Consider the following 54256-nt stretch of genomic DNA (forward strand, 5'->3'; position numbering starts at 1 on the left):
ACGAGAAGGATGAGTGATAACGGCAGAAAGCTGGCCGTGCCTACTAATCCAAAGCGAAAAACGGAAACCTTCATGTTCACCCTCCGGTGGAGCAGGTCTCATAATAAACGCGCGGCACTTCCGACAAAAGGGCCGCGTCGTTTATTCTGTGGAGAGCCCGGGTCGCAGACCCAGGCTCCCGGGCCGAAAATTTACTGAATCTCGGCAACCTGCTTGCGGGACAACTCCACAGCACTCTCCGGTAGCGGTACGAAGTGTACCTTTTCCATGAAGTGCAAGGCGTTGCCACCCTTGGGATCGAGCGCCCAGTTGAGGAAATCCTTCAGGGCCGCAGCGGTTTCTGGATTCGGCTGCTGCTTCTTCACGATGGCATATTCATAGTTGATGATCGGATAGGAGTTCTTGCCCGGGGCATAGACCAGGCTGATCCGCTCATCGGCCGGGGTCTTGCTGACCATTTCGCCGGCGGCCGCCTTCGCGTTCTCCACGGTGGGCAACACAAAGTTACCGTCACGATTCTTCAGCATGGCGATACCCAGACCCGCCTTCTCTACCGGCTCCTTCCAGCTGATGCCGATGTAGGCCACACCATAGGGGGTGGACTTCAGGGCTTCGACCATTCCGGGGTTGCCGACGGCGCCGATTCCGCCCTGTACGGTCGGCCAGCTCACCGTGGTGCTGTAGCCAACGCTCTTGGCCCAGGTGGCATCGGTGTCGGAGAGGTAGGTGGTGAAGATGAAGGTGTCACCGGAACCATCGGTACGATGGATCGGGATGATCTTGTGATTGGGCAGCTTGATGCCGGGATTCATCTTGGCGATCTCAGGATCATCCCAGTTGGTGATCTTGCCGGAATAGATGCCCGCCAGCACCGGCCCGGAGAGCTTGATGTGCTTCTTGTTCAGACCCGGCAGATTGTAGTTGATCATCTGGATGGAGATGGCCAGGGGGATGTTCAACATCGGATGCATCTTCACCTGGGCATCCGACATGTAGGCATCGGACGCACCGATCTGGGCCACGCCAGAGATGGACTGGGCAATACCCGTGCCGCTACCGGTACCCTGGGTGGTGATCTTCACGTTGGGATGCATCTTGGTGTACTCCGGCACCCACAGGTTGAATAGGGGGTACAACAGGGTGGAACCGGTCTCCAGCAGGCTAACCTGCGGAGCCGCAACAGCGGGCGTAGCGGCGGTGGCAGCAAGGCCGAGGAGGGACGCAACAACGGCGCCCTTCATGGCGTGAGCGACGGTCTTCTTGAAACCTGGCAACATAAAACCTCCGAAGATGGCGTTATCAAAGTCACTGCAGCATAGTAGGAGACTTCACAATCAGAAATCCCTATGCGCTGCCAATCATACCGAAAGTTCATGACACTATCATGAACTTTTTATGACACTTTTGTGACACTCGACTTCGCGTGATGCTAGAGGATATCGCGCCAACTGAAGTCTTTCTTGATATAGGCGTTACTCTGATACCCATCCCGCTCCCAGGTGCCCTCGGGTCTCTCGGCACTCAAATCAACACGATTCAGCCAGTTGACGATTTTTTAGCCATACATCTGGGGACCAGCAAACGCAACGGGTAGCCACCCTTGCGCAGCAACGGCTGTCCTGCAATATGCATCGCCAGGATATGCCACGGAAACGGGGAAAAATGTTGAAACTAGAAAGCAAGAATCGAGTCGAGCAACGCAAAGTTGAAAAGTAGAACGAGCACCAAGTGCAAGACGTGCGCCCCGCGCGGATACGATATCGTTTGCGATTTTTCTACGATTCGGAAAGCCGCCATGCTCGCTCCGTCCTGATCCTGTCCGTAACCACATAGACAGTTCCCGAATGGATGCAGGTGTGCCCGCGATTCGCGGGCACTGCAATTTACCAGGTCAGAACGCGGCCGGCAGCGCCCAGGGTGGGCAGAGCAGAGCTGGGATTCAACAGTGGGATCTCTTTTGCCAAGTCATCCTTGGTCATTCCGTTCAACTCCAAAGACTGCAGACAGCCAATGATCCGCACATCGTTGTCTTCCGCGAGCTTCATGAAGTCGGCAACACTCTTGCCGCCGGGCATGGGGAAAATCGACTCGGCCTTCCCCTTGGCGAGAAGCTCGGTCGCTGGGCCGGTGAAGTACATCACCACCTTTTGTTCACCCGCAGCGGCAGTCGCTGCCAGAAAAAAGGCCGAAGGCAAGCGCTTTGGATTCTCTGGCCCGGTAATGAGGATAATCACGAGATCTGGGGCTTCACTTTCCGACATAAGTCATCTCCTTTCGAGGGTACGATAGATGATGGAACACGGGCGCGAATCAGTTGCTCCCGTTTAGACACCTTAGCACGCTCACGGATTTTTTTCAGAAGGGTTTGCAGCTGCGAAAAGCTCTGGACGAAAGTGCCCGAGAAAGTGAAATCGCCCGCCGGAAGTCTTTTCGTGCAAAAACGTCACGCTGGCTTTACCTATCGGCAAGTGGATGCCCGCCAGTTGCGCAATCCAGTCGCCGAGCAAGGGCTGGTGTCCTACGAGAATCACCTGCTCTGCCAGGCATTCTTCCCAAGCAAAGCGCAAACGGGCAAGGTCACCCGAGATGAGTGCCTCTTCGGGGCGATACACCGATGCCTGCAACTCTGCCTGCAGCGCCGCTGCGGTCTGCCGTGTACGCACTTTAGGGCTGTACCAGATTTCCGCGTCTTGCAGGTGGAAATGGTGCAGAGCCCCAGCAACAGCAGCAGCCTGCGCTTCGCCGCGTGCAGTCAAGCGGCGCCCGGCATCGCTGCCGTCGGCACTATGCTCTTCGGCTTCAGCGTGACGAATAAGGACGAGATCCAGGTTGCACCTCCTGCCCAAACCAGAGCTTGCTCCACTTTCGCGGCGTGAAGCGCGCCAGAATCGAAACGATGGCGATCCCGATCAGCGCTGTCATCCACGTGTCTATGCGTTGCGCCGAGGCCGGCCCTGGCCCGGTGAATATGTCGATCGCCGAGAGAATCGCGCCCAGAAAAATCACCAGCGGTCGCCAGCCGTAGGGCGTGAGTTTCGGCCAGCTGCGGGCAATGGCGCCCAGGGCCAGGGCGGCCCACAAGGCATAGGCGATTGCCAACCCCCAATGCCACGCCGGCAGTTGCAGGATGCTGAAAAAGTGTTGCAACAAGAAGGCGGCGTAGAGAATCCCGGCGGGTAGCCACCAACGATAGGATGATGAGAGGTTCATGCACGTGCTCCACGACTGGCATAGGGATTCTCCCCCTGACGAAAGAGCAGACGGAGGGGGACCCCATCAAGCTTCAGCGCCGTGCGAAACGCCGTCTCCAGATAGCGCTTGTAAGCCCCGGGCAAGCGGTCGAGCTGATTGCCGTGAAAGACCAGAGTGATTGGCTGGGTACCACCCTGGTGGCAATAGCGCAGTTTGATCCGTCGACCCGCGACCAGCGGCGGCTGATGGCCGCTGACGATATCCTCCAGCAGGCGGTTGAGTTCGCCAGTGGAAAAATGTCGCTGACTGTTTTGCCATAGTTTGTCGATGCTGCGGTACAACTCTCCGACTCCACTACCATGCAGGGCAGAAATAGTGTGAAACGGCGCGTAGCGGAGAAAGGCCAGCCGTCGTTCCAGCTCGTCCTTGATGCGCTCTCGCGCGCGGGATTCCAAACCATCCCATTTATTCAGTACCAGAACGATCGGGCGGCCGAGTTCTACCGCGACACCCACCAGATGCGCATCCTGATCACTGACACCGGCATGCGCGTCCATGACCATCAGCACTACGTCCGCCTCACGCAGGGCTGCGAGCGTCTTCAGCACGGTCAGCTTCTCCAGCCCCTCTCCTACCCGCGCACGCCGTCGCACTCCAGCAGTGTCGATCATTACGTAGCGCCGTCCCGCACGTTCATAGGGAATGCGGATGCTGTCGCGAGTGGTCCCCGGCTGATCAAAAACGATGACCCTTTTTTCCCCCAACATGGCGTTGACCAGGGTGGATTTTCCGACATTCGGACGTCCCAGCACCGCAATGGCTGGGCCATCCTCCAGTTCACTCGACGTTTCGGCTCCAGTCGGTGCCTCGGCTAGCAGGGCTGAAATGGCGGCCCATAGCTGTTCCATCCCGTGACCATGGGCAGCGGAGAGGGTGATGGGTGTTCCCAGTCCGAGGCGATGGAATTCCGGCAACTCTGCCACTGCATGCCGCGCATCCATTTTGTTGACCAGCAGTAGTACCGGCTTACCGCTGCGCCGCAATTCCCGGGCGATTTCTTCGTCCTGGCCAGCCAGCCCCTCTTTGGCATCGACTAGGAACAGGAGGACATCGGCCTCGGTAATGGCTTGCCGCGTCTGGAGAGCCATGGCAGCGACCAGTCCCTCGCGTTCCTCCGGCTCGAAACCACCAGTATCGATAAGCAGATAATCCCGCTCTTGGTGCCGTGCCGTCCCATAGTGGCGATCACGGGTAAAACCGGGCATGTCTGCGACCAGCGCCTCCCGAGTACGGGTCAGCCGGTTGAATAGAGTGGACTTACCCACATTGGGGCGACCAACGAGTGCGAGTATTGCCGCCATGGCAACTACGGCTTCGCAAATTGCAGCTGATAGAGGGTTCCGACGCCACTCAATACGAGAAAACGATTTTTGCCAACACAAACCGGCGCGGTTTGGATCCCACTGCTGGAGACGGTTTCCTGCCCCGTACGATGGCCGGTTTGCGGGTCGATGGTGATCACCTGACCGGCATAATTGCTGAGCAACAGTTTGCCATCACAGAGGGTCATACCGCTCAACGACTGGCCCTTGAAACGCGTATTGCGCCACTCCACGGTACCGCTGGCGGGATCCATGGCGTAGATCTGGCCATCGCTGCCAGCGACAAAGAGCCTGCCATCGTGCAAAATCGGGGTGAGGATCGTTGACATTGGGCGAGTCCAGTCTTGCTCCCCACTATCCTTGCTAAAGGCTGCTATATTCCCCTGATAGGCGGCGGCAATGACGCGATTGCCATCCAGCAGCGGAGTTGCGGCGACGTCCACCATGCGCGCGAGTTCGTTGTTGCCATGGGGGATGGCAATGGTAGCGCGCCAGAGCTCGGCGCCATCGTCGGCGTTGAGGGCAAGCAGTTTACCGTCGGCAAAACCGGTATACAGAGTCTGGCCGGAAACAACGATGCCGCTGCTTCGCCGCAGCAGCAAGGACGGTTGTGGAAGGGAGAAGGTCCAGTCCACCGAGCCATTGTGGGTATCCAGGGCCAGCAAATGCCCATTCGACAACTGCAAGAAGAGGCGCTGATTGGCCACGGTAATGGGGCTGGTTGGCTCTGCGCCCAGCTGCACATCCCAAAGTTTCTTGCCCTGTGCAGCGGAGACCGCATAGAGCGTGCCGCGATCGGTGCCCACGTATACCACACCATCAGCAACTGTGGGGCCACGCGGACTCTTACCGTTCAGACGGGACACCCAGCGCAAACGCCCGCTACGGGAGAGAGCGAGCAGATCACCAGCGTCGTCGCTGAGATAAATTGCGCGGTCCGTCACGCAAATCTGCGTGGCGTTATAGGGGTCCAGGCGCCAGTTGCCATAGAGACGCGCCTGCCAGTCGGTGGCAAAGCCGACGGTGACCTTTTCTTGATGCATGGCCGCCATTGGCTTGGGCGCCGGCGCGGAAGGGCCAAAGGCCCAATTCCAGACACCACAACCACCCAGCGTGAAGATCGTTCCGAGCATAGCGATGGCACGCAGTCCAGTACGCATGCCGCCTGCCGTAGCATAGCTCATCAAGAAACTCCCAAATTTGCCATTTTCATTTGAAGGTATACCACATAGGGGTCACTTGCGGGCAGGTGTGCGACGGCTTTTTCGTAGTCGTCGCGAGCACGGTCATAGTGCCGCAGTTTCGCTTCCGCATCGCCGCGCAACTCCCAATCCACCGCTGCAAAGGCGCCATCGGGCTTCTGCAATAACTCCAGTGCTTGCTGATTTTTTCCGTTATCCACATACAATCGCGCCAGCGCGCTACGCGCCAGCCCCTGCATCCCCTTTGGCAGGTCAGATTGTCGGGTCAGCTGCAGAAACTGCTCTTCTGCCTTGTTATCCTGCTTGGCATCGATGTCCAACCGGGCCAGATAGAACCTCGCCATGCTGGCGTAGGGGGTAGCCGAATAATCATGGATCAGGGTTTCGGCGCTGGCGCGGGCCGTGGCGTCGTTGCCGCTTGCCAAGCTATCACTCAGCTCGCTGTACAGGACCGCTGCGCGTTCGACTTGATGCCGCTGGTATTTGTCGTAGGCAAAAAACGCCAGCACCCCGGCGATGATCAGCACGAAGACGACGATCAACAGCTTGCGATGACGTTGGAGGAATTCAGTAAAGTCAGGGCCAGTCATGAAGTTTTTGCCTGTGGCGTTCGCCACGTAGTATGGAGGGGGAGCTAGGGGAAATCAACGCCGAGGGTTGCCAAAGCGCGCGGCAGTTCTGCCCAGGGGCCGCGCCACTCGCCCTGCCCCTCTTGTTCCTTGAGGAAAATGTCGCCGCCCGTCAGGTCGCTACCGCCCAGCAATACCTGGTAGCGCGCCGCGCTGCGCTGCGCCTGTTTTAGCAAGGATTTCACCGAGCCCGGCCCGGCTACCACGACACTGTACCCCTGGCCGCGCAACTCCTCGGCGCGCTGGAAGACGGCTGACAATGCGGGCTCATCCAGGGCACCTAGAAAAAGTGCGGGACCCGTCGCGGATTTGCCCGCTTGCGTCAGCGACCGCAGCGCGAGAATCCGCTCCATACCCAAGGCAAAACCGATAGCCGGTGTTTCCGGACCGCCCAGTTGCGCCACCAGACCATCGTAGCGACCACCGGCAAGGACCGTACCCTGCGAACCCAACCCGTCTGCTACCCATTCGAATACGGTCCGATGGTAATAGTCGAGACCACGCACTAGGCGCGGGTTGACCGTATAAGCAATACCCATGGCCTGCAGCAGTTCCTGCAGAACTACGAAGTGTGCGGCCGACTCCGGATCGAGATGCTGCAGCAGCTGCGGGGCATCACAGGCGACCTTCTGACAGGACTCAATCTTGCAGTCGAGCACGCGCAGGGGGTTACGCTCCAGCCGCTCCTGACAATCGCTGCAGAGTTCTTGCGCGTGAGGACGCAGGTAAGCAAGAAGAATTTCGCGGTAACCGGCGCGCGACTCGGGCGTGCCTAGGGAATTGAGCTGTAGCTGCGCAGGAATTCCGGCGCTGGCCAGTAGTCGCGCCGACAGGGCAATGATCTCGGCGTCTGCGCTGGCACCAGCAATGCCAAAAAACTCGACTCCGAGCTGATGAAATTGGCGATAGCGGCCACGCTGTGGACGTTCATGGCGAAACATCGGCCCCATATAGTAAAGCCTGGGCGTCTGTCCGCGCAGGGCGCCATGCTCGATCAGCGCGCGCGCCACACCAGCGGTGCCCTCGGGACGCAGGGTCAGGAAGTCCCCATTGCGGTCGGCAAAGGTGTACATTTCTTTCTGCACGATATCGGTGACATCACCGATGGCACGGGCAAAGAGTGCGGTTTTCTCGACGATGGGCACGCGGATCTCTGCACAGCCATATTGCGCCAACACACTGCGGAAAGATTGCTCGAGTTGTTGCCAAGCGCTGCTTTCCGGCGGCAGGATGTCATTCATCCCCCGCACGGCGGTAAGGGTGGTTTTTGCCAAGGAGAATCGTCCTCAGACTTCGTTACGGGCGGCGCGACGCTCTGCCACTTCGGCGCGAATCCGTTTCTCGAGGACGTCGACGATATCCTGATTCTCGATCCGGTCCACCTGCTTGCCGCGGTAATAGAGGATGCTGCGTTTGTCTCCGCCGGTCAGTCCGATATCCGCTCCTTGGCCTCACCGATGCCATTGACCACACAGCCGATCACCGACACGTCCATGGGTTCGAGAATATCCTCCAGGCGCCTTTCCAGGGCATTGATGGTTTTGATGACGTCAAACTCCTGTCGGGAACAGGACGGACAGGCGATCAGATTGATCCCCTTTTGGCGCAGGTGCAGACTCTTGAGGATATCAAAGCCGACGCGAATCTCCTCGACCGGGTCCGCCGCCAGGGATACGCGGATGGTGTCTCCAATACCTTCGTTGAGAAGTAGACCCAGACCGATGGCAGATTTTACGGTCCCGGAACGCAGGCCACCTGCCTCAGTGATCCCCAGATGCAACGGGTAATCCACCTTCTGCGCAAGCAGACGATAGGCATCCACGGCTAGAAAGACGTCCGAGGCCTTGACGCTGATCTTGACGTCATGAAAATTAAGCTCGTCGAGGATGGCAACGTGCCGCAAAGCGGACTCCACCAATGCTTCTGGCGTTGGCTCGCCATATTTTTCCTGGAGGTCTTTTTCGAGGCTGCCGGCATTTACCCCAATGCGGATGGGAATGCCTTTGTCTTTCGCCATCTCCACGACCAGCCGCGCCTTATCGATCGAACCGATATTGCCGGGATTGATGCGCAGACCGTCCACTCCATCCGTCATTACCTGCAAGGCAATGCGATGATCAAAATGGATGTCGGCAACCAGCGGGACTTCGACCTGCGTGCGAATGGCCTTGAATGCCTCGGCTGCCTCCATACTGGGCACGGATACGCGAACGATGTCGGCACCCACTGCCTCGAGCCGCTGAATCTGCGCGACCGTGGCAGCCACGTCGCGGGTTTCGGTGTTGGTCATGCTTTGCACGGAGATCGGCGCGTCGCCCCCAATGGCGACCTTGCCTACATGGATCTGCCGGCTTTTACGACGCTGAATGGGTGACTGATGTTGCATGCGCTACCTCGCTGAAAGTAGATATGTCGCTTGCCACCGCTGCGTCAGAAGAAGAGGCAGTGGTGGCGGAGGGACGAGAAGACTGCTGCGATTGTGCCGCGGCCAGAGGGATTGGGGCAAGTTTTGCCGAGTTTGACGTGGCCGTGACCGGAGCCATACCCACCTGCATCCGCGCCACATTCAGGGCATTGGCCGGAAGGGTGATGGGTTTCCCCGCATAGGTAATTTGCACGGCACTTGCCTTACCTACCAGTATACGATACGGCGGCTGCCCTTGCGTTACCGAAACGTCCTGTCCTGCCCTGCCGAGGGTGGAAAGTACAATGTTGCCACTGGCATCGCGCACCTGTACCCAACAATCTCCGGTAAAATGAAAGGCCAAAGCGCCCACCTGGGAAGACAGTGTGCTTGCCGTTACCGACGTTGTCGCAGCGGTTGCTGCCGGTGAGAAGGCCGAGCCGGTAAGTGCTGCCGGTTCCGCTGGGGTTGACATGACCACTTGTGCGGCACTGTGCTGGACAGCCGATACACTGGCCGCAGTCGCAACCGGCGCCGGGGAGGAGGTCGATCCACCTCTGCCCCAGAGCCACCACCCAAGAAGAATCAGGGCAGCGGCAAGCAGAAGGGAAAAAAACAGCATCTTGCCGCTATAGTCGAGAAGCGGGAGTTCGCTGCGCGGCAGCACCACCTTGCTTGCCTCTAGGCCAGAACTGCCTTGATAACGGTCATAGGCGGCCAGCACGCGCTCTACGTCGAGATCGAGAAGACGTGCGTAGTTGCGCAGATACCCGCGGGCAAATGCGGCGCCCGGCAATTCGTCGAAGCGTCCCTCCTCCAGTGCCGTGATCTGGGTGCTGGTGATGTGCAGTTTCTGTGCGGCCTGCGCCAGATCCCAGCCGCGCGCGACTCGGGCCGACCGCAGTTGCGCCAAGAGTTCGACAAATTCTTCACCCATTGCTGCCGGCACCATGCTGCAAGAGTAGCGATTGCGCTGCTTTCCCTGCTGCAGAATAGGGGTTGGCATTGACACAACGCTCCCACAGGGAACGCGCCTGAGCCGGCTGCCCTTGTTGCCAGGCGATCCGGCCTGCGAGGAGCAGTGCCTGAGCATTGTTCGGTTCCTGCGCCAGCACCCCCTGCAGATGCCCATAAGCGGCCGGGAAATTTTTGTCCTGGTATTCCATTTCTGCCCATAGCAACAAGGCGGGGGGGTAGCCAGGCTTGAAATAGAGCGCCTTCTGCAAGGCAACAATGGCCGAGTTGTCTTGCTTCAACCCGCGGTAGGCCGCCGCGAGATTGGTCCAGGCATACTCCGGCGTATTGTATAAAGGATCTTTGGTGGCCTTGCTGAGCTGTTGTACCGCAGCAGAGAATTTACCCTGTTCCAGGAGGAACGCACCATAATTATTCAAAAATTCTGGGTTGTTGGGCTCGTCACTCAGGGCGCTCTGGAACGCGCTTTCAGCCAGCGCTGCCTCGCCCAGCGCCTGATAGGCCAGACCCAAGACGTTATAAGCATCACCGTGCTTGCCTGGCAGGCTGATGGCCTGTTTCAGCTCCCGCACCGCCGCGCGGGGATGCCCACCCTGAAGATATGCAGTCCCGAGAGAAGTGTAAATGGCCACCTGATCTGGTGGCCCCGAGCGGAGCGAGGCGGCGGGATTCGGTGGTGCATTGCGTGCCGCCGCCGCTGCCTCCTCTGCGGGAGTGAGCTTTTCGTGACCGGAAAACAGGGCACAGGCACTGGCCGAAAGAACCATACCCGCTAACAGGAGCGTGCGGATACGAGTAGAATCACGTCGTTGCATGGGTCAATTGAGCACCTGAAGAGGAACGCTACGCCGCCCTTGCTGGACTTGCCCGGCAAGCTGGCCGCAAGCGGCAGCGATGTCGTCACCGCGCGTCTTGCGCGTGACGGTCATCAGGCCGGCACGCAGAATGATCTCACGAAAGGCATCGATGCGGGCGGGAGAGCTGCGCCGGTAGCGCGATTCCGGGAAAGGATTGAAAGGGATCAGGTTCACCAAAGCCGGGATTCCAGCCAACAGGCGTACCAGCTCCCGGGCATGCTGATCCTGATCGTTGACACCTTCCAGCATCACATACTCGAAGGTGATCCGTCGCCGTGGCGGGAGAGGATACGCACGACAGGCCAGCAGAAGCTCAGCGAGGGGATAATGGCGATTGATGGGGACAAGCTCATCGCGAATGTCATCGCGGGTGGCGTGCAGACTGATTGCCAGGTTGACTGGGCTTTCCCGCCCCAACTGCGCCAAGCCCGGCAGCACCCCCGCGGTACTGACGGTCACCCGCCGCGAGCTGAGACCGTAACCGTAGTCATCCAAGAGCAGACGGATAGCGGGCAGCACCTGCTTCAGATTGAGGAGCGGTTCGCCCATACCCATGAAGACGACGTTGCTGATCGCATCAAGACCAAGGACGTGCCGCGCAACGCGAATCTGCGCAATGATCTCGTGCGTTTCCAGATTACGACTGAGCCCCTGCGCGCCCGTGGCGCAGAAACTGCAGGCTAGGGAGCAACCGACCTGGGAGGAGATGCACAGGGTGCCACGCTCCTCTTCGGGAATGAAAACCGTTTCAATGGCATTCCCGTCGGTCAATCCCAGCAACCATTTGCGCGTACCATCGGCGGCGAGCTGCTCACGCAGCACCTCGAGTTCCCCGGTTTCGCAGCTCTCCTCCAGTCGCGCACGCAAGGCCTTGCTGACGTTGCTCATTTGCGCAAAGTCGCTGACCTGCCGGGCGTGCAGCCATTGCAACACCTGGGAAGCGCGAAAGCGCGGCTCGCCCCACGAGACGAACAGCGCTTCCAGACCGGCCCGGTCAAGCCCCAGGAGTTTGGGGCGATCAGAGGCTTTCACCGGCGCAGAAACGCTCATGAGCGTGGGCACAACTCCCGTTGTGAGAAGAAGTAGGAAATTTCCCAAGCCGCCGTCTCGGCACTGTCGGAGCCATGCACGGCGTTGGCGTCGATACTTTCGGCAAAGTCCGCGCGAATGGTGCCGGGGGCGGCATCCTTGGGATTAGTGGCACCCATCAGGTCGCGGTTTTTCGCAATGGCATTTTCCCCCTCCAAAACCGATACCAGGACCGGACCGCTGCTCATAAAGGCGCACAATTCGCCGTAAAAGGGGCGTTGCTTGTGCACCGCATAAAATCCACCAGCGTCTTCGGCGCTGAGCTGCAGCATGCGGGCCGCAACAACCCGCAAGCCCGCATTTTCGAAACGACTGAGAATGGCTCCAATGGCATTTTTCTGGACGGCATCGGGCTTGATGATGGAAAGGGTGCGTTCAAGAGCCATAAACATCCTCTTAAGCTAGGCTATAAAATGGCGCAATCCTATCATCAGGCGCTTCCCGGAGCAATTTTCCTGGGCGATGGCCGCAGTCTTTCTCGCGGCTAGGCGGCGTTCCTGGGCAGTACACCGGCCTTCTGCAGATAGACCGGCAAGACAGCCACCACACGCATGCCACGCTGTACATCCGGGTCTTTCAACATGTGGTAAAGCCCGGAAATCCCGCCAGCGCTTCCCTGAGCTTCGTGTTCTGCAGCATCTTCCAGGGCCTTGGCCATCGCCTTACCGGAATGCAGCAAGGTGGCAAGGGTAGTCATCAGGGGGCCTTTCTCCTGTTCTTGCATGAGCTGTCCGAGCAATGACTCCAACGGGATGGTCTCCGCCAGCAAGCCAATCTGGCGACTCAAGTCTGCCACCCGCTGCAGATTGCCGTCCTCCTGCAGCTGACGCAGCAAGCGCAGGGCGGCGATGATGCTCTCATCGGCACGCGTCTCTTCCCAGAGATCTCCCAGCTTCTTGAGTTGTGCTACCAGATCATTGCCGGCACTCGTCTGCAGGAACTCCTGGAATGCCTGCACCTTGGGCATCACCTCGCCAAGCATTTGCATGGCCTGTGCCAAAGTTGCCCAGGGAATGTCCCGTACTACGTCTAGAATCTGCGGGACGAAACCGCGGATCAACTCGACGTTGTCGCGCAGAAACTCGGCATTATCCGTTACCCACTGCAGCACACCCGCGCGACGCAGCGCGTATACGGCGGCCAACAGTTCTTCGATGGAAGCTTCGAGTTCATAGCGTTCGTTCCATTCTCCAAGCCGCAAGGCCATACCCAGCACAGCACTGCTTGCCGGGCTACCGAGAAAAGACTCAGCGCCATTGATCATGCCTCCCAAGCGCGCCAGACCCGCCCATTGCTCTGAACTGAGACTGGGTGCCATATTCTGTTGCGTGGTCATTCTGCTCTCCTTTTTTGTTTGGACAGGACAGAGGGCTAAAGAGCCCCCTGCGTCTTGCTTCAGGCGGCGAATACCTTTTCTGCCAGGAGCTTGGAGGCATCGAGACCCCACTCCGGCATCTTGCCGCGTGTCTTGAAGAAGAGATTTTTGTACTGCATCTTTAGCAGGAAGGGGACATGCCCCATTTTCAACACCTGATCGGGACCGCCAAACCAACTGTTCGAGCGAATATAGAACGCCTGATTCGCGCCCATGTCACCAATGCAGTAGACCACGGGCTCGAGCTCTTTATCGGCTTCCGCAGCACTCATGCGGCCAAGGTCCTTGGCGATTTGCTTGGCGACGATTTCCCCCTCGGCATGACCGATTCCGCCCAGTTTGGGGACGGTGATCGCTGCCGCATCACCGGCCGCGAAGACATTGGGATATTTGGGATTACGCATGGTGGTATCGGTAACCACAAAACCCTCACTGTCAGAGATCGGCAAGCCTTTGAGGAAGTCGTGGGGCACCCAATCGGGAAAGATGATTTTCAGTTCCGCCTCGATGTTCTGGCCGCTCGCCAATTCCACACCATCTTTGCTGATCCGGGTGATGTCCTTACCGTTGTTGACATAGTTAAAACCCATGCCAGAGGCAATTTTCAGCAAGTTGCCAACCACCTGCTCGCCGGCGTCCTCAGCAATCATGCCTGCAGGAGTGAACACGGTGACCTTCTCTGGACCACCCATGCCATGCTCCTTGAGCCAAGTAGCCGTTGCCAACATGGTTTCCACTGGTGGGCCCTCGCAAGCGGCTTCGGCACTGGGGAAGGCATGGCCACCATAGAGCTTGATGTCCTTCGTGCCATCCCCCTGATGGAAGCGCGCCGAGCCGATGGCCACCGGTCCGCCCTTGTATTCGTTATGCAGATAGCGGCGCAACTTGTTGCCATAATAAAAATCGGTGCAGGTATGACCATGCTCGGCAAAACCTTCGATCTTGTCAAAGGCCAGACGATTGCCCACGGCTACGACAACATAATCGTAGTGGAGAGACTCGCTAGCCGCTCCAGGCCGTTCATTGGGCACAAAGTCCACCCGTTTGGCATCCACATCCAGCGCTTTCACTTCACCCTGGATGAAATCGATGTCATCTTCCGCCAGCGTGCTGCGTAAATCCATAGACAAGGTCTTGCTCGGGTCCCGATCCTCATAGACTTCCGCCGGAATATTCGGAACGAAGAGCAGATAATCCTTGCGGTCCAGTACGGTGATGCGCACCGTGTCGCCACAGTATTGCCGGATCTTTTGCGCAGAACCGAGACCAGCAAAGTTACCTCCCAACACAACGATATGCGGTTTCATTCGTTACACTCCTCCGTTTTCATCGGAAAAAACGATCTACCTTTTTACTATAGTCCAGAAATTTCGTTTGTGTCGGAGAAACAAAATACAAATAATAATGAGATATCGTTATAGGCTTACTCTTTCTTCCATAAGAGCAGTTTTTCTGCGGGAAGCTGCAGATACAGCGTACGCGGGGGGTCGCTGCGGTCCTGGGCAAGAAAACGACCGCGCAAAGACAACGGCGGCGCCGTCACAAAACGCTGCCAAAGTGGCTGCCGGTGCCACTCCACCACTTCGCTGACGATCAGATTTTCGGCGTCAGCGTCTTTGGCATCCCGCAACAGGACGTGCTCGGCACGGATGCCGAGGATCACCTCCTCCCCCGGAGAGTGATCCGCCATGCCCGTTGCCCGCAAGCGGCGCGAGTGTACGCGGACCAGATATTCCTGCTTGGAGAGCTTTTCTTCGACCCTGCCGGTAAAAAAGTTTTCCATCCCGAGCATTTGTGCAGCCTGTGGATTGGGTGGACAGGAGAAAATTTCGGCAGGCTCCCCGTCGGCCTGGATTCTTCCATCCTGCAAAATGGCCATGCGTTGCGCTGCTGCACAAATACTTACATCGTGAGTAACTACGAGTAGTGGGATGGAAAAAATGGCGGATTCCTCGCTAAGGGCAGCGATGATTTCGTCGCGAGTCTGTGGATCCAGTGCCGATGTGGGCTCATCCAGCAATAATAGCTTCGGTTTGCGGGCGATGGCCCGCAACAAGGCGACGCGTTGCTGCTGGCCACCGGAAAGAGCCGCGGGATATTGCTCCGCGAAGCGCGACATGCCAATCCGTTCGAGCAACTCCAGTGCCGCCTGGCGCCGGTCACGCTCGCGCATGGGGAAGGCGATGTTCTGCCAGACCCTGAGGTGGGGAAACAGGCGGTATCCTTGCGGCAAGTATCCCAGCGGACGCTGTTCCGTAGGCAGATGGCCCCAGGGCTCCACCCGTGCCGGCAGGAGCCCGAGCAGGGCACGCAAAAAGGTCGTTTTGCCTTCGCCGGAGCGCCCGAGGAGCACGGAGAGGCCCTCCACCTCCAGGGAGATGTCGAGAGCAACGGGTGTATCCGTTTGACAGTGTAGGGCCAGCATTTAGAGCAGGGCCTGCCGGCGGCTGCGTAAGCGAATCCATAGCGGCAAGGGAATCGCCACCAGAAAGAATACCCAAAGCAAGGGATAGACGGCACTCAGACCAATGTCTTCCAGGTTTTGGTAGATCTTCACCGGAATCCCCATGGGGTAGTAGGCAACGATCAGCACCACGCCAAATTCACCCATCGCTCGTACCCAGGCCAGGGCTATTGCTGCAGTCAAGCCGTTGCGAGCCATCGGTAGCGTAACCAGCCAGAAAGTCTGCCAGGAAGATTTGCCCAAAGTATGGCTGATTTCTTCGAGATCGGTGGGAACGCCTTCGAAGGCAGCACGTGCCGAGAGGACATAATACGGCATAGCGGCATAGACCTGGGCCATGATGAAGGCTGGTGCGGTATTGACCAGTCGCAGTCCCCAATGTGAGAGAAATTGTCCTACGCTTGCATAGGGTCCGAAAAAAGAGGCCAGGAGAATGCCGAGCGCCAGTGGCGGGGTGAGCAGCGGCAGGAGAATCAAGGCGTCGACGATGGGACTCCAGCGATATCGGCGGCGCGCCATCCACCAAGCAAGCGGCGTACCAAGCAATATGCAGAGGAGCAAGGCGGTGCCGCTGTATACCAGAGAAGTGCGGATGGCGTGCAGGTCGTTGGGAGCAAACTGCAGGTGCTGCCAGTCCAGGCCAAAGAACATCTCGGAGAAAGGTGCGATCAGGATGACCAGGATCGCCAGGGAAAACAGCAGTAGGGGCGCCTCAAGGGGAAGGCCACGCGACGACCCGATTCGCTTCATCGACAGAGTAACGCTATATTGTATGACATATAGCCATTATTTCCAAAAAAGCGAACGGGTGTCCAGTCAGGAAAGCGCTCCACGATAACACCCGGCTCCCTTGCACAGCATGTCCCTTGGATCCGTGCCTCGTCATGAATTCGCCGTTGTGCGGATAAGGTCCACCCAAAGGACTTCTTTTTCCGGCAGAGCCGCTTTGCGCAGGTAAAAGCCGGGAATCCAAAGGATTTCCTCTGTGTCTGTCCACAGAATGGGCACGTCGTCGCGCAGGAATGGGGGGATGCCAAGTTCCAGAAAGAATTTCTTCAGAGGACGTTGATGTCCGCTAGAATTCCGATAGCGTGCGCCGGCTCGCCGCGCGCTCCAAGTTAGCGTGCGTCCGTGCAATTCTGCCCCGCCGACAATGACTGCGCCTTCACTGAGTCCCTGCGCTGGCCCTGTTGCCTGTCCCCAGCACCAGCGAAACCCAGCGCCCCGTCCGCAAGGTACCTGCGGTCTCCACTCCTGGGCAGGAATTTTATGGTGGGGAACATTTTGCCATACTTGGACCCGCTGTCCCTGACGCCAAGCGCGCAGATCCGCTAGCTCCACCCGTCTGCCGCCTTGGGATGGGCCAAACAGCTGCCGGAGTCGCTCCAAGGACTGCCGGTCTGGGACATTCATCCCCAGGTCGCGGAGCCAACAACGCAGAAAGACTCGCTGCAAGGCTGGTGCCCACTCTTTCACAAAGTCTACGGACAAGACTCGCTCAACTGCGCCGCCGGGCCAACAGAGCATGGCCTGCTGGGCGTACCAGGCGTCTTCCACGGCCAGCTGGTCGGCGATGTTTGCAGCGCTACGGGCGATACTCACCGATGCCTGCGACCAGCCGAGCTCGTGTAACAGTGGCCATATCCTCTGGCGCAGACGCGCCCGGGCGTAGCGCAAGTCGCTGTTGGCAGGGTCTTCCAGCCAGCGGATACCCTGCCGACGCAGATACTGGCGAAGCGTCGCCCGTGTCAGCTCCAAAAAGGGCCTCCCGAGGGTACCTGCCCCCAGTCGACGCCGCTCCGGCATGGCCGCCAGGCCGTCGATTCCGGCACCGCGCAAGAGCTGCAACACCAGGGTCTCCGCCTGATCATCCAGATGCTGGGCGCTCAATATCCAGTCCCCTTCCTGCAACTGCCCGGCAAAGAGGGCGTAGCGACCGCGGCGGGCGCGATCCTCTGGTCCCTCACCCTTCTGCTCTGCCGGCAAATCCAGGATCTGGCAGGGATAACCATAACCAGCTGCGAGTGTCGCCACGTGCTCCGCCCAGCGCGCGCTATCTGGGTGCCAATGGTGGTTGACGTGGAGAACTTCAACGCGCAACGCAAGCGCATGGGCGGCATGCAGAAGGGCGGTGGAATCGACACCACCACTACAGGTCAGAAAAAAGTGTTGCTCTGGGGATAGCTGCCAGTCGAAAAAAAGTTTCTGCCGTAGTTCTTCCTCCGGCTCAGGCAGCGCCAACGACACCATAGTGCATCAGACGTTCGTAGCGATGGCTGAGGAGCCGCGCAGTTTCCATCCCCTTCAATTCCTGTAGGTGGCGCTCCAGGCTCGCAGCGATGTTCTCATACACGAGTTGGATATTGCGGTGGGCGCCACCGAGGGGTTCGTCGATCACCTCATCGACCAGTCCGAGGGACTGCAGGCGACGGGCAGTGATGCCCAGGGTTTCCGCCGCTTCTGCAGCCTTGGCAGCGTCTTTCCATAAAATCGAGGCGCAGCCCTCCGGCGAAATGACCGAGTAGACGCTATATTCGAGCATCAGTAGGCGGTCACCAACGCCGATTGCGAGAGCCCCGCCCGACCCCCCTTCGCCAATGACCAGCGAGATGATGGGCACCGCGAGATCAGACATGACTGCCAGATTGCGGGCGATGGCTTCACTCTGGCCGCGCTCTTCGGCACCGATACCGGGATAGGCGCCAGGGGTGTCGATAAAGGTGAGTACGGGCAGGCGAAAGCGCTCTGCCAAGCGCATCAGGCGCAGGGCCTTGCGATAGCCCTCGGGACGCGGCATACCGAAATTGCGCTGGATCTTTTCCTTGGTATCCCGCCCCTTTTGTTGCCCAATCCAGAGGATGGCCTGCCCCTGAAAGCGGGCAAGCCCCCCAACGATGGCAGCATCATCGGCATAGGCGCGATCGCCAGCGAGCACTTCTACGTCGGTAAACAGCGCATGCACATAGTCCAGGGTATAGGGGCGCTGCGGATGACGCGCTACCTGTACAGTCTGCCAGGCAGTCAATTTACTGTAGAGCCGTTGCAATTCCTTGCGCGCCTTGTTTTCCAGACGCTTGATATCCTCCTGAATACCCGGCTGATTGAGCGCCTTGAGCTCCTCTACCTTGCCCTCGAGTTCGGCGATGGGTTGTTCAAAGTCGAGATATTGCAGTTTCACCCGTTCTCCTTATCAGGCTGTACGTTGTCGCCGCTGCCGCTCGTCGCGCAGAGAGACAACATTGGCAAGCAGATTCATTGGCGAGGCATATTGCCACTCTTGCCGATCGCGGTCGAGCAGGGCATCGAGTGCGGCGCGGAATTCGCTGCTGGCAGAGATTCCTTGCGGGCAATCGAGTATGGCCCGCGCCTGTCCATCAGCAACGGTCAGTGCGATGCGCACCTGGCATTCGCCGGGATGCATTAGCAGTAATTCTTGTAGTTTCCCGATGTTGAGTGGCGACGCGTCGATGTGCAATACAAGGAGGCGTGCCAAGGCAAGCTGGGCTTCTTCCCAGCGCAGCAGACGCTGGGCGGTCAGTCGCAGACCTCCAGAGTAGCTGTCTTCGCTGGCCTCCGCCAAAAGCAGCAGCGGCTCATCGTCGGCAATCTGACCATTGAACTGCCGCCAGGTTTCCGCAAATACCACCGCCTCGGCGCGCCCGCTTTCGTCTTCCAGGGTGAGAAAGAGCATGCGATCGCCGCGCTTGGTGCGCATGTTGCGCCGGGCCACCGGCATACCCGCAACGAAGACCGGCTCGCCAATGGCAATCTGACCTATCTCCTGCACGCCAAGCAGCTGCAAGTCGGCACGGACGACCCGCAGCGGATGATCACTCAGATAGAAGCCGAGGACCTCCCGTTCGCCTGCCAAATGATCCCGATCATCGATCTCTACGGATACCAATGCCGGACTCGCTTGCTGCACCTGACTTTCTGTATCGAAAAGGCTGCATTGCGCGCTGGCTTCCTGACGCTGCTGCTGTTGCGCCGCCTCGAGAAAGCGGTCCAGGGAGGCCAGCAATTGCGCCCGTGGCAGTCGAAAGGCGTCCAAAGCTCCTGCCTTGATCAAGGCCTCGAGACTACGCCGATTGACCCGCTGCCCATCGAGACGGCACAAAAAATCGAAGAAATCCTGAAACTCACCTGTCTCGCGGCGCGCCTCGACGATGGCCTCCACGGCGCCCCGACCCAAGCCCTTGATGGCCCCCAAGCCATAGCGCAACCCGTCGCCCTCGGGCCGAAATGCGAGTTCACTGCGTTGTATGCAGGGTGGCAAGATGCTCATCCCCATCCGCCGGCATTCGCTGATCATTGCCACCACTTTGTCAGTATGATCCATGTCGGCGGTCAATACGGCGGCCATGAAGTGACGCGGATAATGGGCCTTCAGATAGGCGGTCTGGTAGGATACCAGGGCATAGGCGGCCGAGTGCGACTTATTGAAGCCATATTCGGCGAACTTTTCCATCAGATCGAAGATTGCGGTCGCCTGATGCACATCGATGCCATTCTTCGCGGCTCCGGCCAGAAAAATTTCGCGCTGCTTGGCCATTTCTTCCGGCTTCTTTTTGCCCATGGCGCGGCGCAGCAGATCCGCGCCACCGAGGGAATAGTTCGCCAATACCTGGGCGCACTGCATCACCTGTTCCTGATACACGATTACCCCGTAGGTTTCCTTGAGGATCGGCTCAAGCAGTGGATGGGGATAGACGACCTTGGCCTTGCCGTGTTTGCGCGCAATGAAGTCATCGACCATGCCGGATTGCAAGGGTCCGGGCCGGAACAGGGCCACCAGCGCGACGATATCCTCGAAATTGTCCGGTTGCAGGCGGCGGATCAGATCACGCATGCCCGAGGATTCGAGCTGAAACACCGCCACCGTATCAGTGGATTTGAGTTGGGTGAAGGTGGCGGCATCATTGAGGGGCAGCTTGGCAATATCCAAGGGCTCCTGCCCTGCCGCCCTGCGCTCGGCGTTGATGCCGCGCAGGGCAATGTCGATAATGGTCAGGGTCCGCAGCCCCAGGAAGTCGAACTTCACCAGCCCCATTTTCTCGACATCGTCCTTATCGAGCTGGGTGACGTTGCCGCCGCCCTCCGAGCCGTCGGTAAACAGTGGCAGTCGGTCGGCCAGGGGCTCGGGGGAGATCACCACGCCACCTGCATGGGTGGAGGCATGGCGCGGCAGTCCCTCCAGGCGCAGGGCGATGTCCAGCAGCTCGCGCACATCGTCTTCTTCCTGCTGCCGACGCCGCAATTCTTCGGATTCTTCGAGCGCCTTGGCCAGGGTCATGCCGAGGTCGCCGGGCACCAGCTTGGCGAGCTGGTCAACAAAGCCATAAGGCAGATTGAGCACCCGACCCACGTCGCGTACCACCGCCCGCGCCTTCATGGTACCAAAGGTGATGATCTGCCCTACCCGATCACGGCCATATTTTTCGGCAACGTACTGGATGACGCGATCGCGTTGCTCCATGCAGAAATCGACGTCAAAATCGGGCATGGAGACCCGTTCCGGGTTGAGAAAGCGCTCAAACAGGAGGGCATTGGCAATGGGATCGAGATCGGTGATCCGTAGGGCATAAGCGACCAGGGAGCCGGCTCCGGAACCCCGTCCTGGCCCCACGGGAACACCGTGGTCCTTGGCCCACTGAATGAAATCGGCAACGATGAGAAAATAGCCGGGAAAGCCCATCTGCAGGATGACGTCGACTTCGCGCAGGAGTCGCTCGCGATAGGGCAAGGCTTTCTCATCATGGATACCCAGGCTCTGCAACCGCTCTGCCAGCCCCTGCTCTGCCGCCTTGCGGAAGTAGACCTCGATGGGACTGCCATCGGGAGTGGGAAAATCCGGCAGGGTATATTGGCCGAGGGTCAAGGTCAGATTGCAACGCTGGGCAATTTCTACCGTATTGGCGCAGGCCTCGGGGAGGTCGGCAAAGCGTGCCAGCATCTCGGTAGCGCTGGGCAGGCGATGTTCCGGCGTAAAGCGGCGGGGGCGGCGCTCGTCGCCGAGCGTGTATCCAGCGGCGATACACTGTCGAGCGTCGAAGGCGGGAAAGTCTTCGGCGTCGAGAAAATGGGCGTTATTGGTGGCAACCAGCGGCAAGTCCAGTTCCAACGCCAAGGCCACCGTGGCCTCGTTCAAAGCCTCTTGCTCCGCCTCGCCATTACGCTGGATTTCGATGTAAAAGGCATCGGGAAAGAGTTCCTGATACTGCCGGGCAAGCGCCCGCGCGCGCATCGGATCGCGCAGCAGAACTTGCCCGATCTCACCTTGCCCGGCCGCCGATAGGGCAATCAGGCCAGTGCGATCTTCTTGCTCCAGCCAGGAGCGCTGGATCCGCGCCTTGCCATCTTGTAACCCCTCCAGAAATGCCCGGCTGAGCAGATGACTCAGGGCACGAAAGCCATCGCGATTGCGACACAGCAGCACCAGACTGCTGCCGCTCTCCGCGCCCTCGCCTTGCAACCAGAGTTCTGCACCAATGATCGGCTTGATGCCTTGGGCGCGTGCGGCGTTGTAAAACTTCACCAAGGCAAAGAGATTACCGTGATCGGTGATGGCGACCGCTGGCATGCCTTGTTCGGCGCAGCGTTGCACCAGTTTTTTAACGGGGATGATCCCGTCTTCGAGGGAATATTCCGAGTGCACGTGCAGGTGGACAAAATCCGTGCTCATTGTCTCTCTTCCAGCATCCCTTCCAGTATCCGCGCCACCGGCGCAAAGCTGCGGCGATGGATGGGGGTAACGCCAAAACGTCGCAGCGCCTCCAGATGCGCGGCGGTACCATAGGCCTGATGGCGGCTGAATCCATAGAGAGGATACTGGCGGTCCAACAAGGCCATCTCCCGGTCCCGTGCTACCTTGGCGAGGATACTGGCAGCAGCGATGGCATCCACGCGATCATCACCTCCTACCATAGCCTCCGCCTGCCACTGCGGCAAGACACGGTTACCGTCCACGACGATGTGTCGTGGACGAATCGGGAGCGCTCGCAGGGCGCGATCCATGGCCTGCAAAGTGGCCGCGAGAATATTGTGCCGCCCGATCTCCCAGGTGCCAGCGGAAGCGATAGCCCAGGCACGCGCCTCGGCACGGATCTGCTGTGCCAGACGTTCTCTTTGGGGGGGACGCAGCTTTTTCGAGTCACGCAGGCCCGCTATCGGTCGGGCCAGGATCACCGCCGCGACCATCACCGGTCCCGCCAATGGCCCCCTGCCCGCCTCATCAACGCCGGCGACGTCGCTGCCCCTATGCTCCATCATTCCTGACCCAAAAGAGTGCGCCGCAATGCCGCGGCGATGCTGTCGCTATCGTCTCCCTGCAGCAGCCCGCGCAGGGGCTTCAGGGCTTGCTCCTGCTCCGCAATGGGCAGCTTCTCCAGCTCCTGCACCACCCGCTCTGGGGTGATCTCTGACTGCAGGAGCTCGGGGTATACTCGACGCTGCAGGAGGATGTTGGGCAGGGCGATATGCGGTACGCGAACCAAGCGTTTGGCAATAGCGAAGGTCAGCGGCTGCATGGCGTAGAGAACGATAGCGGGACGACCGAGCAGCGCCGTTTCCAGGGTTGCCGTGCCTGATGCCACCAAGACGCGCTCGGCCGCCGCGAGCAGCTCCGTACTCTGTCCGCAGACCTCCTGAATCTGGCCTGCTAGCGGACCAGCCCGCTCCCGCCACGGCAGGCGTAGCTCCTCGCGCGCCAGGGCGACGACGATCTGCCAGTCGGGATGCGCCTGTTGCCACAGCCGCGCCGCCTGTGCCATCGGCGCGGCAAGTCGCTGCAGCTCGCTACGCCGGCTGCCGGGTAACAGGGCCAGAATTGGTCCATCCGCCAGAGCCAACTGTTGTCGTGCCACTTCTTTGCCTGGCGCTGCCGCCGTCTGCGCCAGCAGGGGATGGGGCAGCAGCTGCGCAGGGATTCCAGCCTCTTCGTAGAGAGGGCGCTCAAAGGGAAAGAGCAGAAAGATTTCGTCGATGCGCTCGCGGATCTGACGGATACGCCCTTGGCGCCAGGCCCAGATTTGTGGACCGACCACATAAAGCACTCGGATCCCCAGGCGCTTGGCCTCCCGGGCGACGCGCAGATTGAAGGCGGGGTGGTCGATCAGCAGCACCGCATCCGGGCGTTCGCGTTGCAGGTAGTCGCGAATTTGTCGGAACAGGTGCCGCAGGCCGCCATAGTGGCGTAACACCTCCACCAGGCCCATCACCCCCAACACTTCGCCGTCAGCGATATTGCGCACCCCAGCGGCTTGCAGGCGACTGCCGACCACGCCCTCCCACTGCATTTCGATCCCTGCCGCCCGGCAACGCATCAGAAGATCGAGGCCCAGGCTCTCTCCTGAACGCTCGACCGCAATGAGGAAGGTTCTGTTCATTCGCCGTGCAGATGTGCGCGTATCACTCCGGCAATGCGCTCCACTTGCGCAGAGCTCAGTTCAGGAAACATCGGCAGGGACAGAACCTTGTCTTTCAGGCTCTCGGCTACCGGGCAATGGCTCGGCGGCAGATCGGCAAAGGCCTGCTGCTGGTGGCAAGGGATGGGGTAGTACACGCCGCAGGCAATTCCCTCGGCATGCAGACGGGTACGCAGGGCGTCGCGATCTGCGATCTGAAGGGTATATTGATGAAAGACATGCTCGGCGCCGGCCCGGCGCGCGGGAATCTGCAGAGGCAAGTCCTGCAAAGCGGCATCGTAGAGGCTGGCAGCCTGTTGTCGCCCGGCATTGTAGGCATCGATGCGCTGGAAGAGTTTGCGCAAGATCAGGGCCTGAATCTCATCGAGGCGGCTGTTGTAGCCCAAGACCTCGTGTTCATAGGTCCGCCAGGAGCCATGGTTACGCAGGCCACGCAGACGCGTTGCCAGGGCTTCGTCGTTGGTGAAGACCATCCCCCCGTCCCCTGCCCCACCCAGGTTTTTGCTAGGGAAAAAAGACACACAGGCGAGTTGCCCAAAACTACCGACACGTTGGCCATGCAGGCGTGCGCCGATGGCTTGGGCCATATCCTCGATCACCGGAATGCCGTGTTGTTCCGCGAGTTGCAGAAGCTCGGGCATGGGCGCGGCTTGACCATAGAGGTGCACCGGGATGATGGCGCGGGTACGGGATGTGAGCAGCGGCGCGATGCCTGCCGCCGTCACACAGAAATAGTCGGGATCGACATCGGCAAATACCGGGGTCGCGCCAACGTAACGTACCGCCTCGGCCGTGGCGATGAAGGTAAAGGTGGGGACAATGACCTCATCGCCAGGACCGATATCCAGGGCACGCAGGGCCAGCAACAGGGCATCGGTACCCGAAGCACAACCGACGCCATGCGCAATACCGAGATATTCTGCCAGCTCCGCCTCGAGGCCACGCCCTTGCGCGCCCAGGATAAATCCTGCCTGATCGAGTATCTCCCCGATCCCGGCAAGGATCTCCTCCCGCAAGGGTGCGAAATGGGCGCGTAGATCGACCATGGGGATTTGTTGTTCCATTACCTGTTCTTCCTCTACGAATACGAGTCGGCGGAGGCCGACAAAAAGTCACTGACCGACTGCCGGACGGCAAGGGCTGCGGCGAGTGCGGCGCGTCCTTCGTGGCCCGTGCACAGCGGCATTCTTTGGCCGGAGACGGCACCGAGAAAGGCCGAGATTTCGCTTTCCAGGGCATCGCGCGGCTGCAGATCAACCACATCCTCGACCACCCCCGGAATGCCCGGTACCTGCCCGGCACCGCGGCGGTAAAAGGTCAGGCGGTTTTGCAGAAAATCCACCGAGGCATAGCGATCTGGCCAGAAAAGGCGCATGCGCCGCACTGCTTCCCGCACCACCCGCGAAGCGGCAAGATTGGCCACACTGCCATTGCTCAGGGTCACCCAGGCATTGGCCATGTCGGCCTGTTCGGTGACGGCGGCGACACCCACCGCGCGCATTTCCTGCGGCTCGGCAGCAGTAAGCATCAGGACCAGATCGAGATCATGGATCATCAAGTCCATGATCACATCGACATCGAGGGAGCGCGGCTTAAATGGCGCCAGACGCTCGGCCTCGATGTAGCGGGGCGCGGGGAGCCTCTGTTCCCGCAGGTACTGCATGACCACCTGGGCGCGCTCGATTTGCCCCACCGCCAGGATCACTCCCTGCACATCCGCCAAGCGAAGCAAGTCGTCTGCTTCGACGAGGGTGAAGGTAAAGGGCTTTTCCACCAGGCAATGGACCCCGCGAGCGATTGCCTCACGCGCAACTGCGTGGTGCTGCAGCGTTGGCGTGACAATGGAGATGGCGTCGACCGCAGCCAGTAACTCCCCCAGATCAGAAAATGCGCGGCAACCCAGCTCTTGCGCGACGCTTTGTGCCCGCTCGCCATCGGTGTCATAGACCCCTTGTAACTGCGAAACTCGGGCATATTTTTGCGCATGGAAGCGTCCCAGGTGCCCTACCCCGACGACGGCTGTTCGTAGCTGTTTCACGGCCGCGTAATCCCCCGCTTGCTACTGCGAATGAAATCGAGCAACCGTGTAATCTCGGGGGCGTCGGGGCCTTCGCGCAGCAGTTCCTCCATGGCTTCCTCCAGCAGCTTGCCGGAACGAAAAAGCAGGCGGTACGCGCGTTTCAGGGTGTGCACCTGCTCTTTGCTAAAGCCCCGCCGGCTAAGGCCGCGCACGTTGATCCCGTGTAATTGCGCATGGTTACCCGCGGCCATCATGTACGGCGGGATGTCCAGCGGCGCCATGGTGCCGCCGCCGAGGATAGCGTGCGCGCCGACACGCGCGAACTGATGGACTGCGGACAGACCACCTAGGATGGCGTCGTCCTCCACGATGACATGGCCCGCCAGGGTCGCAGCATTGGCCATCACCACCCGATCCCCGATCTGGCAGTCATGTGCCACGTGGCAATACGCCATGAACAGGTTCTGAGAGCCGATCCGCGTCACCCCACCGCCCTTCACGGTACCGCGATTGATGGTGACGAACTCCCGAAACGTATTGCCGGAACCGATCTCCAGCCGGGTATCTTCTCCGCGATAGCCAAGATCCTGGGGTGCCGTACCGATGGAAGCGAAGGGAAAGATCTGGTTACGCGGGCCGATCCGCGTGGGCCCTTGCACGAGCGCGTGGGCGTCCACCCGACAGCCTTCGCCGATTTCCACTTCTGGGCCGATGACCGCAAACGCTCCAATGATACAGCCGTCACCGATCTTTGCAGCAGGGTCGACCGCCGCCCGTGCGTCGATCTGCGCTTTCATGCCTCACGCTCACGTAGGGTCGCCATCAGCAATGCCGACGCGACTTCCGTACCGTCTACTGTTGCTACCGTCTCCATCTGCCACAACCCCGATTTGCGTCGAGCGACCTCGGCAGAAAGAATCAGTTGATCACCAGGAGTCACCGGCTTGCGAAAGCGCGCTTTGTCGATGCCAGCAAAATATACTGCGGCGTTCTCCCCATATTTGTCCTCGGAAACGAAGGCCAGAATGGCTGCCGCCTGGGCCAGAGACTCGATGATCAAAACCCCAGGCATCACCGGAAAATCGGGGAAATGGCCCTGAAAATGCGGTTCGTTCATGGTTACGTTCTTGGCCGCACGCAGGCTTTTGCCAATCTCGATCTGCAAAATTCGATCAACGAGGAGAAACGGGTAGCGATGCGGCAACCGACGCAGGATCTGATGAATATCAAAACCTTCCATGAAGACTCCTAAGTAGAAGAAGAATCGTGCGCTGCCTTGGCCGCACCGCGCAAGCGCCGCAGAATACCATCGAGGCGGTTGAGCTGCGCAATAGTACGTCGCCAAGTCCGTGCATCCTGGGCGGGGATCACCCCAGAATAGACGCCAGCTTGCCGAATGTCATGTGTGATGGCGCTTTGTCCGGCAATCACGGTACCATCGGCAATGTTGATGTGACCGGCAAAGCCGACCTGGCCGCCGATGCGGCAGCGGCATCCAATCCGAGTGCTGCCAGCAATCCCGGTCTGTCCGGCAATCACCGTGTCTGCGCCGATGACGACGTTGTGGCCGATCTGCACCAGATTGTCGATTTTTACTCCGTCCCCGAGGATCGTGTCAGCCAGGGCACCACGGTCGATACAGGTGTTGGCACCAATCTCTACCCGTGCGCCAATAATCACCCGTCCGACCTGGGGGATTTTTTCGTAGCCCGCCTCGGTTTGTGCAAAACCGAAGCCATCAGCCCCGATCACAGCATTACTGTGGATGATGCAATGCTCGGCGATGCGCGACTCGGCAAGGACCTTGACACCGGGATACAAGTGGCAAGCAGCGCCAATTTCCACCCCAGGCCCGATGACTACCCCACTTTCCAGCCACACCCCAGGACCAATTTTCGCTCCGGAGCCGATCTGTACAAAATCCTCGACGCGGGCACTGGGGTCCACATCGGCATCTGCGGCGATCCTCGCATCCGGCGAGCGCCAAGGCGTCAACGCTTTCTCTGGATACAGGAACTGCATTGCCTGCGCAAAACTCGCATAGGGATTTTCACTCCAGATGGCTGCGCCATCGTATTGTTCTGCATGTTCTGGAGAAAGAATCAGTGCGCCGGCGCGGGTCTGTGCCAGTAATGGTAGATATTTGCTGTCCTGCAAAAAGCTGAGTTCATCTTCCTGCGCAGATGACAATGGCGCCATAGCGCGAAATTGCAGGGCTGCATCCCCACGGTAAGGCAAGCCAAGGGCCTCAGCCAGCTCTTGCAGGGTGTAGACTACCCGCGCCGGGGCACTCATTTTTGTCTCCCGGCTTTCGGCTTCTCCATGGCGGCCACCACCTGTTGCGTTAGATCGATTGCGCCGCTGACGTAGAGAACCGACTTGTCATTCAAAATCAGCGTGTAATGGCCCCTCTTTCCAATCTCTGAGACCACCCGAACCAGGCGTGCCTGGATATTTTCGAGGATTTGGTTGCGTTGCAGATTTACCTGATCTTGGGCTGATTGTCGTAGTTTTTGCAAATCGAGGACCATCCCCTGCAACTGTGCCTCGCGTTTCTGCCGCTCTGCATTATTGAGCTTTGGAAAGTCTTCCTCCAGACTCTTCTGCGCGGCAACGATCTGTTGTTGTTTTTGCTCGATCGCCTTTTCCTTCTCGGCAATGAGCGAATTGAGGGCCTTGGCTCCGACCTGCGCCTCAGGCAACTCGCGCAATGCCTTGTCCAGATCGACAAAACCGATCTTTGGTGCGTCCGCCAGCGCCCAGGGCGCGGCGAGAATACCGCAGCCCAGGACGATACAGCCGCGTAGCCACCACCGACGGAACATCAGAAGGCGTTACCCACAGTAAACTGCAGCGGCTGGGTAAGATCACCCGGCTTCTTGTTCAAAGGAATCGCCACGGACAGACGCAACGGTCCGAGCGGGCTGATCCAGAGTAGGCCGATGCCCGCTGTAGTGCGCATCTCGCCAAAATTTGGAAAATAGCCATTTGAATAGGCGTAGTTCGTGGTACTGCCATCCACTGAATTGACGCCGTACACCCAGCCACTGGCGACGAAGGCGTTCAGGCGAAAATTCTTGTTATCTTCCAGACCTGGTAGCGGAAAATACAGATTGGCGTCGAGGAGAAGTTCGCGGGTACCCCCCACTGGGTAGCCATCAATCTGCGGGCCCACGGCATAGGTCTGATAACCTGGAAGCGTCAATGGACCGCCAAGATAGAAATTATTGAAGAACGGCACTGGCTTGCCGGAAAAGCTGTTGATGAAGCCGTAGCGCATCCCCAGGCCGCCACTCAGCCACGAGGTAAAGGGATGGTAATAGTTGGCCTTCACTTCGGCTTTGTACCAGCGGAGGTTCCCCGGCGGCACCGCTGCCTTCAGATCGAGGCTGGTGTACAAACCCTTGGTGGGGAAGATTGGCGAGTTGGTGGTGTTGTACACCAATTGATTGCCCAAAGTAACAGAATTCGTCGAATTTCCATAATTGTCGATATAATTCTGATAGAGAGGGATCGGATTGCTGGTATCCAGGGTGATGTTGGTATGCGTAAAACCCAAAGACATATAGTCGTAGACGTACTCCAGCACCGGAATTCCCAGGGTGACGGAACCGCCCAGATCCACTTCTTTGTAAGGCGCCACTGCCAGCGTGGAGAGATTGGTATCGTTGCGGAATACGTTAAAGCCTAAACTGATGCCATCTGGAGTGAAATACGGGTTGGTATAGGACAGATTGAACGCGCTGCCGAGGCCGCCGACGTTAGCCGAAAAAGACAGGGCATTACCAGTACCCATAAAGTTTTTCTGGGTGATGGACCCGTTGAAGAGGAATCCTTGGGCATTGGAGTAGCCCACTCCCACACTGAACGAACCCGTTGGCCGCTCGTCCACGGCAACATCCAGATCCAGCTGGTCCGGATGTCCAGGCACGGGCACGGTCTTGGTGGTAATATTTTGGTAGAACCCGGTCTGTTCCAGACGCAATTTCGAGCGATCGATCAGACTGCGATTGTAGAGTGAGCCTTCCATCTGTCGGAACTGCCGCCGCACCACATAATCCATGCTGCGATTGTTGTTGCTGATGTCGATGCGCCGAATATAGACCCGATGCCCGGGATCCACCTGGAAATTCAGGGCTACTTCGTGGGTCTTTGGATCGACGGTAGGCACTGGTGTGGTATTGGCAAAGGCGTAACCATAATTACCCAGTTCATCGGCAATGGCTTTATTGGTTGCCAAAATCTTTGCCTTGGAAAAACGTTCGCCGGGATGAATTTCTATCAGTTTTTCCAGCTTGCTCTGCGGTAGAATGAGATCACCCGTCAGACCTACCTTACTGACATGATAGACATGGCCTTCGTGAATATTGACCGTAAGATAGACGAAGCGACGGTTCGGGGTAATCTGCACCTGTGACGATTCGATGGCGAAATTTAGATATCCATGGTCGAGATAAAAATTGTTCAGCTTTTCCAGACTCTTGGAAAACTTCTCCTGCGAATACCGGTCGTTCTTGCTGAAAAAGGAGAAGGCATCCGGCGCACCAATGGAGAAGAGGCCGCGCAAACGATTTTCGCTGAAGGCATGATTACCAATGATGTTGACCTGCTTGATGGTCGCCTGCTGTCCCTGCTCGACATCAATCTGGATCGCCACCCGGTTGCGCGGCAGGGTCTTCACGTGCGGTGTGATTTTCGCATCATAATACCCCATCCCCTCGTACTGTTGCTGCAGTCCCTGGACCACCTGATCGAGAGTTGCCTGGTTGAAGATATGCCGCACTTCGAGCCCGATTCCTTTCAGGGTGGACTTCACTTCATCCTTGGAAAAGGCCTTGATCCCTTTGGTCTCGATGCTGGCGATAATGGGACGTTCCTTGACCACGACGACCAGATCATCGCCGGAACGCGCAATGCTGACGTCCCGAAAAAAACCGGTGGAGTAGAGGTCCTGCACCGCCTTTTGTGCCAGGGCGTCGTCTACCGATTCGCCGATGTGGATCGGCAGGTAGTTATACACCGTCCCCGGCGTAATATGTTGTAATCCTTCGATCTCGATATTGTGTACGGTAAATGGGGTAAACGCCCAAGCGGGGACGATGGTGGAGGCACAGAACACCACTGCGGACAGGGTCAGGGCCCGGGTGGTTCGGGGTGAAAGGCGCATTTTCTTCACGGTTTCAACATTCTCACTGTGTCGTTGTACAGGGCGAGGAATAGAAGCATCAGGATCAGCACTATACCGATCATCTGTGCTTTTTGCATCCATTCGGGAGGCAGGGGGCGCCCCCGCAGGAGTTCGGCAACGGCAAAGACGACATGGCCACCGTCAAAGATGGGCAACGGAAAAAGATTGATGACCCCGAGACTGACACTCAGCAAGGCAAGGAAACTCAGATACGGGGTGAAGCCCGCGACGAAGGTCTGCCCGGCAACCTCGGCAATTCCGATCGGTCCACTGATGTTGCTCGTTGACACGGTACCCTGAATCATTCGCCAGATCATCTCCAGAGACAGGCTGGTAACCGTCCAGGTCTGCCGTGCCCCGTAAACCATGGCGGAAAGCGGATCACGACGGTGCTGTACGATGAGTGATTTTGGCAAAGCTGCCAAAGTGATGCCCAGATAACCCTCCGTCTTGCCCTGGGCAAGCACAGTCTGCAAGGAGACCTCGCCGCCATGCACTTGTCCCTCTGGATCCTGCCATTCGATCCGTACTACTTTGGCGGGTTCCGCCTCGATTCTTTGCACCACTTCCTGCCAGCTGAATGTCTTGTGCCCAGCCACCGCAGTGATCTTGTCGCCCGCACGCAGACCGAGACGAGCAGCCGGGCTATGGGACATGACCGACCCCACCACTGGGGGTAAATAGGGTCCTACTCCTAAAACCTCCGTGAGAAATCCGGCACCCACACTGTCTGCCGGCAGCTTTTGCAGAGGTAGGTCGATCTGCCCAACGCGCCCAGAAGCATCCCGCACAATGAGTTGCGCTGGCTGCTGGCTAACCGCAGCTGTCAGCAGATGCTGACGAAAATCTTGCCAATCATGGATCTGCGCGCCGTTGATCTGGACAATACGATCGCCGATCTGTAGGTGGCTGTGTTGCGCGACAAAGCCATGGGGATCAATACTCCCGATAATTGGCGCAATACCCGGAATGCCGATTACGCCGACCAGCGCATACAACAGAATGGCAAGCAAAAAATTGGCTCCTGGTCCCGCCACGGCAATCAGTATCCGCTTTCCGGGTGCGAGGGTATTGAAGGCCCGTCCCCGGTCTGCCAGCGGCAGAGTTTCCTCGGGATTTTCTTCGAGCATCTTCACATAACCGCCGAAGGGAATGGCCGCCAAGCGAAATTCTGTCGCGTCCTTGCCGAAGCTACGTTGCCAGATTGCCGGTCCAAAGCCGACGCTAAAGCGCAAGATGCGTACACCGAGGGAGCGGGCAACGAAGAAGTGCCCGGCCTCGTGAAAGGTCACCAGGATACTGATGGCAATGATGAAGGCCAGCAGGGTTGTCAGAATACCCAAGAGCGATTCCGCCTCAGGCCGCACCCGCCAGAGAAATGGCTTGCCGTGCCTGCACCCGCGCCTCCGCATCGATGGCCATTACGGCATCTAGATCCGTAGGTGTGGCTGGTTGATAGGCCTCCAGTGTTGCTGCGACAACCCGCGCAATCCCTGGGAAGGAGAGCTCCCCATCGAGGAAGGCCTGCACGGCGATCTCATTTGCGGCATTGAGCACTGCGGTGCTGGCCGATCCCCCGGCAATGGCCTGAAATGCAAGAGCCAGACAGGGAAAGCGCTGCAGGTCTGGTTCTTCGAACTGCAGTGCCGGTCCACGCGCCAGATCCAGGGAGGAGACACCACTCGCGATACGCTCGGGATAGGCCAAGGCATGGGCAATCGGCGTGCGCATATCAGGGTTCCCCAATTGCGCCAGCACCGAGCCATCGAGATATTCGACCATGGAGTGAATGATACTCTGCGGATGAATAAGCACGCTGATCCGATCCACCTGCAGATCAAAAAGCCAGCGCGCCTCGATGACCTCCAGGCCCTTGTTCATCATGGTCGCCGAGTCCACAGAGATTTTGCGTCCCATGACCCAGTTGGGGTGGGCGCAGGCCTGATCTGGCGTGACGCGTTGCAGTTCAACCAAAGGTGTTTGTCGAAATGGGCCACCGGAGGCGGTGAGAATGATGCGACGCACTCCTCGCTCGTCACCAAAGCATTGGAAAATGGCGTTGTGCTCACTGTCGATGGGGAGCAGCGTGACCTGATGGCGGCGGACTTCCGCCATGAACAGCTCGCCCGCCATAACCAGACATTCCTTGTTGGCGAGGTAGACCTTCTTGCCCGCGCGCACCGCCGCAAGGGTTGGTAGCAAACCGGCAGCACCCACGATCGCTGCCATGACCTCGTCGACGCCGGGATAGGTAACGGCTTCCTGCAGGGCCTCTTCTCCGCCTGTCACCTTGATGCCAGGTTGGTCGGCCAGCGCTTCCCGAAGACGGCGGGCGGCGGCGGCATCGCGCATGACGGCCAGTTTTGGCTGATATTGGCGGCAAAGCGCGGCCATTTCCTCGACTCGTCGGTTTGCGGTCAGCACCAACACGTGGAAGCGCTCCGGGTGCCGGGCCAGTACATCGAGGGTGCTCTTGCCAATGGAACCGGTCGCGCCGAGGATACAAATTCCGCGAGTCATACTTTCCCCCAGTAAATCAGTATGCTGACAAACACTGGCAGCCCGGCCGTCATCGCATCGATGCGATCGAGAATGCCCCCATGGCCAGGCAAGAGCTGACCGCTATCTTTTTTTCCAGCGGCGCGCTTGAGCAGGCTCTCAAAAAGATCTCCCAACACAGCAAATATGGCTACCACGAGGCCCAGCCCGGCCCCCGACAATAGGTCCAGTGGCTGCCAGGACCACAGCCAACCCGCCCCCAGTGTGCCCACAAGCGCACCGCCGAGCAAGCCGCCCCAGAGTCCGGCCCAAGTCTTGCCGGGGCTGAGCCGGGGGACGAGGCGTGTCCTACCGAAGTGCTTTCCGGCAAGCATCGCCAGCACATCGGTCATAACGACGATGGCAAGGCCCCAGAGTAACAGGATGGGGTGCCGCGCCTGCAAATACACGGCCAGCCAAAACGCCGGCAAAAGCACAGGCAGTGCAGCCCAACGCAACCAGCGGGACGCAAAGATCCCGCGCCGCATCACCCTTGCCAGCAATGCCAACCCTAAGAACCAGAAGGCAACTCCCAGTAGTGCCACTGCGCCCGGCCAATTGCCATGCATCGGCCAGAACACTCCGGCTGCCAGCAGGAAAAGAGCGACGAACGCCGCCCAAAAGCCGGGCCAACGCAGGGCAGTCAGCTGCGCCCATTCCCGGGCGGCAAGTCCTAGAAAGAGGCTCAGAATAGAGAGAAAAAGCCAGTGGTTTCCGTACAGGAGCAGCGGAACGAAGAATGCCAGCAGGACGAACGCGGTGATCAGTCGCTGGCGCAAGCATCTTCCTGAACTTGATCGCCGGTGCGGCCAAAGCGTCGCTGGCGTTGGGCAAAAGATTTGAGCGCAAGATCCAGGGCATTGCCGTCAAAGTCCGGCCACAGTGTCTCGGTAAAATAGAATTCGGTGTAAGCCAATTGCCAGACGAGGAAATTGCTGATGCGTTCTTCGCCTCCAGTGCGGATGAGCAGATCCGGCTCCGGACTGTCTGCCAGACACAACTCAGCGGCGATGTCTTCTTCACTGAGGGCGTCCAGGCTACGCCCGGCCTGCAGACATTTGGCGGCTGCGCGTTTACTGGCCCGGGTGATGTCCCAGCGACCGCCATAATTTACTGCAAGATTCAGGGTCAAACGGCGATTTCCGGCAGTAAGATTCTCCGCATCCCGAATCAGAGCTTGTAGATCTGCAGCCAGATGACTCTGATCACCAATGATGCGCAGACGCACGCCATTGTCGTGCAACTTCTTTGCCTCCCGCCGCAACATCAAGCGAAAGAGATTCATCAGCAGGCGCACCTCAAGGGGCGGCCGTCGCCAGTTTTCCGTGCTGAAGGCAAAGAGAGTGAGATGCGCGATCTGCGCATCGACACAGCGTTGCACCATCTCGCGCACGACTTCTGCACCACGCCGGTGTCCGGCAACACGCGGGAGATGCCGGCGGTAGGCCCAGCGACCATTGCCATCCATGATGATGGCAATATGCTGTGGCCGTTGCTTGGCCAGTTTCTCGGCGTGGCTCAAGGACAAGACTCAGACCTCCATCAGGTCCGATTCTTTTGCCTCGATCACGCCCTCGACCTCATCAATGAAGCGGTCAGTGAGCTTTTGAAACTCTTCCTCTGCCCGCCGCTCTTCATCTTCAGAAATCAGTTTGTCTTTGAGAAGATTCTTAATCTGGGTAATGGCATCCCGACGGATGTTGCGAATGGCGACGCGCGCTCCCTCGCCCTCCGCCCGCACGATCTTGGCCATTTCCTTGCGCCGCTCCTCGGACAGCGGTGGCAGCGGCACCCGCACATTGTCCGACCCGGCAACGGGGTTGAGTCCCAGGCCGGCATCACGAATCGCCTTATCGATCTTGGGAATCAAATTCTTCTCCCAAGGCGTCACCACCAAGGAGCGGGCGTCGGCCACGCTTACCGAAGCCACCTGCGACAAGGGCGTCGGACTGCCATAGTAATCCACCTCTACAGCATCCAGAAGCGCTGCATTGGCGCGCCCGGTGCGCAGCCGGGAGAGCTCGGTCTTGAGCGACTCAATGCTCTTTTTCATCCGCGTTTCCGCGTCCTTTTTCGTTTCTGCAATACTCATGATACTGCACTCCGTACCGTGGTGCCCTCTTCCTCTCCCTGCAAAACGCGCAACAAGGCGCCAGCCTTGTTCATGGAGAAGACCACTATGGGCATATCATTATCACGACACAAGGTAATTGCCGTTGCATCCATTACCTGTAAGCCCTGTTCCAATACCTGATCAAAGCTCAGTTCGCGGTAACGCATAGCATCAGGGTTGCTGACGGGATCATCGGTGTAGATACCATCCACCTTGGTGCCCTTGAGTACCAGCTCCGCATTGATTTCCACGGCGCGCAGGCTGGCTGCGGTATCGGTGGTAAAGAAAGGATTGCCGGTGCCAGCAGCAAAAATGACCACCCGCCCTTTTTCCAGATGGCGAATGGCGCGTCGGCGGATATATGGCTCGGCAACCTGTTCGATATGCAGGGCCGATTGCACCCGCGTTGGCAGACCCAGATGTTCCAGGGCATCCTGCACGGCCAGAGCATTCATAACCGTGGCGAGCATACCCATATAATCCGCCGTCGCCCGATCCATGCCTTCTGCAGCTTTCGCCATGCCGCGAAAGATATTACCACCGCCGATGACTACCGCCACTTGCACGCCAGCGTCGGCTACCTCTTTGATTTCGGAAGCCATCCGCTGCACTACCGCACGATCGACGCCATACTGGCCGTCGCCCATCAGGGCCTCGCCACTCAGTTTGAGCAGAACCCTTTGGTATCGCAGCGGGGCCTCCATCAGCTACCCCGAACCTGGGCCATGACCTCGCTGGCAAAGTCCGCCGTGGGCGCCTTCTCGATGCCTTCGCCGACCTCGAAGCGGGCGAACTCCAGCACCGTGGCATTGCCGGCTGCCTTGAGCAGATCGCCAACCGTCTGGTCAGGATTCTTGACAAAGGGTTGACCGGTCAGAGCAATCTCGTTGAGGAATTTGCTCATCCGCCCGGAAACCATCTTCTCGATGATCTCCCGTGGTTTGCCAGAGTCTGCCGCCTGGGCAATGAGAATTTCCTTTTCCTTGGCAACCCGCTCGGCTGACACGTCTTCCGGCCTCACCACCTCGGGACGGGAAGCTGCCACATGCATGGCCAGGTCGCGCCCGAGCTCTTCCGAGGCATCCCCCGCGATGGCGACCAGCACGCCAATGCGGCTGCCATGCTGATACGTTCCAATCCGACCGGAATCGACGCTCATGTGTTGCACCCGGCGCAGGGCAATGTTTTCGCCCAGCTTGCTGACCAGGCTCTTGCGGGTCTCTTCGATCTCGCCAGCCGCCAGATCTTCCAGGGCTGCAGCCTGGGCCAGAGCGGTTTCTGCACAACGCCGGGCAAAGGCAACAAAGTCGTCGTTCTTGGCGACGAAATCGGTCTCGCAGTTCAGCTCGACAATGACCGCCTTGCGTTGATCGGAGCTACTCGCCACGGTAACCACGCCTTCTGCCGCAACCCGACCCGCCTTTTTGTCGGCCTTGGCCAAACCGCGCTTGCGCAACAGATCGATGGCGGCATCCATATTCCCCTCGGCTTCGCTCAGCACGGTCTTGCATTCCATCATGCCCGCACCGGTACGCTCCCGTAGTTCCTTGACTTGCTGTGCCGTAATGGCCATCTCTTACCCCTTAATTCTGCAAAGAAAAAGATCAGTCGGCATCAATCTCGATGACATCTTCATCGACTTCGACAAATTCGTCGAGCAGATCACTCTCCACCCCTCGGCGTCCGGCCAGGATGGCATCGGCAGCCAGACTCGCATACAGGCGGATGGCACGACCAGCGTCGTCATTGCCAGGGATGGGATAATCAATCAGCTCCGGATTACAGTTGCTGTCCACCACGCCGATCACTGGCACCCCCAGCTTCTTGGCTTCGGCAACGGCAATATTCTCGTGGCCAACATCAATGACAAAGATTGCATCCGGCACGCCGGTCATGTCCTTGATACCACCCAGGCTACGCTCCAGCTTTTCCAATTCACGCTGCAGGTCGAGGGCTTCTTTTTTGGTGAGCTTTTCAATGGTGCCATCACTGCGCATCTGCTCGAGCTCTTCCATGCGCCGCAGGGATTGGCGAATGGTCTTAAAATTGGTAAGGGTGCCCCCGAGCCAACGTTGATTGACATAGAAGGCGCCACAGCGTTTCGCCTCTTCGGCGATCACGTCGCGGGCTTGGCGTTTGGTACCTACGAACAGTACCCGTCCGTGCTTGCGCGACAACTGCTCGAGAAAGTTCAGAGCGGTGCGCAGCATCGGCAGGGTGTGTTCGAGGTTGATGATATGGATTCGGTTGCGCTCGCCAAAGATGAACGGCGCCATCTTGGGATGCCAATAACGGGACTGATGCCCAAAATGAACACCCGCTTCGAGAAGAGCGCGCATGCTTACGGAAGGACTGGTCATGAAAAACTCCTGAGACTTGGGTTGATAGCCGCCACCGACCCCCTGTCTGCCATCCCTGGGGACACCCGGCAGCAGGTGCGGATCGATGTGTGAATTGGCCCTCTGCGGGCCTGCGGCGCGTTATACCAAAAAAGCTGCTGAGCGGCAATGTATTGGCGGCCTGTCCTGTCTGCTAGGGAACGGAAACCGGGATATCTCAGCTTTGCCGAGATCCTGGAACGCAGGTCGGCTGCAATTTTCAGGTGCAACATTACTCTGTAACTCCTTGCGTTGCCGTTCCATCACTTCGGTCGGGACCAGAAACACCAGGGATTTGCCCGGACGCTTCCGGAATCCTCACAGTATCGAACCGAAGTCCGCGCGGCAGGTACTGGGACCACCCCAGTTTGCGCGTCGCCGGAACTAAAACGCCGCAGGCCATTCAAACAACTTATAGGCCATCCGGCCACGTTATCGGCTCGCCCAAGGTGAGGAGGGTACCATGACCGACGCGATGCAAGCCAAACAGCGCAACCTTCGGGAAGAATGGGTCATTCAGCGTGTGCGGTTGATGGAAGAACGAATGGATCGTCTCTATCGAGTGCTGGGCGAGCCAAGGCGGTGGATCTCCATCTGGTTTCTGGCGTACGCGCTTCTTGGCGCAGTTTCTTCCGGCCTGTTACCGATTTTGCTTCCGCTGATGATTGTGGGACTCACCCATCATCTTAGCTGGGTAGCCTACGTGATGGGGGGATTTAACCTCGGTCTCCTGACCTCGCCCTTGTGGGGAGTACTCGCCGACCGTCATCGCCTCCACCGTCCGATTTTCGCAGCAGGATTCCTGGGACTGGGCGCGGCCCTGGCGATCATGCCTTTTGTCCCCGGGATCCTCCCCTGGACCGGTCTGTCGTTCCTCGCTGGCGTCGGCACCTCCGCAGTTGCCACCATGGCGAGCCTCTTTGTCGTGGAGTTTGATCCGCAAAGTGATTGGGAACCTCGTCTCGGCTGGCTACAGACACTAAATGGATCGGGGCAGGTGCTTGGGCTCCTGGCCGCAGGAATGTTCGTGGCAAACTTCACCGTGGGATTGCTTTGTTCGGCGGCCATCATTCTTCCCGCCCTTTGGCTCGGAGCCAAAGGGCTTCCCAAAAGGTCTGAGATCGACTGGAAAGCACAGGTTGGGGTGCGGATGCGGCGCGAGCTGGATTGGCGTTTCCTCGCCGTCTTTGGCAGACCAGAGCTTCTTGCTGGAGGAATATCGCGTTTTTCCCATCATCTCTCACTGCCCGGTCTGCAACGCCTCTCGGAAGCATTCGGTAGTCGCTTTGGTCGTTTCCTGTTTTCCTGGTTCGTCGTGGCATTTGGTGTGGCAGCATTTTTTGCTTATTTTCCCGTGGCTATGCAGCATGCCTATCACGTTGCCCCAGCCATCACCTCCAGCACCTACGCCATCACCGCAGCGATTGCGCTGGTACTCTATACCGTCGGCGCGCGGCTTGCCGGAAGATATGGCGCGGGCCGAGTATACCGGTGGTCCTTAGCGCTTCGTTTTGTAGGGTTTTTATTACTATTGAGCATATTCTATTTGCCAATCCCGAAAACAATGATTGCGCTCCTCGGTTTTGCGTTGATCATTCTCGCCTGGCCATTACAGAGCATAGCCGGGATGACTTTGACTGCGCGTTTGACACCCTTTAGTCAGGGATCTGCCATGGGCTTGTTCAACGCCAGTGGCGCCATAGCCACGGTGCTGGGCACCTTTCTCGGAGGGCCGTTGGTCGCAGCCATTGGCTATCCAATTCTGTCGATCATGGCGTTAGGAGGTATATTATTAGGCTGGCTCAGTGGACATCGCTTGCAGCCCGAACAGATCGCCCAGATACATATGGAACAAACCAATATGGAGCGCGCATGAACGAGATCCCATCCGTCGGTTGGATTGTGGGGGAATGCCTGATAGACGATTTCGGCGATTTCCGGCGAGTTGGTGGTGCTCCCTTCAACGTCGCCTGCCACCTCTGGTCACTTGGAGATCGTCCCGGCTTTATCAGCAGGGTAGGACAGGATCCTGCTGCCGCAGAAATCCGCCAATATCTCCAGCGTTGCCCGGATATGCATGCAGTATTGCAGGAAGATGCGACATTGCCGACTGGCAGGGTGCTTGTCCATGATCTGGGAGGTGGTGAGCATCGTTTTGAGATATTGCCTCAGCAGGCGTATGACGCGATTGCCTGGGACGGAGAGTTACAAGAATCCATCAAAAATCAACCCTTCTGGCTGTATCACGGCAGCCTTGCCTTCCGCGAAGATGGTCCCGGTAGATCTACTTGGCGGCACCTGGCTGCGCAAGCCGCATGGCGATTTGTTGACATCAATTTGCGTGCGGGTAACTGGGAGCCGAACTTTCTGGCGGAGCTATACAGGGAGCGTCTGTTCTAAAGTGCAATCAGGAGGAGCTCGATATTCTGCGACGCGAATTTTTCCTGGCGGGCGACAGTTTGCAAGGCGCAGTAGCAGCGCTGGCGAAGCACTTTTCCATAGCAGAGGTGTTAGTGACACGAGGAGCAGAGGGGGCAATCCATTGGGATGGTGCCAATCTCTGGCAAAGCCGTGCACCGCAAGTACCCATTCAGGATACCGTTGGGGCGGGAGACGCCTTCAGCGCCGCTTGGATTCACGCAAAGATCCGGGGGCGCCCAGTTGCGCAGGCCCTGCGAGCTGCAAGTGACTTGGCAGCACGAGTGTGCACCCTAACTGGCGCATTACCTCGTAACCCAGACGAGTTTTACCAGGATCTTATGTAGAGACGCTGCACAGCATAGGAGGTATCGAGCACTTTTGCTTGGACGGTCGAAGCAGAATCGGCGTTGACCAAGCGCGTCCGACGTCCCTTTGCGTCTCCGCATGCGGGCGGGGACGATGTAGAAGCCGGGTTGGGAGCTGCGGGCAGCTAAGGCTATACTGAATAGATAAATCGCTTATATCCAACCCTCGCAACCCAGGAGGAAAAAGAGTTCGTGGCTCAGACTACCCCCTGTTTCCCTCGTCCCCGCTATGCGCGTAGCAGCCCCCCCCTTGACGATGCTTATCGATTGATCGAGGAAGCAGGCGTTTTTTACCGTGGGCAATTGGTGGGTACCGCAGCTAGCATCGATCCCAATGCACCAGCAGCAAATTACTCTGATTGTTTCGTACGCGACTTCTTTCCCATAGGATTGATCATGCTGCTGGAAGGTCGTAGTGACGTGGTACGAGCGTTCTTGCACCTCATCATGCAACTCCGTGGTCAACAAGAAGATCTCGAAGGGCAACAAATAGCCCCAGGAGTGTTACCAGCTTCCTTTCGAATTCAGCAAAATAATCGGGGCGACGAGGAAATTATCGCCGACTTTGGTGATCGAGCGATCGGGCGTGTCGCACCCGTAGACTCCATGATGTGGTGGGCGATACTGCTGCGGGCCTATACGCTGTATACAGGTGATGCAGACTTTGCACACGGGCCAGAAATTCAGCGGATGCTGCGGATGATCCTGAGTTTATGTCTGCAGAGCCGGTTCGAGGTTTTTCCGACGCTACCCGTTCCCGATGGCTCTTTCATGATTGATCGGCGCATGGGCGTGCATGGTCATCCTCTCGAAATTCAGGTCTTGTTCGATAGCACCTTGCGCAGCGTTTCTCTATTGCTTCCTGACTCTGGGAATCAATGGTTGATAAATATGGCGCTGCGCCGCCAAGAAATCTTGCGAACATACGTGCAACAATATTTTTGGTTGGACATGGATGTGCTCAATCGGATTTATCGATTTGAGACAGAAATGCTGGGTGAAAATGTTGAGAATCTCTTCAATATTCATCCCGAATCGATCCCCCTGTGGGTACAGGACTGGCTTCCCGACGATGCCGGCTACTTCGTTGGCAACCTGGGGCCTGGGCGAATGGATTTTCGCTTCTTTGCCCAAGGAAATCTGCTGATGCTAGCGACCGGCATGGCAACACCAAGCCAATCCAAGGCCTTAGCCAATCTTATTGAACAGCATTGGATGGAACTCATTGGCCGCATGCCGATGAAGCTGATATATCCAGCTATCGAGGGGGATGAATGGCGCTTGATCACCGGTTCAGATCCGAAAAACATCCCTTGGTCTTACCACAACGGGGGGCATTGGCCCGTTCTAATCTGGCCGTTGGCAGCGGCAATGCTCAAGGTTGGGCGGAGAGATCTTGCGGAAAAAGCCTGGGATATTGCCGAAAAACGCTTAATGGCCAACCAATGGCCCGAGTATTACGACGGCCGCTTGGGTCGTCTGGTAGGTCGACGCTCCAACATCAGGCAAGTATGGAGTGCCGCGGGCTTCCTCCTCGCTCGCCATCTCTTGGATGATCCCGAACTTCCGCTGCGTTTTGGTATAGACGAGCCATGTTCGAACAACAAAGGTGAGTAGATATGATTCCATCACTCTCGAATACTTGGGTACAGACATCGCAAACAGAGGATCCTCGAGAAAATCCCCTGAAATCCCTCTACCTGGTACTAATCAGTGTGCACGGGCTGATCCGCGGGCATAGCCTCGAACTGGGCCGTGATGCGGATACCGGCGGTCAGGTGCTCTACGTAGTAGAATTACTGCGTGCTTTGGCAACACATCCAAAAATTAGCAGAGTCGATCTTCTTACCCGCCGAATCAACGATCCCGCAATAGATAATGAATACAACCAAGAAGAAGAATATCTTCCAGAGCTCCCCAACGCGCGCATCATTCGGCTGCCGGCTGGACCTGACGAATATCTGCCAAAAGAGGCTCTTTGGCCTTACTTGGATAGTTTCAGCGACCACGCCATAGAATGCCTGCGAAAACAAGAGAAATTTCCTGATATCATACACAGCCACTATGCCGATGCTGGTTATGTAGGAATGCGTCTGACGTTACAGCTTGGCGTTCCTCTAGTACACACAGCACACTCTCTAGGCAGAGTAAAGCGCCGACATATCCTGGCCCTTGGAGAATCTGAGACCGTTCTAGAAGAAAAATACCATCTGTCCCAGCGGATTCGGACAGAAGAAGAAATTCTTTCTACCGCTTCTTTGATAATAGCGAGCACGCAAGATGAAATCGACAGCCAATATGGGATGTATGATCGGACTAATGTAACACGCATGCGAGTGATACCTCCGGGGGTAGATCTTTCTCGATTTAGTCCAATCTCCCGCCCCGCACCGCCAATAGTCAATGAGATAAATCGCTTTTTGCAGGATCCCAACTGGCCACCAATTCTTGCGATATCTCGTCCGGACGAGAAGAAAAACATTGCCAGCTTGATTCATGCCTTTGGCCTGAATTCGGATTTGCGGGCACGCAGTAACCTCGTGATTGTCGCCGGCAACCGGGATGACATTCGCGACATGCCAACGAGCCAACGACAAATACTGACAGAAATTCTACTCTTGATTGATAGCTATGACCTCTATGGAAAGGTTGCCTATCCTCGCCATCACCAACCCGACGACGTACCTGATCTCTATCGTTGGGCAGCGAGTTTAGGAGGGGTGTTTATCAACCCCGCCTTGACGGAGCCGTTTGGTCTAACACTGATCGAAGCAGCGGCTTGCGGCTTACCGATCCTGGCCACTGAAAACGGCGGACCCAAAGACATCGTCAGCAACTGCGATAATGGCGTGTTGGTCAATCCATTGGATATTCCTGAAATCAGCAACAAGTTGCTCAGCATCCTGAACGACGCAACGACTCGCCGACGTTTCTCAAAAAATGGTATCGCTTGTGTGCGCCAACGGTATACTTGGCCGGCTCATGTTGAAAAATACCTTTCGGCAATCAACGAGTGCCCGCTTATTGCGCCAACGGCACGCAACACCCAACCCCTGGAAAAGCAGCGCGTTACCGCCAATCGTTGGCTCATTCTGGGTGCCCGTCTCCTAGATCAAGAACCCGGCCTGCTGGAGCAATTAGCGGCTAGGCTGCCATTGAAACAGCAAAAAATAGCTCTGGGCTTAGTCACCATGCGCCCCCTGGTCGAGCTTCTGGCCCTCATCAAGCCGCCGCAGCGAGGTATCCCTGATATACTCATCAGCAGCGCGGGTACCTACATTCATTATGGTACGGACCTGACTCGTGATCAGGCTTGGAGTCGCCACATTGCGGTAAATTGGCAGAGCGATCGGGTCTACGATCTGCTGGCGGAGACACCCGGTCTGCGTTTGGCGGGCAGAAGCAGTCAGGGAAACTATACCGTACACGCTTATATTGTTGATGAAGATGCCTTTCCCGGCACGGCGGCTGTGGAAGACCAACTGCACTTACAAGACATTCCTAGTCGGGTAATTCAGGTAACCCCACAAGAATTTCTGGTCGTTCCGCAACGGGCCTCTCTCGGTTTCGCCATTCGCCATGTCGCTGGTCGGCACGACATTCCTCTCGATCATATCTTGGTTGTTGGTAGCTCCCAGGCGGATCTCGACTTATTGGGCGGGAATATTCTCTCTGCCCAATTAGGCAAAGAGTTCCAGCAGGACTTGCTACAAGAGAGCGTCTATTCCTGTCACGCTGATGGCTTGTTAGGGGTCATGGAAGCGGTCGCACACTACCATTTTCTCGAAGAGGCAGGAATAGGGGGAAGTTGAAAAAATAACCCGCGTACCCAGCAGGAGACGAAGATCATGAACAAAGCAGCGGAAGAGATTCAGCCAATTTTGCTCTGTTGTGACTTGGACCGGACCCTAATTCCCAATGGCTATCAACTGGAAAGTCCGCAGGCTCGGCCGCGTTTTCGGCATCTTTGCGCCCAACCTGCAGTGCAGTTGGCCATGGTCACCGGGCGTCATCTGGATCTGGTACTCAAAGCCATTCATGATTGGCAACTGCCAACACCAAGTTTCATTATCGGTGATGTGGGGACCAGTATTTATACCTTTGCCGATGGACGGTGGCGTCAGTGGGATCATTGGATTACGAGGATTGCCCCAGAGTGGCAAGGGATGATGCATGGGGACATTGTTGGGGCATTGAGCGATATCACTGACATGACTCTGCAGCCAGTGGCCCAGCAAGGGATGTTCAAGGTTAGCTATGAGATGGCCCCAGATGTGTCGCGTGCACCGATTGAAGAGGAAGTGCTGCGCCGGCTTTGGGCGCTGGGCGTAAACGCCCGGTTAATCTGGTCAATAGACGAACTGGCTGATTCCCGCCTGCTGGATATCGTTCCATGCGGTGCAAGCAAACTTCATGCGATAGAATTTCTGCAACAGCAACACAACTATCCCGCTGACAGAACCGTTTTTGCTGGTGACTCGGGCAACGACCTAGAGGTTTTAGGAAGCCATATCCCCTCCATATTAGTGGCCAATGCCCATCCAGAGGTTCAGGAAGAGGCACAGCGCTTGGCATTTACATCGGATCTGTCCGATACCCTGTATATCGCAAAGGGCGACTTCCTAGATATGAATGGGAACTATGCCGCTGGTGTGCTGGAGGGAGTCGCGCACTTCCTCCCGGAAACTATTACCTGGATGAAACCCGAAGAATAGCTGTGGCAGGCGCGTAATGAGCCCAGAGTGCATTCGCTCCCAGTTATCCCGCGATCTCCCGGAGACCCCTTCGCTAATCATCATCCAAGATCGTCCATTCCCAGTCCTCCCACACTGGACAATCACTCATCGCGCCCCCTGCCGCGCTGCCGCCAGACGAAATATGCCACGACCATCACGAGCAGGATCAGAAATCCAATCTGCACATAGCGTAACTCGCGGAGGATGAGGGGGAGCGAGGCGGCCAGGAGATAACCGGCAGCGCTGATGAGAATGGCCCAAAGCAGGGCCGCTATCGGATTTATCCATAGATACCGGCGCGGATGGTAGCGATGCACGCCGAGGAGGATGGGAGTGATGGTACGGGTACCATAGATGAAGCGAAACAACAGCGTGATCCCGTCACCGAAGCGGCGAATCAGGCCCTCGGCACGGCCAATGTGGCTTCGCAAAAACCTCGGCAGCCAGGAAATGAGACGCTCCCCATAGCGATAGCCCAGCAGGTACAGAATCTGATCATTGAGAGTGCTGCCAGCCCAGGCGACCAGCACTACTCCTGGCCAGGACAAAATTCCGGCGTGGGCCAGGGCACCGGCGATCACCACCACGGCCTCGCCTTCGAACAGTGTCCCCAAAAAAAGAATTCCGTAGCCATAGCGCCGCAAGAATTCGCTGACATCCGCCAGAGTTACGGGGGTGTAGCCAAGATGGGCGAACAGCCAGTTGAGGAGTTCCAAGCCGTATGTGAAATATCAAAAAAGGAGTTGGAATTCAGGAGCCAACTGATCCCTTTCCTGCTCTAGCTCGGCGCGCAGGAGCGGCGCCTGCCGTTGCCAGTCGTCGGCAAATTGCAGCTGCAGGGTCTTGCCCATGACCATCACTTCCGGCTTGGTCACAAGCTCCCCCGCCCCGCGCTGGAGCAGAATGGCAAGGCGCAGGATGATCGCGAGCTTTTGCAGGGCAGGGAGATCCTCTGCCGCGATACCGAAACTCTGCAATTGGACGCCACTGGGTAGCTTTTTTCGCTGCAGGCGAACCAGGGTGGCAATCAGGTTCTGCTCGCGCTGGGAAAACCCCGCGATGTCGCCGTTGCGCCAGATATATTCACCATGTTTGTGAAAGCCCGAATGGGCGATGTCCAGGCCAATGTCGTGGGTCAGAATTGCCCAACGTAGCCAGCGTTGATGAAGGTTACCGAGCTCCCAGTCCCTCCCGGTGGCAGCAAGTATCCGTTTGGCCCATTCCAGGACCTCGGCATTCCGTTCGCGCTGGCTATGAAAGCGCTCTTGCAGCCCCCGTACGCTGAGTTCCCGGCTATCCTCGTGATGGATCCGGCCCAGTAGATCGTAGATCGCGCCTTCCCGCAAAGCGCCCTCGGAAAAGCGCATCTCCTGCAACTGAAAAGAGTCGAAAACTGCCGACAGAATGGCGAGGCCGCCAGGGAAAACGGGTACCCGATCGCCCTTCAAACCTGCCAAGCGGGAAAGGGCGCGGAAGCTGCCCAGGGAGAGCAGTTCCTCTTGCAGCCAACGCAATCCCACCGCCGTGATCCGCGGACCTCGGCCATTTTCTTGGAGAATGCGAGCAATCGCCTTGATGGTACCGGAAGAACCAACAGCCTGATCCCAGCCAAAGCGGCGATACTCTCCAAGCACAGGCTCAAGGGCCAAGCGTACGCGCCGCTGCAGAGCGGCATAGGCATCGCGGCTGATTTTTTCGTCAGGGAAATATTCCTGCGTCGAACGCACGCAACCAAAATGCAGGCTTTCCCGGATGCCAGGGCTGAAGCCTCGCCCCGCAATAATCTCTGTGCTGCCACCGCCAATATCGACGACCAGCCGCCGCTCCTCCGGGGCAAGCGCCAGACTGTGTGCTACCCCCAGATAAATGAGGCGCGCCTCTTCCCGTCCGGCAACGATTTCTACGGGTACGCCGAGGGCCGTTTCGATTTTGGCAAGGAAGTCATCGGCGTCGCGCAACATCCGTAGGGTATTAGTGCCAATGACGCGAATGCGGTCCCGGGGCACGGAACGCAGCCGCTGCCCAAAGCGTTGCAGGCAGTCGATGGCACGATCTGCAACCTCGGATCGCAGTCCACCGTCTGGACGTAACCCCTCTGCCAGACGTACGCCTTCGCGCAGGCGATCAAGCAGGCGCAGCTCGCTACCCACCTCTTCGGCAATGACCATGTGGAAAGAGTTGGAGCCCAGGTCAACGGCGGCCAGAAGATTTTGCTGCGGCAGACTGTCGTCACTGGGCATGAGATTCAATCCTGAAACTGTTGGCGAACTTCCTCCAAGGGAATATGACGGACGTTGACGCCTTTGACAAGGTAGATGACATACTCGCAGAGGTTACGCGCATGATCACCCACGCGCTCCAAAGCCTTGGCCACGAAGAGGGCGTCGATAGCCGGGGTGATGGTGCGCGGATCTTCCATCATATAGGTGATCAGGCGACGCAACGCAGCGCGGTATTCCTGATTGAGCTCCTCGTCACCCTTGGCGATCTCCAGGGCAGCATCCGCATCACCATTGGCCAGGGCGTCCATGGCGCGGCGGAACATCCCCAGGGCATAGTCCCCCATGGTTTTGATATCCCGCAGAAAACGACTATTGATACTGGCACTGCTGCGTTGCATCGACAGCGCCATGCTGGCGATCTTTACCGCTTTGTCACCGATCCGTTCGAGGTCGGCAATGGACTTGATCAGGGTCATTACCAAACGTAGGTCACCAGCCGCTGGCTGACGCCGAACCAGGATGTTGATGCACTCCTCTTCGATGCGCAGCTCATAGCCGTTGACGACGTTGTCACCACCGATGACTTCATTGGCCAGTGACTCGTCCTGCTGCAATAGCGCCGTCAAGGCGTTGCGCATCTGCTCTTCGACGACGCCCGCCATGCGGTGTACGAGCTCATGCACTGCATGAAGTTCGTCATCAAAGCGCTGCGAAACATGGGGATCTGAATTCATAGCAAGGAACCTCCTCAGCCATACCGACCGGTAATGTAATCTTCCGTCTGCTTTTTCTGCGGATTGGTGAACAATTGCTGCGTGGGGCCGTACTCGACCATCTCGCCGAGATACATAAACGCAGTATAATCAGAGACTCGCGCTGCCTGCTGCATATTGTGCGTCACGATAAGCAGAGTGAAATGCTCGCGCAATTCTGCCACCAGTTCCTCGATTTTCAGCGTCGCAATTGGATCCAGTGCCGAGGTGGGTTCGTCGAGAAGGATGACCTCGGGGCGCACAGCCACGGCGCGGGCGATGCACAGGCGTTGCTGCTGGCCACCCGAAAGGCTGAGACCACTCTTCTTGAGGTTGTCTTTGACTTCATCCCAAAGCGCCGCCTGCCGTAAGGCCTGCTCTACCCGCTCGTCGAGCTCCACCTTGCGAAGCTTCTCGTAGAGCTTGATGCCAAAAGAGATATTGTCGTAAATGGACATCGGGAATGGGGTGGGTTTTTGGAACACCATACCTACCCGGGCACGCAGCAGATTCACATTGTAGCTGGGGGAGAGGATGTCCTCACCATCGAGCAGCACCTGCCCGGTCGCCCGCTGCCCTGGATAGAGCGAGTACATGCGATTAAAAACCCGCAACAGGGTGGACTTACCACAGCCTGATGGACCGATGAAGGCGGTTACCTGGTTCCCTGGCAGATCCAGATTAATGCCTTTCAAGGATTTGTTGTCGCCGTAGTAAAAATCGAGATTGCGCACCGCAATTTTCGCATTTTCCGTCACAAATAGCTCCCCGAGACCGATCCTGCCCAGCAGTATACCGGACAATTATGACACTTTAATGACATGCGCTTCCTCATCGTCTTGCCAGTAGTTCCCACGCCGCGCGAGTTCCATAGGGAACAAGACGGTAAATTCTGAGCCTTTTCCCACCTCGCTACGCACGCGCAGGCTACCAGCGTACCGCTCCGCGGTGTGGCGAACGATGGAGAGTCCCAGACCGGTGCCCCCTACCCGCCGAGAGCGCCCTTTGTCCACCCGGTAAAAACGCTCGGTGACGCGCTGCAGATGTTCGCGCGGTATGCCATCACCAGTATCACGCACGCTCAACATCAGCCGACCATCCTCCGCCAGCCAACGCACATGGATATCGCGACCTGGCGGCGTGTACTTCACAGCGTTCTCCAGGAGATTCTGGACGATGCTGTGAATATCCAGCGGTTCGGCCCAGAGCGCCAGACCAAACTCCAGGTCCAGGTGCAAGGAAAGTCGTTTTTCCTCGATCGATGTCATCAGGTTTTCCCGTGCGCGCTCCACCATCTGCGCGACAAAAACCGTTTCACAGCGCTGTGGATCGGGCTCGGCACTTTCGATTCGGGCCAGAGACAGCAGATCTTCGACCAGCGACTGCATCCGTTTACCCTGCTCCTCCATAAGACGCAGCTGTGGCCCCACCTCTTCGTCCTGCCCCAGGGGGCCATCGAGAAGATTTTCGAGAAAACCCCGAATCACCGTCAACGGACTTCGCAACTCGTGGGATACGTTGGCGACAAAATCTTGCCGCACCTGTTCCAGCTGCCGCAGGCGGGAGACGTCGCGAAACAGGACCAGGGTCCCTGCGTCTCCCAGGGGATAGCGTAATGCCTCAAAAACCGCCTCCGGCCGATCCGGAAACTGCAAGGAGAGATTGCCAGGGCCGGCGCCACCAAGAAACTCCTGGATGTGCGGCAAGCGGAGCCAGAAAGACAGCGGCTTGCCCAAATCCTCCGGCCAGTGCAGGTGGAACAGTTCGACCGCGGCCGGATTCATCCACAACAGGCGTCCTTCTTCATCCATCAATACCAGCCCGTCGGGCAAGGTCTGCAAGGCGTCGCGAAGTTGCATGATCTGCTGATTGAGCTGCTGCTGGCGGATTTCCTGATGCCGCCGCCAGTGATAGCCCTCGGCAAAGGTTTCTTCCCAGATGCCGCTGCTCACCGGCGGGATTCGGGTCGTTTTCTCCCGAAACCAGACGCGAAAACGCAGGGCCTCTTGTCGGTGCCAGCCCACCCAGAGGGCATAAAAGACGACGGACGCCCAAAAAAAAGAGATAAGAGAAGTACTAGGTGCCCCGAGAAAGTTCCACGCCAGGAGCATCGCCAGAGGCAGCAGGGCGGGAACCCAGGCGCGCAGATGGTTCATGGCGCTTCGCTGGCGAGTTCTGGGCTTTGTGGCAGGGGATTGCAGCGATAGCCTTCTCCGCGCACCGTTTCGATGATGTGGGCGTAGTGGACTTTTTCGAGGCAGCGGCGCAAGCGACGGATATGCACATCTACTGTACGCTCTTCGATATAGGTCTGACGCCCCCAGATGAGATCGAGCAGGGCATCACGGCTGTACACCCGGTCGGGATTGGTGACAAAGAGACGCAGCATACGGAACTCCGTGGGCCCCATTGGCACATGGCGGCCGTTCAGGGTAACGCGATGTGCCTTGACATCGATACTGAGTTCGCCAATCTGTACCCGATTGGGGCTAAGGCCACCGTAGCTGCGGCGCAACAGGGCCTGCACTCGCGCCACCAGCTCCCGTGGCGAGAAGGGCTTGGCGAGATAATCATCGGCGCCGGATTCCAGGCCATGCACACGATCGCCCTCTTCCCCACGGGCGGTAAGCAAAATGATGGGGACACCTTGTAGCTTGTCCCGCCGCCGGAGATTGCGACACCAGGCAATGCCGCTTTCCCCGGGGAGCATCCAGTCGAGAATGATCAGATGCGGCACTGGATCATGGAGAAGGTCCTCGGCTGCCTCGACGCTTCCTGCACAGGACACTGCAAAGCCATGCTTCTGCAGGGTCAGGCGAAGGAGCTGCTGGATGCCTTCTTCATCCTCTACTACGAGGATCCGAAAGATTTGCTGCTCGTTACTTTCCTCAGCCATAACAACGCTCCCGTGGAAGCAATCATTCTGACGCAGAATCGACAGATATGCCAAACTCCGCAATGATGCCCCCACCCAGCAGGCGCTCGTCCTGGTAACAGACTGCCGCTTGCCCGGGCGTAACCGCGCGCTGCGCTGCGTCGAGGAGCAAAGTGGCTTCTCCGCCCTGCCCCAGGCGCAGGGTCGCAGCGACGGGCGGCGCGGCGTAGCGCAGTTTGACGGTAACCCGCTCTTCCCGCCCCGGGGCGCAATCAGCAAGCCAATTGCACTCGTGGATACGCAACTGGTCCTGATACAAGTATTCCGCGGGTCCTACACGTACCTGGTCACGGCCTGCATCTACCGCGAGGACATACAGAGGCACCGCACTACCACCACCAATCCCCCGCCGTTGACCGACGGTAAAGTTGATGACGCCATCGTGGGTACCGAGGGTCTCGCCTTGCAGATTGACGATATTCCCCGGGCGCCCGGACACCCCCTGTTCCCGCAAGAAGCTGCGATAGTCGCCGGCAACAAAGCAGACATCCTGGGAGTCCTGCTTGCCCGCCACCGGCAACGCACGCGCTTTGGCGATGGCGCGCACTTCCTCTTTGCGTAAGGCACCAAGGGGAAAGAGCAAGCGCGGCAACAACGCCCGCTCGATCGCATAGAGAAAATAGGACTGATCTTTGCGTTCATCGACGCCACGCCAGATTTCCGCCGCCGCAGAGCTAACTTGACGCACATAATGACCCGTTGCCAGGTAATCTGCGCCGAGCGCGTCTGCCTCCTGCCAGAGAGCGGAAAATTTCAGGACCTGATTACAGCGAGTACAGGGATTGGGCGTGCGGCCCTCCTGATAGGCAGCGATGAAGGGATCGACGATTTCGCTACGAAAGCGCTCCCGGTAATCGAGCACCTGATAGGGAATGCCGAGCTGAGCACAGAGCTCGGCGGCGTCTTCGATGTCTTTCTCGTCGCAGCAGCGGCTTTTCGGCCACAGCCGCATGGTCACGCCCAAAAGATCGTGGCCAGCCTCCTGCAATAAAGCAGCGGCCACGGCGGAATCGACTCCGCCCGACAGGGCGACCACCACCCGCGACACTAGGCGTCCTCAGTCGCGCTCGGACAGCCAGGCCATCTGGATAGCCTCCAGGATACGCTCGTTGGATGCCTCCGGATTATCTTCAAAATCAGGAAGTTCCACCACCCAGCGGTGCAGATCGGTAAAGCGCAGGTGCTGCACATCGGCGTCTGGATGCGCCTCGTCCAGCGAGATAGCGATTTCTTGCGTGTCGGTCCAACGCATCAGTGACGCTCCTTTTCCAGGTTGATGGTGTACTTGGGGATCTCGATGAGCAGATCGGTCTCCGCCACCTTGGCCTGACAACTCAGGCGCGAGCAGGGTTCCAGCCCCCAGGCGCGATCGAGCAGATCCTCTTCTTTTTCCTCGGCGGGTTCCAGGCTGTCAAAGCCCTCACGCACAATCACGTGGCAGGTGGTACAGGCACAGGACATCTCGCAGGCATGCTCGATATGCAGGTCATTGCGCAGCGCCGCCTCGATGATGCTTTCGCCGGGCGTAGCTTCGATCTCCCGACCTTCCGGGCAGATTTCGGCATGGGGTAAAAAGCGGATTTTCGTCATTTCTCGCTCCACTCGTCGATGGAATGGCCCGCCATCGCTTTGCGCACGGCTTGATTCATGCGCCGCTCGACGAGCACCTCGGCTGCCTTTTCGACCGCCCCGGCGGCATGATCGATCGCGGCGGCAGAATCACTGCCCAGAGCATGCAGCAACTCGGCCCGCGCCGCGTCAATCCGGGCGCGTTCGTCAGGCTGCAACAGACTGCCATCCTGGGCCAGGGCCGAGTCCAGTGCCTCCCGGACGCGCTCGCCCTCAACCCGGGCCTCGGCGAGGCGCCGTTGTTCGATGTCCTCTTTGCCATGGGCGATGGCCTCCCGCAACATGCGGGTAATCGCCGCATCGTCCAGACCATAGGATGGTTTGACCTGCACCTCGGCGCGTACGCCGGTGCTCGCCTCTTCTGCACTCACCGCCAACAGACCATCTGCATCCACCTGAAAGGTGACGCGTATCCGTGCCGCACCGGCGGCCATTGGCGGGATGCCGCGCAGACTGAAGCGGGCAAGAGACCGGTTGTCTTCCACCTTCTCCCGCTCTCCCTGCAGAACGTGGATGCTCATCGCCGTCTGCCCGTCTTTGAAGGTCGTGAACTCCTGTGCCTTGGCAACCGGGATAGGGGTGTTGCGCGGAATGATCTTCTCCACCAAGCCCCCCATGGTTTCCAGCCCCAAGGACAGGGGCAGCACATCCATGAGGAGCAGACCGTCGCTCTGATTGCCGACGAGGGCGTCGGCCTGGATGGCGGCGCCCAGAGCGACGACCTGGTCGGGATCGATATCACAGAGCGGCTCCCGTCCGAACAGTTCAGCGACCAGGCGGCGCAACAGGGGCACACGGGTAGCGCCTCCGACCAGCACGACTCCGTCAATTTCTTCCGGACGAATATGGGCATCGCGCAGAGCCCGGCGACAGGGCGCAAAGCTGCGACGAATGACCGGTTCGATCCAGCTCTCGAGCTGCTCGCGCCGCAGATGCCACTGCACGGCTTTGCCACCTGGCAGTACCA

54 protein-coding genes and 1 pseudogene (1 of these 55 running past the window's edge) are annotated in these 54256 nt (G+C 58.3%); 6 read left to right on the forward strand and 49 right to left on the reverse strand.

Features of this window, described 5'->3' with window-relative positions; genetic code table 11:
- From pstC to rpsB, 39 genes and pseudogenes are all read right to left on the reverse strand, one after another.
- Positions 1 to 74 carry the 5' end (the start) of a phosphate ABC transporter permease subunit PstC gene (gene pstC / locus AC2VNM_RS06275; RefSeq protein ID WP_483165445.1) on the reverse strand. The gene continues 886 nt to the left of window position 1, outside the view, so the window shows 74 of its 960 coding nt (coding positions 1-74); its start codon is at positions 72 to 74; its stop codon lies off the left edge, out of view.
- A gap of 117 nt (positions 75 to 191) precedes the next feature.
- The gene (gene pstS, locus AC2VNM_RS06280; RefSeq protein ID WP_483165444.1) at positions 192 to 1277 is read right to left on the reverse strand and encodes a phosphate ABC transporter substrate-binding protein PstS; all 1086 of its coding nucleotides are present in this window, start codon (positions 1275 to 1277) and stop codon (positions 192 to 194) included.
- Positions 1278 to 1536: 259 nt separating this feature from the next.
- Entirely contained in the window at positions 1537 to 1632 is a 96-nt protein-coding gene (locus tag AC2VNM_RS06285; protein ID WP_483165443.1) for a hypothetical protein, read from the reverse strand.
- Positions 1633 to 1883: 251 nt separating this feature from the next.
- Entirely contained in the window at positions 1884 to 2261 is a 378-nt protein-coding gene (locus AC2VNM_RS06290; protein WP_483165442.1) for a DsrE family protein, read from the reverse strand.
- Positions 2262 to 2342: 81 nt separating this feature from the next.
- Positions 2343 to 2846 carry a SixA phosphatase family protein gene (locus tag AC2VNM_RS06295; RefSeq protein ID WP_483165441.1) on the reverse strand — a complete coding sequence of 168 codons (504 nt, stop codon included), beginning with the start codon at positions 2844 to 2846 and terminating at the stop codon, positions 2343 to 2345.
- Entirely contained in the window at positions 2800 to 3210 is a 411-nt protein-coding gene (locus AC2VNM_RS06300; protein WP_483165440.1) for a hypothetical protein, read from the reverse strand. Before AC2VNM_RS06300 ends, AC2VNM_RS06295 begins: the two co-directional genes overlap by 47 nt.
- Positions 3207 to 4553, reverse strand: coding sequence for a ribosome biogenesis GTPase Der (gene der, locus AC2VNM_RS06305; RefSeq protein ID WP_483165439.1), 1347 nt, complete (start codon positions 4551 to 4553; stop codon positions 3207 to 3209). The genes AC2VNM_RS06300 and der overlap by 4 nt, the downstream gene beginning before the upstream one ends.
- A gap of 5 nt (positions 4554 to 4558) precedes the next feature.
- Positions 4559 to 5758 (reverse strand): outer membrane protein assembly factor BamB, encoded by a 1200-nt coding sequence (gene bamB, locus AC2VNM_RS06310; protein ID WP_483165438.1) that lies wholly within the window; start codon positions 5756 to 5758, stop codon positions 4559 to 4561.
- Positions 5758 to 6366, reverse strand: coding sequence for a YfgM family protein (locus tag AC2VNM_RS06315; protein ID WP_483165437.1), 609 nt, complete (start codon positions 6364 to 6366; stop codon positions 5758 to 5760). The genes bamB and AC2VNM_RS06315 overlap by 1 nt, the downstream gene beginning before the upstream one ends.
- A 44-nt stretch (positions 6367 to 6410) precedes the next feature.
- Complete coding sequence (gene hisS / locus AC2VNM_RS06320) at positions 6411 to 7679, reverse strand: histidine--tRNA ligase (protein WP_483165436.1); 1269 nt, start codon at positions 7677 to 7679, stop codon at positions 6411 to 6413.
- A gap of 12 nt (positions 7680 to 7691) precedes the next feature.
- Positions 7692 to 8791, reverse strand: a pseudogene (gene ispG / locus AC2VNM_RS06325) (flavodoxin-dependent (E)-4-hydroxy-3-methylbut-2-enyl-diphosphate synthase).
- Positions 8760 to 9815, reverse strand: a complete 1056-nt coding sequence (locus AC2VNM_RS06330) for a RodZ domain-containing protein (RefSeq protein WP_483165434.1) — start codon at positions 9813 to 9815, stop codon at positions 8760 to 8762. The pseudogene ispG and the gene AC2VNM_RS06330 overlap by 32 nt, the downstream one beginning before the upstream one ends.
- The gene (pilW, locus tag AC2VNM_RS06335; RefSeq protein ID WP_483165433.1) at positions 9739 to 10599 is read right to left on the reverse strand and encodes a type IV pilus biogenesis/stability protein PilW; all 861 of its coding nucleotides are present in this window, start codon (positions 10597 to 10599) and stop codon (positions 9739 to 9741) included. Before pilW ends, AC2VNM_RS06330 begins: the two co-directional genes overlap by 77 nt.
- A 3-nt stretch (positions 10600 to 10602) precedes the next feature.
- A complete protein-coding gene (rlmN, locus tag AC2VNM_RS06340) occupies positions 10603 to 11691 on the reverse strand; it encodes a dual-specificity RNA methyltransferase RlmN (protein WP_483165432.1) in 1089 nt (362 codons plus the stop codon).
- On the reverse strand, positions 11688 to 12116 hold the full coding sequence (gene ndk, locus AC2VNM_RS06345) for a nucleoside-diphosphate kinase (RefSeq protein ID WP_483165431.1): 429 nt from the start codon (positions 12114 to 12116) through the stop codon (positions 11688 to 11690). The genes rlmN and ndk overlap by 4 nt, the downstream gene beginning before the upstream one ends.
- Before the next feature lie 98 nt (positions 12117 to 12214).
- Positions 12215 to 13066 carry a DUF1641 domain-containing protein gene (locus AC2VNM_RS06350; protein WP_483165430.1) on the reverse strand — a complete coding sequence of 284 codons (852 nt, stop codon included), beginning with the start codon at positions 13064 to 13066 and terminating at the stop codon, positions 12215 to 12217.
- Between the two features lie 59 nt (positions 13067 to 13125).
- Entirely contained in the window at positions 13126 to 14412 is a 1287-nt protein-coding gene (locus tag AC2VNM_RS06355; protein ID WP_483165429.1) for an NAD(P)/FAD-dependent oxidoreductase, read from the reverse strand.
- 116 nt (positions 14413 to 14528) lie between these two features.
- A complete protein-coding gene (locus AC2VNM_RS06360) occupies positions 14529 to 15530 on the reverse strand; it encodes an ABC transporter ATP-binding protein (protein WP_483165428.1) in 1002 nt (333 codons plus the stop codon).
- Positions 15531 to 16319: a molybdate ABC transporter permease subunit gene (locus AC2VNM_RS06365; protein ID WP_483165427.1), complete on the reverse strand. Its 789-nt coding sequence runs from the start codon at positions 16317 to 16319 to the stop codon at positions 15531 to 15533.
- 132 nt (positions 16320 to 16451) lie between these two features.
- A complete protein-coding gene (gene tilS / locus AC2VNM_RS06370; RefSeq protein WP_483165426.1) occupies positions 16452 to 17810 on the reverse strand; it encodes a tRNA lysidine(34) synthetase TilS in 1359 nt (452 codons plus the stop codon).
- A complete protein-coding gene (locus AC2VNM_RS06375; RefSeq protein ID WP_483165425.1) occupies positions 17797 to 18747 on the reverse strand; it encodes an acetyl-CoA carboxylase carboxyltransferase subunit alpha in 951 nt (316 codons plus the stop codon). The genes tilS and AC2VNM_RS06375 overlap by 14 nt, the downstream gene beginning before the upstream one ends.
- A 12-nt stretch (positions 18748 to 18759) precedes the next feature.
- Positions 18760 to 22251: a DNA polymerase III subunit alpha gene (gene dnaE / locus AC2VNM_RS06380; RefSeq protein ID WP_483165424.1), complete on the reverse strand. Its 3492-nt coding sequence runs from the start codon at positions 22249 to 22251 to the stop codon at positions 18760 to 18762.
- Positions 22248 to 22838 (reverse strand): ribonuclease HII, encoded by a 591-nt coding sequence (locus AC2VNM_RS06385; RefSeq protein WP_486913041.1) that lies wholly within the window; start codon positions 22836 to 22838, stop codon positions 22248 to 22250. The genes dnaE and AC2VNM_RS06385 overlap by 4 nt, the downstream gene beginning before the upstream one ends.
- The gene (lpxB, locus tag AC2VNM_RS06390; RefSeq protein ID WP_483165422.1) at positions 22835 to 23953 is read right to left on the reverse strand and encodes a lipid-A-disaccharide synthase; all 1119 of its coding nucleotides are present in this window, start codon (positions 23951 to 23953) and stop codon (positions 22835 to 22837) included. The genes AC2VNM_RS06385 and lpxB overlap by 4 nt, the downstream gene beginning before the upstream one ends.
- On the reverse strand, positions 23950 to 25056 hold the full coding sequence (locus AC2VNM_RS06395; protein ID WP_483165421.1) for a DegT/DnrJ/EryC1/StrS family aminotransferase: 1107 nt from the start codon (positions 25054 to 25056) through the stop codon (positions 23950 to 23952). Before AC2VNM_RS06395 ends, lpxB begins: the two co-directional genes overlap by 4 nt.
- A gap of 14 nt (positions 25057 to 25070) precedes the next feature.
- Positions 25071 to 26030, reverse strand: a complete 960-nt coding sequence (locus tag AC2VNM_RS06400; RefSeq protein WP_483165420.1) for a Gfo/Idh/MocA family protein — start codon at positions 26028 to 26030, stop codon at positions 25071 to 25073.
- On the reverse strand, positions 26027 to 26809 hold the full coding sequence (gene lpxA / locus AC2VNM_RS06405) for an acyl-ACP--UDP-N-acetylglucosamine O-acyltransferase (RefSeq protein WP_483165419.1): 783 nt from the start codon (positions 26807 to 26809) through the stop codon (positions 26027 to 26029). Before lpxA ends, AC2VNM_RS06400 begins: the two co-directional genes overlap by 4 nt.
- A complete protein-coding gene (gene fabZ / locus AC2VNM_RS06410) occupies positions 26806 to 27252 on the reverse strand; it encodes a 3-hydroxyacyl-ACP dehydratase FabZ (RefSeq protein WP_215871086.1) in 447 nt (148 codons plus the stop codon). Before fabZ ends, lpxA begins: the two co-directional genes overlap by 4 nt.
- A gap of 8 nt (positions 27253 to 27260) precedes the next feature.
- Positions 27261 to 28307, reverse strand: a complete 1047-nt coding sequence (gene lpxD, locus AC2VNM_RS06415) for a UDP-3-O-(3-hydroxymyristoyl)glucosamine N-acyltransferase (protein WP_483165418.1) — start codon at positions 28305 to 28307, stop codon at positions 27261 to 27263.
- A complete protein-coding gene (locus tag AC2VNM_RS06420; protein ID WP_483165417.1) occupies positions 28304 to 28837 on the reverse strand; it encodes an OmpH/Skp family outer membrane protein in 534 nt (177 codons plus the stop codon). Before AC2VNM_RS06420 ends, lpxD begins: the two co-directional genes overlap by 4 nt.
- Entirely contained in the window at positions 28837 to 31179 is a 2343-nt protein-coding gene (gene bamA / locus AC2VNM_RS06425; protein ID WP_483190170.1) for an outer membrane protein assembly factor BamA, read from the reverse strand. The genes AC2VNM_RS06420 and bamA overlap by 1 nt, the downstream gene beginning before the upstream one ends.
- 5 nt (positions 31180 to 31184) lie before the next feature.
- Positions 31185 to 32543 (reverse strand): RIP metalloprotease RseP, encoded by a 1359-nt coding sequence (gene rseP, locus AC2VNM_RS06430; protein ID WP_483190167.1) that lies wholly within the window; start codon positions 32541 to 32543, stop codon positions 31185 to 31187.
- 13 nt (positions 32544 to 32556) lie between these two features.
- A complete protein-coding gene (gene ispC / locus AC2VNM_RS06435; protein WP_483165415.1) occupies positions 32557 to 33720 on the reverse strand; it encodes a 1-deoxy-D-xylulose-5-phosphate reductoisomerase in 1164 nt (387 codons plus the stop codon).
- Positions 33717 to 34517: a phosphatidate cytidylyltransferase gene (locus AC2VNM_RS06440; protein WP_483165414.1), complete on the reverse strand. Its 801-nt coding sequence runs from the start codon at positions 34515 to 34517 to the stop codon at positions 33717 to 33719. Before AC2VNM_RS06440 ends, ispC begins: the two co-directional genes overlap by 4 nt.
- On the reverse strand, positions 34502 to 35266 hold the full coding sequence (gene uppS, locus AC2VNM_RS06445) for a polyprenyl diphosphate synthase (protein ID WP_483165413.1): 765 nt from the start codon (positions 35264 to 35266) through the stop codon (positions 34502 to 34504). The genes AC2VNM_RS06440 and uppS overlap by 16 nt, the downstream gene beginning before the upstream one ends.
- 3 nt (positions 35267 to 35269) lie before the next feature.
- A complete protein-coding gene (frr, locus tag AC2VNM_RS06450) occupies positions 35270 to 35830 on the reverse strand; it encodes a ribosome recycling factor (RefSeq protein ID WP_483167233.1) in 561 nt (186 codons plus the stop codon).
- On the reverse strand, positions 35827 to 36555 hold the full coding sequence (gene pyrH, locus AC2VNM_RS06455) for a UMP kinase (protein WP_483165411.1): 729 nt from the start codon (positions 36553 to 36555) through the stop codon (positions 35827 to 35829). Before pyrH ends, frr begins: the two co-directional genes overlap by 4 nt.
- Positions 36555 to 37424 carry a translation elongation factor Ts gene (gene tsf, locus AC2VNM_RS06460; protein ID WP_483165410.1) on the reverse strand — a complete coding sequence of 290 codons (870 nt, stop codon included), beginning with the start codon at positions 37422 to 37424 and terminating at the stop codon, positions 36555 to 36557. The genes pyrH and tsf overlap by 1 nt, the downstream gene beginning before the upstream one ends.
- Before the next feature lie 31 nt (positions 37425 to 37455).
- Entirely contained in the window at positions 37456 to 38211 is a 756-nt protein-coding gene (rpsB, locus tag AC2VNM_RS06465) for a 30S ribosomal protein S2 (RefSeq protein ID WP_483165409.1), read from the reverse strand.
- A 481-nt stretch (positions 38212 to 38692) separates the two neighbouring features.
- Between rpsB and AC2VNM_RS06470 the strand changes: the two genes are divergently transcribed.
- From AC2VNM_RS06470 to AC2VNM_RS06495, 6 genes are all read left to right on the forward strand, one after another.
- Entirely contained in the window at positions 38693 to 40105 is a 1413-nt protein-coding gene (locus AC2VNM_RS06470) for an MFS transporter (protein WP_483165408.1), read from the forward strand.
- On the forward strand, positions 40102 to 40629 hold the full coding sequence (locus AC2VNM_RS06475; protein ID WP_486913042.1) for a PfkB family carbohydrate kinase: 528 nt from the start codon (positions 40102 to 40104) through the stop codon (positions 40627 to 40629). Before AC2VNM_RS06470 ends, AC2VNM_RS06475 begins: the two co-directional genes overlap by 4 nt.
- A gap of 26 nt (positions 40630 to 40655) precedes the next feature.
- Positions 40656 to 40994: a carbohydrate kinase family protein gene (locus AC2VNM_RS06480; RefSeq protein WP_486913046.1), complete on the forward strand. Its 339-nt coding sequence runs from the start codon at positions 40656 to 40658 to the stop codon at positions 40992 to 40994.
- Positions 40995 to 41207: 213 nt separating this feature from the next.
- Positions 41208 to 42632 (forward strand): glycoside hydrolase 100 family protein, encoded by a 1425-nt coding sequence (locus AC2VNM_RS06485; RefSeq protein WP_483190168.1) that lies wholly within the window; start codon positions 41208 to 41210, stop codon positions 42630 to 42632.
- A 2-nt stretch (positions 42633 to 42634) separates the two neighbouring features.
- The gene (locus tag AC2VNM_RS06490) at positions 42635 to 44827 is read left to right on the forward strand and encodes an HAD family hydrolase (RefSeq protein WP_483165405.1); all 2193 of its coding nucleotides are present in this window, start codon (positions 42635 to 42637) and stop codon (positions 44825 to 44827) included.
- 36 nt (positions 44828 to 44863) lie between these two features.
- Entirely contained in the window at positions 44864 to 45730 is an 867-nt protein-coding gene (locus tag AC2VNM_RS06495; RefSeq protein ID WP_483165404.1) for an HAD-IIB family hydrolase, read from the forward strand.
- A gap of 122 nt (positions 45731 to 45852) precedes the next feature.
- Here the strand turns inward: AC2VNM_RS06495 and AC2VNM_RS06500 are convergent, their stop codons facing one another.
- The 10 genes from AC2VNM_RS06500 to AC2VNM_RS06545 all read right to left on the reverse strand — a co-directional run.
- Positions 45853 to 46467, reverse strand: coding sequence for a DedA family protein (locus AC2VNM_RS06500; protein WP_483165403.1), 615 nt, complete (start codon positions 46465 to 46467; stop codon positions 45853 to 45855).
- Positions 46468 to 46482: 15 nt separating this feature from the next.
- Entirely contained in the window at positions 46483 to 47991 is a 1509-nt protein-coding gene (locus tag AC2VNM_RS06505) for a Ppx/GppA phosphatase family protein (RefSeq protein ID WP_483165402.1), read from the reverse strand.
- Between the two features lie 5 nt (positions 47992 to 47996).
- Positions 47997 to 48707, reverse strand: coding sequence for a phosphate signaling complex protein PhoU (gene phoU / locus AC2VNM_RS06510; protein WP_483165401.1), 711 nt, complete (start codon positions 48705 to 48707; stop codon positions 47997 to 47999).
- Between the two features lie 14 nt (positions 48708 to 48721).
- Positions 48722 to 49483 (reverse strand): phosphate ABC transporter ATP-binding protein PstB, encoded by a 762-nt coding sequence (gene pstB, locus AC2VNM_RS06515; RefSeq protein WP_215871073.1) that lies wholly within the window; start codon positions 49481 to 49483, stop codon positions 48722 to 48724.
- 45 nt (positions 49484 to 49528) lie between these two features.
- A complete protein-coding gene (gene phoR / locus AC2VNM_RS06520) occupies positions 49529 to 50881 on the reverse strand; it encodes a phosphate regulon sensor histidine kinase PhoR (protein WP_483165400.1) in 1353 nt (450 codons plus the stop codon).
- On the reverse strand, positions 50878 to 51621 hold the full coding sequence (gene phoB / locus AC2VNM_RS06525; protein ID WP_483165399.1) for a phosphate regulon transcriptional regulator PhoB: 744 nt from the start codon (positions 51619 to 51621) through the stop codon (positions 50878 to 50880). The genes phoR and phoB overlap by 4 nt, the downstream gene beginning before the upstream one ends.
- Positions 51622 to 51643: 22 nt before the next feature.
- Positions 51644 to 52708 carry a tRNA 2-thiouridine(34) synthase MnmA gene (mnmA, locus tag AC2VNM_RS06530; RefSeq protein ID WP_483189844.1) on the reverse strand — a complete coding sequence of 355 codons (1065 nt, stop codon included), beginning with the start codon at positions 52706 to 52708 and terminating at the stop codon, positions 51644 to 51646.
- A 9-nt stretch (positions 52709 to 52717) separates the two neighbouring features.
- On the reverse strand, positions 52718 to 52912 hold the full coding sequence (gene iscX / locus AC2VNM_RS06535; RefSeq protein WP_483165397.1) for a Fe-S cluster assembly protein IscX: 195 nt from the start codon (positions 52910 to 52912) through the stop codon (positions 52718 to 52720).
- Positions 52912 to 53250, reverse strand: a complete 339-nt coding sequence (gene fdx / locus AC2VNM_RS06540; RefSeq protein WP_483165396.1) for an ISC system 2Fe-2S type ferredoxin — start codon at positions 53248 to 53250, stop codon at positions 52912 to 52914. The genes iscX and fdx overlap by 1 nt, the downstream gene beginning before the upstream one ends.
- A partial coding sequence (locus AC2VNM_RS06545; RefSeq protein WP_486913043.1) for an Hsp70 family protein occupies positions 53247 to 54256 on the reverse strand: 1010 nt, incomplete at its 5' end. The genes AC2VNM_RS06545 and fdx, both read right to left, overlap by 4 nt.

The sequence above is a fragment of the Acidithiobacillus sp. TH-A67 genome, from assembly GCF_057473545.1.

Coding starts and splice junctions, on each gene's coding strand:
- pstS (WP_483165444.1), bottom strand. CDS start 1,277: ATGTTGCCAGGTTTCAAGAAGACCGTCGCTCACGCCATGAAGGGCGCC.
- AC2VNM_RS06285 (WP_483165443.1), bottom strand. CDS start 1,632: ATGCATATTGCAGGACAGCCGTTGCTGCGCAAGGGTGGCTACCCGTTG.
- AC2VNM_RS06290 (WP_483165442.1), bottom strand. CDS start 2,261: ATGTCGGAAAGTGAAGCCCCAGATCTCGTGATTATCCTCATTACCGGG.
- AC2VNM_RS06300 (WP_483165440.1), bottom strand. CDS start 3,210: ATGAACCTCTCATCATCCTATCGTTGGTGGCTACCCGCCGGGATTCTC.
- der (WP_483165439.1), bottom strand. CDS start 4,553: ATGGCGGCAATACTCGCACTCGTTGGTCGCCCCAATGTGGGTAAGTCC.
- bamB (WP_483165438.1), bottom strand. CDS start 5,758: ATGAGCTATGCTACGGCAGGCGGCATGCGTACTGGACTGCGTGCCATC.
- AC2VNM_RS06315 (WP_483165437.1), bottom strand. CDS start 6,366: ATGACTGGCCCTGACTTTACTGAATTCCTCCAACGTCATCGCAAGCTG.
- AC2VNM_RS06330 (WP_483165434.1), bottom strand. CDS start 9,815: ATGCCAACCCCTATTCTGCAGCAGGGAAAGCAGCGCAATCGCTACTCT.
- pilW (WP_483165433.1), bottom strand. CDS start 10,599: ATGCAACGACGTGATTCTACTCGTATCCGCACGCTCCTGTTAGCGGGT.
- rlmN (WP_483165432.1), bottom strand. CDS start 11,691: ATGAGCGTTTCTGCGCCGGTGAAAGCCTCTGATCGCCCCAAACTCCTG.
- ndk (WP_483165431.1), bottom strand. CDS start 12,116: ATGGCTCTTGAACGCACCCTTTCCATCATCAAGCCCGATGCCGTCCAG.
- AC2VNM_RS06350 (WP_483165430.1), bottom strand. CDS start 13,066: ATGACCACGCAACAGAATATGGCACCCAGTCTCAGTTCAGAGCAATGG.
- AC2VNM_RS06355 (WP_483165429.1), bottom strand. CDS start 14,412: ATGAAACCGCATATCGTTGTGTTGGGAGGTAACTTTGCTGGTCTCGGT.
- AC2VNM_RS06360 (WP_483165428.1), bottom strand. CDS start 15,530: ATGCTGGCCCTACACTGTCAAACGGATACACCCGTTGCTCTCGACATC.
- AC2VNM_RS06365 (WP_483165427.1), bottom strand. CDS start 16,319: ATGAAGCGAATCGGGTCGTCGCGTGGCCTTCCCCTTGAGGCGCCCCTA.
- dnaE (WP_483165424.1), bottom strand. CDS start 22,251: ATGAGCACGGATTTTGTCCACCTGCACGTGCACTCGGAATATTCCCTC.
- AC2VNM_RS06385 (WP_486913041.1), bottom strand. CDS start 22,838: ATGATGGAGCATAGGGGCAGCGACGTCGCCGGCGTTGATGAGGCGGGC.
- lpxB (WP_483165422.1), bottom strand. CDS start 23,953: ATGAACAGAACCTTCCTCATTGCGGTCGAGCGTTCAGGAGAGAGCCTG.
- AC2VNM_RS06395 (WP_483165421.1), bottom strand. CDS start 25,056: ATGGAACAACAAATCCCCATGGTCGATCTACGCGCCCATTTCGCACCC.
- lpxA (WP_483165419.1), bottom strand. CDS start 26,809: ATGAAAGCGCAGATCGACGCACGGGCGGCGGTCGACCCTGCTGCAAAG.
- fabZ (WP_215871086.1), bottom strand. CDS start 27,252: ATGGAAGGTTTTGATATTCATCAGATCCTGCGTCGGTTGCCGCATCGC.
- lpxD (WP_483165418.1), bottom strand. CDS start 28,307: ATGAGTGCCCCGGCGCGGGTAGTCTACACCCTGCAAGAGCTGGCTGAG.
- AC2VNM_RS06420 (WP_483165417.1), bottom strand. CDS start 28,837: ATGTTCCGTCGGTGGTGGCTACGCGGCTGTATCGTCCTGGGCTGCGGT.
- bamA (WP_483190170.1), bottom strand. CDS start 31,179: ATGCGCCTTTCACCCCGAACCACCCGGGCCCTGACCCTGTCCGCAGTG.
- ispC (WP_483165415.1), bottom strand. CDS start 33,720: ATGACTCGCGGAATTTGTATCCTCGGCGCGACCGGTTCCATTGGCAAG.
- frr (WP_483167233.1), bottom strand. CDS start 35,830: ATGAGTATTGCAGAAACGAAAAAGGACGCGGAAACGCGGATGAAAAAG.
- pyrH (WP_483165411.1), bottom strand. CDS start 36,555: ATGGAGGCCCCGCTGCGATACCAAAGGGTTCTGCTCAAACTGAGTGGC.
- tsf (WP_483165410.1), bottom strand. CDS start 37,424: ATGGCCATTACGGCACAGCAAGTCAAGGAACTACGGGAGCGTACCGGT.
- rpsB (WP_483165409.1), bottom strand. CDS start 38,211: ATGACCAGTCCTTCCGTAAGCATGCGCGCTCTTCTCGAAGCGGGTGTT.
- AC2VNM_RS06470 (WP_483165408.1), top strand. CDS start 38,693: ATGACCGACGCGATGCAAGCCAAACAGCGCAACCTTCGGGAAGAATGG.
- AC2VNM_RS06475 (WP_486913042.1), top strand. CDS start 40,102: ATGAACGAGATCCCATCCGTCGGTTGGATTGTGGGGGAATGCCTGATA.
- AC2VNM_RS06490 (WP_483165405.1), top strand. CDS start 42,635: ATGATTCCATCACTCTCGAATACTTGGGTACAGACATCGCAAACAGAG.
- AC2VNM_RS06495 (WP_483165404.1), top strand. CDS start 44,864: ATGAACAAAGCAGCGGAAGAGATTCAGCCAATTTTGCTCTGTTGTGAC.
- AC2VNM_RS06505 (WP_483165402.1), bottom strand. CDS start 47,991: ATGCCCAGTGACGACAGTCTGCCGCAGCAAAATCTTCTGGCCGCCGTT.
- phoU (WP_483165401.1), bottom strand. CDS start 48,707: ATGAATTCAGATCCCCATGTTTCGCAGCGCTTTGATGACGAACTTCAT.
- phoR (WP_483165400.1), bottom strand. CDS start 50,881: ATGAACCATCTGCGCGCCTGGGTTCCCGCCCTGCTGCCTCTGGCGATG.
- phoB (WP_483165399.1), bottom strand. CDS start 51,621: ATGGCTGAGGAAAGTAACGAGCAGCAAATCTTTCGGATCCTCGTAGTA.
- iscX (WP_483165397.1), bottom strand. CDS start 52,912: ATGCGTTGGACCGACACGCAAGAAATCGCTATCTCGCTGGACGAGGCG.
- fdx (WP_483165396.1), bottom strand. CDS start 53,250: ATGACGAAAATCCGCTTTTTACCCCATGCCGAAATCTGCCCGGAAGGT.